This window comes from Streptomyces camponoticapitis (genome assembly GCF_014646115.1).
Classification (GTDB): Bacteria; Actinomycetota; Actinomycetes; order Streptomycetales; family Streptomycetaceae; genus Streptomyces; species Streptomyces camponoticapitis.
In genome coordinates this window covers 1-41,006 of record NZ_BMMV01000041.1, presented here as the reverse complement: position 1 = coordinate 41,006, position 41,006 = coordinate 1, and the positions used below count along the sequence as shown (strand labels likewise).

Sequence of the window (41,006 nt, the reverse complement as noted above, 5' to 3'; positions counted from 1 at the left end):
CAAGTCTGAACCGAGATCAACCTGCGTCGGTACGGGACGGCCGGAGGTTAAAGAACAAGCTAGGCGCGCAGCCTCAGAACCGCCCTGCGCAGCCGTCTCGCCCGGCGCACCACACGCTGCGCCGCCGCGTTCTGCGGGATACGGACGAGCTGCGGGCCGACCGCGCCCGGCAGGCCGAGTGTCGTCAGCCGGCGCCGCTTGAAGTACCGCAGCGTGTGCGGGTCCAGCCGCGCGGCCAGGAACTTCTCGGCGCCCGACCGCAGTTCGGGATGCATCTGCGGCTGCATGACGAAGCCGACGGCCGCGACCAGCTCCGCCGGGTGCTCCTCCGGACGGTACGTACCGTCGTCGTCCAGCGGCGGGACCAGCGCGTCCACCAGCGTGACCGGCACCCGGTTGCTGTTCTGGAACGGGGAGAGCCGGTCGAGCAGCATGTCCGTGCCCGTGCGGGCCACCGGTACGCCGTAGAACGCCGACGCCGTGAACAGGGCCGTGGAGAAACAGCCCACGACCAGGGCCGGCTTCAGCCGCTGGTACAGCACCTCGGCGAGCACCGGGCTGTCCAGCACGGTCAGTTCGGCGCCGAGCCTCGACGCCTCCTCCTCCAGCCGCCGGGACCAGATCGCCGGCGCGGTGGGGTGCGGCTTGAACACCACGTTCCTGTGGCCGAGTTCGACCACGCCCCGCACCATCCGGATGTGCAGCTCCTCCTCCTCGCGCTCGGTGATGATGCCCAGCGTGGAGAGGTACTGCCCCAGCAGCAGCGCGGGCGCCACGTCCGGAGTCTCGAAATCCCTTGCCGCGTCCGCCAGTTGGTCCAGCACCCGCAGGAAGTCCGGCGTCGGCACCGTCTCGGCAGGAACGCCGAACTCGGTGAGCAGCAGCGGTACGAGACCCGGTACGAGGTCGAGATGCAGCAGCCTTCGGATACGCGCGCCGACCTGGAGGTCGAGCCGGTTGCGGGTGGGGCCGTAGCTCATCAGCCCGTCCGCGTACACCTCGATCCGGGCGGCCGTGAAGATCTCCGCGAGCGTCAGCGCGGGGCTGACCTGGATCGATTCGAGGACCAGCTCCACCGTGTCGTCGCCCAGGCCCCAGGCGAGCCGCAGATGGCGCTCCCAGATCGGCAGGTCGTCCTCGCGGGGGACCCAGCCACCGGGATGGAACGGCGCGATCGTCTCGTTCCAGGACAGGATGTCGTCGAACCGGTGGCGAAGCCGCTGGAAACCGGGCATCTCATCGACGGCCGGGGTCAGTTCGGGCGTACCGGCGTTGTTGCTCACGACCAGGACGGTCCGGTCGACGGCCGGGAAGAGCCCGGCGTCGACCGCGGCGCTCAGCGTGGCGGCGCCGTACAGCGTGGAGGCGTAGAAGACCCGCGTCGTACGGGAGCCGGTGCGGGAGAGGGAGCCGGTCATCAGGCCGCCGCCTTCCCGGTCGCGCCCTGGCGCCTGCGCAGCCTGCGCAACTGGGTCGAGCGGTCCAGGTCCATCGAGTTCAGCGCTTCCTTCAGTACGTCCTGCGGCAGCCGTCTCATGGCGGCGGCGCTCATCGTGCGCAACTTCCGTGCCACCGCCGGTTCGAACCGGTCCTTCGCCGCCAAGTGGTGGGAAATGATGGCCAGATAGGTACGCACGGCCTTCAGCAGGAACCGCTCGCCCTCCGGGTCGGCCGCGGTCTCCTCGATGACCTGGTCGAACGCGCGGATGAAGTCCAGTTGCCGTACGTCGCCGATCTGGGTGAGTGACGAGGCGACGCCGCGCCGGTAGAAGAGCCCCAGCAGCCCCACGGCGGCGAAGGACTCGGCCTCCCGGTGCAGCCGCCAGATCCACGGACGGTCCTCGGCGGTCCGCAGCCCGTCGGTGAAGTGCAGCAGCCCCCGGTCGGCGAGGCGGCGGTGGTACACGCCGGCCCAGGCGTACGCGTAGTCCACGGACGTCGTCCTGTCGGCGGGCAGGATCGTCTCGCGCGGCTTCAGGACCTCGCCGCGGGGGCCGACCGGCACCCGGTGCACCGTACGGACCCGGCCCGTGAACTGGACGTGGTCGGTGCGGACGAAGTCGCAGCCCAACTCCTCGATGGCGGCGAGCAGTTGCCCGAAGTAGCCCGGCGCCACCCAGTCGTCGCCGTCGAGGTAGGTGAGGTACTCGCCGCGCGCCGCTTCGAGACCGGTGTTGCGCGCGGTGGCCAGCCCGCCGTTCTTCTCGTGTCTCAACAGGACCGCGCCGGGGAGATCTCGCTCCGCCCGCCGCAGAAGTTCAGCGGTCCCGTCGGTCGAGCAGTCGTCGACGAGTAGGAACTCGAAGTCTTCCCGCTTGTTCGCCGAGAGGCTTCGGAGGGTTTCTGGGACGTATGTCTGCACGTTGTAGAACGGCACGACGACAGAGAGCTTGACCACCCCGGTGACGCTAGGCGGCGGCCCGTCATTCGTTCCGACATCCATGGGTATGCGAGGTGAACGAAGGATGGCGGGATGGTTAACCCACGCCGTTCCTGGGCCATTTCGCTCGCTGTCGACCCTCTGTTAACCCTTTATTGCTGTTCCGTTGGGCCGCCAAACGGAATGCCTTCCTAACGTCCAACACGTGCCATCACCTACCAGCAACGCGGTCCGGGTCGCCGTGCTCGCCGACTCCGACACACGGTGGAAGTGGGGCGCGCTGACCGCGCGCCGCATCACCCCCGAAGGCCGCGACATCGAGCTCAGTGGGTTCCTGCTGCGCGGACGAGCGACGCCCACCGCCCGCCAGCTGGAGGAGGTGGGGGCGGAGGCCGACGCGCTGCGCGAGATGACCGGGACGGAGTTCCTGGAGCTGCTGCGCGCGGAGTCGTACGACGTCGTCGTCCTCGCCCTCGTCGGTGGTGCCGTACAGGCGATGCTCCACGGGATATCCGCCCTCGGTCTGCCCGACCGGCCGGCGCTCGTCACCGGCTATGTGGGCGTCGTCTACGAGAAGCTGTCCGACGGACTCCTGCTGCGCCACGGCGCGGACATCGTCCTCGCCAACTCCCGCCACGACGCGGGGCGTTTCCGCGCCGTGTACGAGGGCGTGGGCGCCGGATCCGACTCGGTGACCGAGGCCGCGCTGCCCTTTCTCGGCGGCGCCAGGTACACCCCCGAGGAGGGCCGGGACACGGTCGTCTTCGCGGCCCAGCCGTCCGTCCCGCTGACCCGCGCCGACCGTATGTACCTGCTGCGGCGGCTGGTCGAGCACGCGCGACTGCACCCGCGCCGCGAGGTCCTGCTCAAGCTGCGCAGCCGTGTGGGGGAGCAGACCACGCACGTCGAGGAGTACCCCTACCAGCGCCTCGCCGAGAAGCTGCCCGGCGGACTGCCGCCCAACTTCCGCCTGGTGTACGGGAACATGGGCGAGGTCCTGGACGGCACCGACCTGCTGGTCACCGTCTCCTCGACGGCGGCGCTGGAGTCCCTGCACCGCCGGATCCCCACCGCGATCCTCACCGACCTCGGGATCCGCGAACCGCTCGGCAACCACCACTTCATCGGCTCCGGCTGCCTCGCCTCCTGGGACCAGCTCGACGGCGGGCAGCGGCCGAAGGCCGACCCCGTCTGGGCCGACCGGCAGGGCGTCGCCGCCGACGGCTCGTACGCCTCGGCCTTCGACCTGGCCCGCGCGCGCGTCGCGAAGCTGCTGGCCGACAGGGATCTGCCGCCGATCACCCCGTACTACACGGCGACCACCGCGCCCGGCTATCTGCCCGGCCTCCTCGCCCGCTACCACCTGGCGCCCGACGGCCACCCGCTCACCGCCTCGAACCGCACGGCGGCGGCCGGCGCGACCGGCGTACGCCGCGTGGTCCGCGACACCGTGCGCGCCGCCGCCCGCGGCGCCTACCGCCACGGAGTCCAGCGCGTGGCCCCGGTGATCCGCCGGATGGGCGAGCTGTGACCGCGGGCCGGCCGGTCCCGGGCGCGGCGCCCGGCCCCCGGGTACGCCGCCGCCCCCTGCCGGCCGACGTGCTCGCCGGTTACGGCTGGACCGGCTGGACCGCCGAGACCCCCAACGCCGTGTCGGGGGAGCGCCCGACGGGCGGGCCCGGCGCGGAGAACCAGCAGGACGCAGTGAACCAAGGAGAACCGTCCATGACCGTCCTCGCCGTGATCCCCGCCCGCGGTGGATCCAAGGGCGTCCCCGCCAAGAACCTCGCCCAGGTCGGCGGTGTGCCGCTCGTCGTAAGGGCCGTGCGCGCCTGCCGCGCCGCCCGGCTGGTGACCGACGTCGTCGTCTCCACGGACGACGCGGCCATCGCCGACGCCGCCCGCGCGGCCGGGGCCGAGGTCGTGCTGCGGCCGGCCGCCATCGCGGGCGACACCGCGACCAGCGAGGCCGCCGTCCTGCACGCCATGGACGCCTACGGCGCGATGCGCCCTGCCGCCCACCGGACCGAGGTGGTCCTGCTCGTCCAGTGCACCAGCCCCTTCATCACCCCGGGCGACCTCGACGGCGTCGTGTCCGCCGTGACGGAGAAGGGCGCGGACAGCGCGCTGACCGTCGCCCCGACCCACGGCTTCATCTGGCGCTCGGAGAGCGACGGCTTCGGCGTCAACCACGACAAGTCGAACCGTCCCCGCAGGCAGGACCGCCCCCAGGAGTTCCTGGAGACGGGCGCCGCCTACGCGATGCGCGCCGAGGGCTTCCGCGAGGCGGGCCACCGCTTCTTCGGGCGTACGGAGCTGGTGACCACCGACCCCGAGCGGGTGCTGGAGATCGACGACCCGCACGACCTGGAGCGCGCCCGCGCCCTCGCGCCGCTCCTCGACACCCCCGCGCTCCCCGGCCGCGCCGACATCGACGCGGTCGTCCTGGACTTCGACGGCACCCAGACGGACGACCGGGTGCTCGTCGACTCGGAGGGCCGCGAGACCGTCGCCGTACACCGCGGTGACGGCCTCGGTATCGCCGCCCTCCGTCGCGCCGGCCTGGAACTGCTCATCCTCTCCACCGAGCAGAACCCGGTCGTCGCCGCACGCGCCCGCAAGCTGCGCGTGCCGGTGCTCCACGGCATCGACCGCAAGGACCTCGCACTGAAGCAGTGGTGCGACGAGCACGGAGTCACACCCGAGCGGGTGCTGTACGTCGGCAACGACGTCAACGACCTCCCGTGCTTCGCGCTCGCCGGCTGGCCGGTGGCCGTCGCGAGCGCACACGACGCCGTACGCGCGGCGGCGCGTGCCGTCACCACGACCCCCGGCGGCGCCGGCGCGATCCGCGAGATCGCCACCTGGCTCCTCGGACCCGGTCTGGACGTCAACACCCCCACCGCCCCCCATGGCACCACCGCCGACATCTCGACCAGTTAAGGAACCCTCTGATGAGCACCAACTCCCGCCTGCGTACCCTCGGCACCCGTACCGCGGGTCCCGGCCGCCCCGTCTACGTGACCGGTGAGATCGGCATCAACCACAACGGTGACATCGACAACGCGCTCGCGCTGATCGACGTCGCCGCGGAGGCCGGCTGCGACGCGGTCAAGTTCCAGAAGCGCACCCCGGAGATCTGCACCCCGCGCGACCAGTGGGACATCGAGCGGGACACCCCCTGGGGCCGGATGACGTACATCGACTACCGTCACCGCGTCGAGTTCGGCGAGGACGAGTACGCGACGATCGACGCGCACTGCAAGAAGCGCGGCATCGACTGGTTCGCCTCCCCGTGGGACACCGAGGCCGTCGCCTTCCTGGAGAAGTTCGACGTGCCGGCCCACAAGGTCGCCTCCGCGTCGCTCACCGACGACGAGCTGCTGCGCGCCCTGCGCGCCACCGGCCGCACGGTCATCCTCTCCACGGGCATGTCGACGCCGAAGCAGATCCGCCACGCGGTCGAGGTCCTGGGCAGCGAGAACATCCTCCTCTGCCACGCCACTTCGACGTACCCGGCCAAGGCCGAGGAGCTCAACCTGCGGGTCATCAACACCCTCCAGGCCGAGTTCCCGAACGTGCCGATCGGCTACAGCGGCCACGAGACCGGTCTCCAGACGACCCTCGCCGCCGTCGCCCTCGGTGCCGCGTTCGTCGAGCGCCACATCACCCTCGACCGCGCCATGTGGGGCTCCGACCAGGCCGCGTCCGTCGAGCCGCAGGGCCTCACCCGCCTCGTCCGCGACATCCGCACCATCGAGGCCTCCCTCGGTGACGGTGTCAAGAAGGTCTACGAGTCGGAGCTCGGCCCGATGAAGAAGCTCCGCCGCGTCGCCGGTGTCATCGCCGACTCCGCGGACGGCGCGCAGCCCGTGGCGGTCTGACAGCCATGAGCCGTCCCTCCGGGGTGCGCACCCCGTCCCCTCGCACCATCGCATTCGTGGAGAGCCCGGTCCAACTCCTGAACGTGCTGGAGTGGGCGCGGGCGAGCGCGGCCGGTGAGGAACTCACCGTGGTCGTCCTGTCGCCCACCGACCCCATGTCGCGCGGCCAGCTCAGGCGGATGGCCGAGCTGGCCCGCGACGCGGGTTTCACGGTGCGCTGGCAGGAGGCCCGCGGCGGCGCGAGCGCGCCGCTGCGGACGATACGGGAGCTGGCTCCGCTGCTTCGCAAGGCGGAGCGGATCGTCATCGGGGATCCGTTCTCCCGCTACGTACAGCTGCTGCTGACCCTCGTCAGCAGCAAGGAGCTGACCGTCGTGGACGACGGGACGGCGACGATGGAGTTCATCGCGCAGCTCGTGCACGGCGAACCGCTGGTGCGCTGGCACCGGCGGGGCGGCAGGCGCGGGCCGCGCGAGCTGGCGCTCGCGCCGGTCTCCGCCGTGGCGCGGCGCCGGCTCACGCCGTCGCGCACCCGCAGCGTCGAGGTCTTCACCTCGATGCCCGTGGAGGCACCGCCGAACATCACGGTGACGGCCAACACCTTCGAGTGGACCAAGGCGACCTTCGGGCCGCCGCGGATCGCGAAGGGCGCCGACATGGTCGGCACCTCGCTCGTCGAGACGGGCGTGGTCGACCTGGAGAGTTATGTGACGGCGGTCGGCTCGCTCGCGCGCACCCACGGCGCGACGCGGTACTTCGCGCACCGCAGGGAGAGCGTGGAGAAACTGCACCGCCTCGCCACGGAGACCGGTCTGGAGATCGTCCGGCCCGATCTGCCGCTGGAGCTGATCGCACGGCGCGGCCCGATCGGGTCGACCGTGCTGAGCTTCCCTTCGACGGTCGTGCACACGCTGCCGCTCGCGCTCGCCGGTACGGGCGTACGGGTGGCCGTGTGGGACATCGCACCGGAGTGGCTGAAGGACAACGCCTCCCCGCGCGCGCACGGCTTCCTGTCCGGAGTCACGGGCACGGCCAGGGACGTACACAGGCTGCCGAGGCTGCCCGCCTCCGCGTGAGGTGGCGGGCAGCCGCAGCCGGAACCACAGCCACGGCCCGGACCACGTACCAGGAATCTCACCATCCGGTAATCGCCGGAGGTAACTTTCCGTTGCCGCTCCGCGACGGAGGGCAGAGCTTACCCATCCGGACATGCGGCTATTCGTTCGCCGCCCGGTTTTCTTACGCCTTTCGGGCTGAAGTTTTGTTGATCGTCGGGCAGTTGCCCCCTCCGGGGGCCTACCCTTCAACAGGTGAACCAGTTGATGTCCCGTGAGTCCCAGGCCGACCTGTCCGGTGAGCCCAGCGCGACGGCGCTGCCCGGCACGCTGTCCGAAAACCTGCGTACCGAGCTGATCGCCTTCCGCCGCGACATGCACATGCACCCGGAGCTCGGCAACCAGGAGTTCCGTACCACCGCCGCGCTGAAGCACCGCCTGGAGCGGGCCGGCCTCTCGCCGCGGGTACTGACCGCGGGCACCGGACTCTTCTGTGACATCGGCGTCCGCGAAGGCGCCACGGGCGTACGCCCCATGCTCGCCCTCCGCGCGGACATCGACGCGCTGCCCATCCCGGACACCAAGGCCGGTGTGGCCTACCGCTCCACCGTGCCCGACCGCGCGCACGCCTGCGGCCACGACGTCCACACCACCGCCGTCCTCGGCGCCGGTCTGGTCCTGGCCGAACTCGACCGCGAGGGCCTGCTGCCCCAGCCGGTGCGGCTGATCTTCCAGCCCGCCGAGGAGGTGCTGCCCGGCGGCGCCCTCGACGCCATCGAGTCCGGCGTCCTGGAGGGTGTCGGCAGGATCATCGCGGTGCACTGCGACCCGCGCGTGGACGTCGGCACCATCGGCCTGCGCACCGGCCCGATCACCTCCGCCTGCGACCGGCTGGAGGTCGCCCTCGACGGCCCCGGCGGTCACACCGCCCGCCCGCATCTGACCACCGACCTGGTCACCGCCGCCGCGAAGGTCGCCACCGAGGTGCCCGCGCTGCTGGCCCGCCGCGTCGACGCCCGCTCCGGCCTCGCGCTCACCTGGGGCCGTATCGCCGCCGGCCACGCCTGCAACGTCATCCCGCAGCACGCCGAACTGTCCGGCACCGTCCGCTGCCTGGACCTGAAGTCCTGGCGCGAGGCGCCGGACCTGGTGCACGCGGCGATCGACGAGATCTCCGCGCTCTACCACGCCAAGTCGCAGATCAACTATGTGCGCGGCGTGCCGCCGGTCGTCAACGACCTGGTGATCGCGGAGCTGCTGCGGGACGCCCAGACCGCGCGACGCGGCCCGCAGTCGATCGAGGACACCGAGCAGAGCCTCGGCGGCGAGGACTTCTCCTGGTATCTGGAGCAGGTCCCCGGCGCGATGGCGAGGCTCGGCGTGCGGACACCGGGCGACACCGCCCGGCACGATCTGCACAGGGGTGATTTCGACGTGGACGAAAGGGCGATTCAGGTCGGTGTGGAGCTTTTCACCGCGGCCGCGCTCATCGACGGCGACCGTTCGTAACCGGGGGTGCCCCTTCCCGTAATCGGACGTCACACCTCCTGTTCGCGACGATCCGATAACAGCTTCCGTACGGGGCTTTATCTGACATCTACGCGCGTTACGATCGCGGCGAAACCAGCGCCGGAAGAGGCGCTTAGGTCGCTTTGAAGGAGCCTCCCTTGCGCCGGATCACCAGGATCGCAACCGTGGGCGTCGCGTCCGCGGCGCTCGCGCTCACCGCCACCGCGTGTGGCAACACCTCCTCGTCGGACGCCGCGTCCGACTCGAAGGAGAAGAGCGTCGCCATCGCCTACGACATCGGCGGCCGCGGTGACCAGTCCTTCAACGACGCCGCGTACGCGGGTCTGGCGAAGGCCGAGAAGGACCTCAAGATAAAGGGCAACGACGCCGAGCCGTCCGACGGCGAGGCCGACGCGGACAAGATCCAGCGTCTGACCGAGCTGGCCCGCTCCGGCAACAACCCGGTGATCGGCGTCGGCTTCGCCTACGCGCCGGCCATCAAGAAGGTCGCCCCGAAGTTCCCGAAGACGACCTTCGGCATAATCGACGACTCCTCGGTGACCGGCGACAACATCGCCAACATGGTCTTCAACGAGGAGCAGGGCTCCTACCTCGCCGGTGTCGCCGCGGCCAAGACCACCAAGTCCAAGACCGTCGGTTTCATCGGTGGCGTCGAGACCCCGCTGATCAAGAAGTTCGAGGCGGGCTACGCCCAGGGCGTCAAGGACACCGACCCGTCGGTGAAGGTGCTCTCGCAGTACCTGACCCAGCCGCCGAACTTCGAGGGCTTCTCCAAGCCCGACCTCGGCAAGGCCGCCGCCCAGGGCCAACTCGACAAGAAGGCCGACGTGATCTACGCGGCGGCCGGTCTGGCGGGCTCCGGCTCGATCGAGGCGGTCTCGACCGCGGGCGCCGGTAAGTGGAGCATCGGTGTCGACTCCGACCAGTACGCGCAGGCCGGTCTCGCCCAGTACAAGGACAGCATCCTGACGTCGGCCACCAAGGACGTCTCCGACGCGGTCTACAACCTGATCAAGTCGGTCGCCGACGGCAAGCCGCAGGGCGGTGAGATCCGGTACGGCCTGGACAAGGAGGGTGTCGGCCTCACCGACACCAACCCGGCCTACGTCAAGATGACCGAAGTGACCGCCGCCGTGGACAAGGCCAAGCAGGAAATCATCGACGGCAAGATCACCGTCAAGACCACCCCGTAACACCACGGGCCCGGAGCGGCGGCGCGAGCCGCCGCTCCCGGTTCCGGTCACCGGAACCGGCCCCCTTCTCCCCAAGTTCTACGCTCACGATTCGGCAGCGCTACGCGTGTAGACGCCCCTCCGGCGCGATAGCTTCACCCCCGCCCTGCCCTCCGCCCCGCCTCCGGTCCTTTTCCGGCCAAGGAGAGTGCGTCATCAACGCGTCCAGCAGTCCGCCCGCCGTAGAGCTGCGCGGCATCACCAAGCGGTTCCCCGGTGTCATCGCCAACCACGACATCGGCATCACCATCAACAAGGGCACCGTGCACGCCCTCGTCGGCGAGAACGGTGCCGGCAAGTCGACCCTGATGAAGATCCTCTACGGCATGCAGAAGCCGGACGAGGGGACCATCACCGTCGACGGCGACCAGGTCACCTTCAACAGCCCGGCCGACGCCATCGCGCGCGGCATCGGCATGGTGCACCAGCACTTCATGCTGGCCGACAACCTGACCGTCCTGGAGAACGTCGTTCTCGGGGCCGAGAAGCTGTACGGCATCGGGCAGGCGGCGCGGAACAAGATAGGCGAGATCTCGGAGGCGTACGGCCTCGGCGTCCGCCCCGATGCCTACGTCGAAGACCTCGGCGTCGCCGACCGCCAGCGCGTGGAGATCCTCAAGGTCCTCTACCGGGGCGCCCGCATACTCATCCTCGACGAGCCCACCGCGGTCCTCGTCCCGCAGGAGGTCGACGCCCTCTTCGACAACCTGCGTGAACTCAAGGCAGAGGGCCTCACCGTCATCTTCATCTCGCACAAGCTCGGTGAGGTGCTGTCCGTCGCCGACGACATCACCGTCATACGACGCGGTACGACCGTGGGCACGGCCGACCCCGCCAGCACCACCACCAAGCAGCTCGCCGAGCTGATGGTCGGCAGTGAACTCCCCTCGCCCGAGACCCGCGAGTCGACCGTCACCGACGTGCCGGTCCTCAAGGTCGCGGACCTGAGGCTGACCGCCACCGACTCGGACGGCGTCGTACGCGAGGTCCTTTCCGAGATCGGCTTCACCATCCACCGCGGCGAGGTCCTGGGCATCGCGGGCGTCGAGGGCAACGGCCAGACCGAGCTGATCGAGACGCTGATGGGTCTGCGCGACCCGGACGGCGGCGTCATCACCCTCGACACCGCCGACATCTCGCACGCGCCCACCCGTGAGCGCCGCGAGAGCGGCATCGGCTACATCCCCGAGGACCGGCACCGGCACGGACTGCTGCTTGAGTCGCCGCTGTGGGAGAACCGCATCCTCGGCCATGTCACCGAGCGCCCCAACAGCCGGCGCGGACTCCTCGACCCCAAGGCCGCCCGCGCCGACACCCGGCGCATCGTGGTCGAGTACGACGTCCGTACACCCGGCATCGACGTCACGGCCTCGTCCCTCTCCGGCGGCAACCAGCAGAAGCTGATCGTCGGCCGCGAGATGAGCCACCTCCCGAAGCTGCTGATCGCCGCCCACCCGACGCGCGGCGTCGATGTCGGCGCGCAGGCCCAGATCTGGGACCAGATCAAGGCCGCGCGCAGCGACGGGCTCGCGGTGCTGCTGATCTCCGCCGACCTGGACGAGCTGATCGGGCTCTCCGACACCCTGCGCGTGATGTACCGCGGCCGGCTCGTCGCCGACGCCGATCCCGCCACCATCACCCCGGAGGAGCTGGGCACCGCCATGACCGGCGCCGCGACCGGCCATCTTGAGGCAGCCCCGGAGGACGAGGCCCGATGAAGAAGTTCGACAAGGACCGGCTGATCCTGGGCCTGGCCGGCCCGGTGCTCGCCCTGGTCGTCGCCATAGTCCTCACCACGGTGGTGCTGCTCGCCTCGGGCACCAATCCGTGGGAGCCGTACCGGATCATGTTCGAGTCGGCGAGCTACGTCGACGTACAGGTCCTGATCGTCAACCAGGCCGGCACGTACTATCTCGCCGCGCTCGCCGTCGCCGTCGGTTTCCGGATGAACCTTTTCAACATCGGGGTCGACGGCCAGTACCGCCTCGCCGCGATGATGGCGGCGCTCGTCGGTGCCAGCGTGAATCTGCCCGGACCGTTCCAGATCGCCCTCATCGTCCTCACGGCGATGCTCGTCGGCGCCTTCTGGTCCGGCATCGCGGGCATCCTCAAGACCACGCGCGGGGTGAGCGAGGTCGTCTCCACGATCATGCTCAACTCGATCGCCACCAGCCTCGTGGCCTGGCTGATCCTGCCGAAGAACTTCGGTGAGCAGCCCGCCGGCTCCAACAACCTGACGACCGGCGAGATCCCGAAGTCCGGCTGGTTCCCGGGACTGTCCATGGGCGCCGAGGCCGGTGAGATCTACGGCTTCACCTTCGTCGCCGCGCTCTGCGGTGTCATCTACTGGTTCGTCCTCGGCCGCACCCGCTTCGGCTTCGACCTGCGCGCCACCGGCGCCAGCGAGAGCGCCGCGCAGGCGTCCGGCGTCGACGCCAAGAAGATGATCCTCACCTCGATGCTGATCTCCGGCGCGGTCGCGGGTCTCGTCGGTATGCCGACCCTGCTGGGCGACAGCCACACGTATAGCCTCGACTTCCCGACCGGCCTCGGCTTCACCGGTATCACGATCGCGCTGCTGGGCCGCAACCATCCGCTCGGCATCGCGTTCAGCGCGCTGCTGATCGCCTTCCTCGACAAGTCGTCCGCCTCCCTCGACCAGTACGGGTACGAGAAGGAGATCGCGACGATCATGCAGGGCCTGATCGTGATCTCGGTCGTGGTCAGTTACGAGCTGGTCCGCCGCTACGGGCTCCGCCGCCAACAGCAGAAGGTCGGCGAGGAACTCGCCGCCGGCGGCGCGATCAAGACCGACGCCGACGCCGAATCCACGAGTGACAAGGGGGCTGCCTTGTGAGTACCAGCACCGTTACCGCAGCGAGTGCGGCTCCCAAGAAGGGCGGCGGCCGGCGCAAGCTCACGCTGCCCGTCGTTCTGCTGATCATCGCCGGCGGACTGGCCCTGATCTCCCTGGTCCGGCTCATCAGCGGCGCCGAGGACATCACCTCCGTAGGACAGGTGGCCGGGGCGCTCGAACTCGCCGTACCCATCGGTCTCGCCGGACTCGGCGGCCTGTGGGCCGAACGGGCGGGCGTCATCAACATCGGGCTCGAAGGGATGATGGTCCTCGGCACATGGTTCGGCGCCTGGGCCGGATTCCAGTGGGGTCCCTGGGTCGGTGTCCTGTTCGGCATACTCGGCGGGGCGCTCGGCGGCCTGCTGCACGCGATCGTCACCGTCACCTTCGGCGTCAACCACATCGTCTCCGGTGTGGCCATCAACATCCTCGCCGTCGGCGTGACCCGCTACCTCTCCAACTTCACCTTCGCCAACGAACCGGGCGGCTCCTCCAAGCAGTCCCCACGCATCGACTCGATCACCGAGATCACCGTTCCAGGGCTCGCCGACTTCCTGACCGATCTCCAACAGAAACACTGGTTCCTGATCTCCGACATCGCCGGCGTGCTCGGCGGTCTGGTGACGGGCCTGTCCCTGCTGACGATCGTCGCCCTGCTGCTGATCCCGGGCACCTGGTGGGTGCTGTGGCGTACGTCCTTCGGGCTGCGGCTGCGCTCCTGCGGCGAGAACCCGATCGCCGCCGAGACGCTCGGCGTGAACGTCTACAAGTACAAGTACATCGCCGTCACCGTCTCCGGCGGACTCGCGGGACTCGGCGGCGCCTTCCTGGCGATCGTCGCCACCGGCATCTACCAGGAGAACCAGACCGGCGGACGTGGCTACATCGGTCTCGCCGCGATGATCTTCGGCAACTGGATGCCGGGCGGCATGGCGATGGGCGCCGGTCTGTTCGGCTTCACCGACAGCCTGAAGCTGCGCGGCGGCGCCGAGAACGTGCACGCGATGCTGCTTCTGCTGGCGATCCTGCTGGTGCTCGTCGTGGGCTGGCAGCTCTACAAGCGCAAGTACGTCTCCGCCGTGATCTCGGCGGCCGTCTCCGCGCTGCTCTTCATCTGGTACGCCCTGACGGACCAGGTGCCGAGCCAGTTCGTCGACGCGGCCCCCTATGTGACGACGCTGCTGGTCCTGGCCCTGTCCGCGCAACGACTGCGGATGCCCAAGGCCAACGGCATGACCTATCGAAGAGGCCAGGGAACATGACGGACACCGGTGACGGCAGCGGCAGCGTCGACTGGGAGACCCTGCGCTCGGCGGCCCGGGACGCCATGTCTCGTGCGTACGCGCCGTATTCGGGCTACCCGGTCGGCGCCGCCGCCCTGGCGGACGACGGCCGCACCGTCACCGGCTGCAACGTCGAGAACGCCTCGTACGGCCTCGGGCTGTGCGCCGAGTGCGGGCTCGTCTCGGAGCTGCACGCCACGGGCGGCGGCCGGCTCACGCACTTCAGCTGCGTGGACGGCGCGGGCGCGCTCCTGGTGCCGTGCGGCCGGTGCCGTCAGCTGCTGTACGAGTTCGGCGGCCCCGGGCTGCTGCTCGACACCCCGGCGGGGGTTCTCCCGCTCTCCGAGATGCTGCCCCAGGCCTTCGGCCCGCAGCACCTCTCGTAACACCCACCCGCACCCGCTGTAAGGAAAACCATGGACGTCATCTCCGTCATCCGCGCCAAGCGGGACCGCGGCGAGCTGAGCCCCGAGCAGATCGACTGGGTCATCGACGCCTACACGCGCGGTGACGTCGCCGACGAGCAGATGTCGGCCCTGGCCATGGCGATCCTGCTCAACGGCATGAACCGCACGGAGATCGCCCGCTGGACCGCAGCCATGATCGCCTCCGGCGAGCGCATGGACTTCTCCTCGCTCTCCCGCCCCACCGCCGACAAGCACTCCACGGGCGGCGTCGGCGACAAGATCACGCTGCCGCTCGCGCCGCTGGTGGCCGCGTGCGGCGCGGCCGTACCGCAGCTCAGCGGGCGCGGCCTCGGCCACACCGGCGGCACCCTCGACAAGCTGGAGTCCATCCCCGGCTGGCGCGCCCGGATCTCCAACGCCGAGATGCTGGACGTGCTGGAGTCCACCGGCGCGGTGATCTGCGCCGCCGGTGACGGCCTGGCCCCGGCCGACAAGAAGCTGTACGCGCTGCGCGACGTCACCGGCACCGTCGAGGCGATCCCGCTCATCGCCTCCTCGATCATGTCCAAGAAGATCGCCGAGGGCACCGGCTCGCTGGTCCTGGACGTCAAGGTTGGCTCCGGCGCCTTCATGAAGACCGTCGAGGACGCGCGCGAACTGGCGGCGACGATGGTCGGACTCGGCACCGACCACGGGGTACGCACCGTGGCGCTGCTCACCGACATGGCGACCCCGCTCGGTCTGACCGCGGGCAACGCCCTGGAGGTACGGGAATCGGTCGAGGTCCTCGCGGGCGGCGGCCCCGCCGACGTGGTCGAACTGACGCTGGCCCTGGCCCGCGAGATGCTGACCGCGGCGGGCCTGCCGGACGCCGACCCGGCGAAGGCGCTGGCCGACGGCTCGGCGATGGACGTCTGGCGGCGGATGATCGCGGCCCAGGGCGGCGACTCGGACGCGGCGCTCCCGGTGGCGCGCGAGCAGCAGGTCGTCACCGCGCCGGCCTCGGGGGTGCTGACCCGGCTCGACGCGTACGACGTCGGCGTCGCCGCCTGGCGCCTGGGCGCGGGCCGCGCCCGCAAGGAGGACGTGGTGCAGGCGGGCGCGGGCGTGGAACTGCACGCCAAGCCGGGCGATACCGTGACGGCGGGGCAGCCGCTGCTCACGCTGCACACGGACACCCCGGACAAGTTCGACTACGCGCTCGAATCGCTGACGGCGTCGTACGACATCGCCCCGGCCGGCACCGAGTTCACCCCGGCCCCGATCGTGCTGGACCGCGTCGGCTGACACGCCGCGTGGGGTGCTCTCACGGGCCGGGCGGGTTCAACTGAGCCCGCCCGGCGGGCATTTCAAGCCTGCCCGCGATTGAGGACGAACCGGCCACCGGCGGACCGTGTCCTGTGGGCCGCGATGAGTTCCGTCCCGCGCGCCGGTCTCAACGGGTGTGGAAGCCACCAAGACGATCCTCCTCGCCCTGCGCGGACCGATCACCGCCGCCGATGTCCCGCAGCTCTGCGACCAGCTGGCCGCACGGCTGAGGGACAGCGGCGCCACCGACGCGGTCTGCGACGTCGGCGAGCTCGGCCGGCCGACCGTGGCCACCGTGAACGCCCTGGCCCGACTGCAACTCGTCGCCCGCGGACACGGCTGCCGGATCCGGCTGCGGGACGCGGGGCCCGAGCTGCTCCTGCTGCTGGAGCTCGTCGGACTGACGGATGTCATCCGGTCCGACCAACCCCGGGGCGGCTCGGTGGAGACGGGCCCCGATCCCCCTGGAGGGTGTCCTGTCGATCAGGCCTGCGAGATCGGCCGGACACCCCCTACGCCCCGGCCTGTCGCCCGTCTTTCTCCAGCCGCGCCGGGAGATCGAACAGCGGGAACCAACGCTCCGTGTCCAGGAACGAGTTGATGCCCGTGATCCTGCCCTCCTCGATCTCGATGACCATGAGCGCCCACGGCGTGTACCCGTCGCCGTCCGGGCTCGGGTGGTAGTGCGCGAACGCGGGTGTGCCGTTGGCGACCGTCGGCACCAGGCGGGAGCCCCGGCAGACCTCGCCGACACCGAGCATCCAGCCCACGATGTTCTCGTGACCGCGCAGCCACAGGTCGTACGGGGGCATGGAGAGGGTCGCGTCCTCATGGAGGAGCGCGGTCAGCGCCTTCATGTCATAGCCCTCGAACGCGGCCACATACCGCTCCAGGAGCTCTTTCTGCTCCTCGTCCAGCGGGTCCGACGCGTCGGTCGCCGACGGTTCCGACTCGGCGATCGTCGCGCGGGCCCGCTGGAGCGCGCTGTTGACGGAGGCGACCGTCGTCTCCAGCAGCTCGGCGACCTCGCTCGCCTTCCACGCCAGCACCTCGCGCAGGATCAGCACGGCCCGCTGCTTCGGCGGCAGATGCTGGAGCGCGGCGACGAAGGCGAGCCGGATCGTCTCCCGCTCCACCGCCGTCTCGGCGGGGTCGACCACGGAAGGCAGCACCCGGCCGTCCGGGACCGGCTCCAGCCACGTGACCTCCGGACGTGAGTTCAGCTTCGCCTGGGACACCGGGGTCGCCTCCGAAAGATCCATCGGCCGGGCCCGTCGATTGCCCGCGTTCAGCATGTCCAGGCACACGTTCGTCGCGATGCGGTAGAGCCACGAGCGCAGCGACGAGCGGCCCTCGAACTTGTCGAAGCTCCGCCAGGCACGCACCATCGTGTCCTGCACGGCGTCCTCGGCCTCGAAGGCGGAGCCCAGCATCCGGTAGCAGTACCCGGTCAGCTCCGTCCGGTGCTTCTCCAGCCGCGCGTCAAGATCTTCCGTTGTTGCCAGATCACTCATCGGGTCACCCCAGTCGCCCCCTTGGAACCAGTCCCCCGGAAGCTACCGCAGCCCACTGACAATCGCCGCGCTACGGGGAAAAGTGCCTGGTCCCGCCCAGGGTGCGCAGCCCCGTGTTCGAGGGTGCCCGGCGTTCCGCGACCGGGTGTTCCCCCGGCCCCCGGTGTTCCGCGGCGGCGCCTAACGGCCCGACGCCACCGCGAGGGCCCGCCGCTCCGTACGGGCCGCGTGCGTCCCGTACAGCGTCACCGAGACCACGCCGAGCACGGCGAGCAGCCCGAGCGCCACCGTCGCCCCCCAGCCGCCCGCGTGGAACGCCACGGCGCCCAGCGTGCCGCCGGCGCTGCTGCCCACGTAGTACGCGCTCTGGTAGAGCGCCGACGCCTGGGCGCGGCCCGTCTTCGCGGTCCGGCTCACGGCCGACGAGGCGACCGCGTGGCCCGCGAAGAAGCCCGCCGTGATCAGGACCAGGCCGAGCAGTACGGCGCCGAGCGAGTCGGCCAGCGACAGCAGCAGACCCGCCGCCGTCGTACCGACCGCCAGATAGAGCGCGCCGCGCCGGCCCAGTCGGCCCACCAGCCTCCCGGCCGCGGCCGAGGAGACCGTACCGACCAGATAGACCAGGAAGATCGAACCGATCACGCCCTGCGGGAGGTTGAACGGCTCCTCCACGAGCCGGAATCCGATCGCCGTGTAGACCGCGCCGAACACGGTCATGAAGAGCGCGCCGATCGCGTACAGCCTGCGCAGCAGCGGATCGCCGAGATGACGGCCGACGGTCGTCGCCAGCGCGCGCGGGTTCAGCGTCGCGGGCGTGAAGTTGCGGGCCCTGGGGAGCAGCAGGCGGAAGACCACCGCGCACACCAGGGCGATGAGTCCGACCGTCGCGAGCGCGGCGCGCCAGCCCCACAGCTGGCTGATCCAGCCGGCCACGATCCGGCCGCTCATGCCGCCGATGCTGTTGCCCGCGACGAACAGCCCGATCGCCCCGACCAGCGCCTTGGGCCGTACCTCTTCCGCGAGATACGCCATCGCCGACGCGGGCAGCCCGGCCAGCGCCGCGCCCTGGACCGCGCGCAGCGCGATCAGCCACTCCAGACTCGGCGCGAACGGCACGAGCAGTCCGACGGCCACCGCGACCGTCAGCGACACCGTCATCAGCGTGCGCCGGCCGAAGCGCTCGGACAGCGCGCTGAGCGGCAGTACGAAGAGCGCGAGGGCGCCCGTGGCGGCCGACACCGTCCAACTGGCCTGCCCCGCGCTCACACCGAGACCGGTGGAGATGGCGGGCAGCAGCGCCTGCGTGGAGTAGAGCAGCGCGAAGGCCGCGACCCCGGCGGCGAAGAGGGCGAAGCTCATCCGGCGGTAGCCGGGGCGGCCGGGGGTCAGAGGACCGGGGGTCCCGGATTCGTCGTTCGGAGGTTCGGCGGGCGCGGAGGCGAGGGCACCCGTACGGACGGGCGCCTCTGTACTGAGGTCGGGCATACGACGAACGTACGGACGCCGATCTCATGCGTCCAATGCATGGAATGACCATAATCGTTCCCATGGCGCATCAACGCAGGTCCGAGCCCCGCCTGTCATCAAGCAGTTACGCACAAGACACGGCACCGTCGATCCCGGCACCCGCCGCCGGTCTCGACCCCGAGTCGTGGTCCGCGCTGCTGGCGCCCCGGCTCGCCCAGTTCGCGGGCGTCGCCCGCCACGAGCACGTCACCCGCGCCGCGCACGAGATGAACGTCCCGCAGTCGACCCTCTCGCGCGCGATGGTCCGGCTCGAACAGGACCTGGGAGTCGCCCTGTTCGCCCGCAGGGGCCGCACGGTCTCGCTCACCCCCGCCGGCCGCGCCTTCCTCACCTCCGTGGAAGGCGCGCTCGCCGAGGTGGAACGGGCGGCCGAATCCGTACGCGCCGACGCCGACCCCGCTTCGGGCAAGGTCGCCTTCGGCTTTCTGCACACCATGGGCTCCGAAACCGTCCCCGAACTGATCCGCGCCTTCCGCGCCGATCATCCCCGCGTCCGCTTCCAACTCGTCCAGAACTACGGCGAGGCGATGATCGAACGCCTCCGCGCGGGCGAGCTGGACCTCTGCCTCACCTCCCCGATCCCCGAGGCCCCCGACCTGGTGGCCCGCCGCCTGGACGAACAGCGGCTGCGCCTCGTCGTCCCCGACGACCACCGTCTGGCAGACCGCAGACGCATCCGTCTCGCCGAGGCGTCCGACGAGACGTTCGTGACGCTGGAACCCGGTTACGGGCTGCGCCGTATCACCGACGATCTCTGCGAGGCCGCCGGATTCCGTCCGCGCGTCGCCTTCGAGGGCGAGGAGGCCGAGACCTTGCGGGGGCTGGTCGCGGCCGGCCTCGGCGTCGCGCTGCTGCCGCCCCCGGCGGTGGCGCGCCCCGGCGTCGTGGAGCTGACCGTCACCGCGCCCCGCGCGGTGCGCGAGGTCGGCGTCGCCTGGCTCGACGGCCATCCCGACACCCCGCCGGTGGCGGCCTTCAAGCGCTTCCTGCTCTCCCGCCGGGGTCATCTGCTCCCCGACTGAGGCCAGTTCGGCCTCCTACGGACGCAGTGACCGTCCGAACCCCGCCGCCAGCGGCATCCGCAGCCCCAGGGGCGGCGGCGCGGCCAGCGCGTCGGCGACGGGCCGTGAGTACGTCCGTGTGAACAGGGCCCCCAGGACGAAGTCCGCCGCGAGCGCGAGGACTTCACCGTGATGCTGGCGAAGCGCGTGCCCGTCCGAGTGGACCTCGAAGCGGCAGGTGTGCCGGTTGGCCTTCCTGGCCCGCTCCGCCAGCCGGTACGACAGCTCGGGGTCGCTGCGCTCGTCGTTGGTGCCGTGCACGATCAGCACCTGCCTGCCCGCGAGCTGGGTCACCGGCTCCGGCTCGTCGCCCGCCGTCCCGTCCGGCAGCCAGGGAGCCATCGCCAGCACCGAGCCGACGGCCGGGTGTCCGGCGGCCCGCAGCGCGGCCCGTCCGCCCATGCCGTGCCCGGCCAGACAGACCGGCACGTCGCCGTAGCGCCGTACGACCTCCTCCGCCGCCCACCCGGCGTCCGCCGAGAGCTGCGCGGCGGCGCCGTTCCAGCCGCGCGAGCGGTAGCGGACCATGTGCACCAGCAGCCCCTCACGCGCGCCCGCGCGGGCCAGCGTCCGCGCCAGCGGCAGCATCGACGCGTAGGCGACGGCCGATGGCCCACGTGCGGATACGAGTTCGCCCGGCGGCAGTACGAGAACGACTCCGCCTACCTCCGGTGGCGCGGTCGGCGCGGAGACCGCCCGCCCCAGCCGTGCCTGCGACCGCGTACGACGCCCGCGCATTCCTGCGCCGCGCCCCGGCGCGCGCCCGCCGGGGCCGGGAACCTCCTGCTGTCCCATAGCAGAACAGTCTCAGAAGGTGAGGTGTACGGAGCCCCTACGCACGGTCACTGTTAGGTATCGGCAACAGGTCTTCTACGCGCGTAGGAGATAGGCTGCGCAGATGACGAGCCAGACCTACCGATCGCCTACGGCCGACCAGATCCGCCGCGCCCCCAAGGTGCTCCTCCACGACCATCTCGACGGAGGCCTGCGCCCGGGCACGATCGTCGAACTCGCCCGTGAGACGGGCTACGACGGCCTTCCCGAGACGGAGCCCGACAAGCTCGGCCTCTGGTTCCGCGAGGCGGCCGACTCCGGCTCGCTGGAACGGTATCTGGAGACGTTCGCGCACACCTGTGCCGTCATGCAGACCCGCGACGCCCTCTTCCGGGTCGCCGCCGAGTGCGCCGAGGACCTGGCGTCGGACGGTGTCGTGTACGCGGAGGTGCGGTACGCCCCCGAGCAGCACCTGGAGGGCGGCCTCAGCCTCGAAGAGGTCGTGGAGGCCGTCAACGAGGGCTTCAAGGAGGGTGAGCGCCGCGCCCGCCAGGCCGGCCGCCGTATCCGCGTCGGCGCCCTGCTGACCGCGATGCGGCACGCGGCCCGCGCCCTGGAGATCGCCGAACTGGCCAACCGCTACCGGGACTCGGGCGTCGTCGGCTTCGACATCGCCGGCGCGGAGGCGGGCTTCCCGCCCACCCGCCACCTCGACGCGTTTGAGTTCCTGAAACGCGAGAACAACCACTTCACCATCCACGCGGGCGAGGCGTTCGGCCTCCCGTCGATCTGGCAGGCCCTCCAGTGGTGCGGCGCCGACCGGCTCGGCCACGGCGTGCGCATCATCGACGACATCGAGGTCGCCGAGGACGGCTCGGTGACCCTCGGGCGGCTCGCCTCCTACGTACGCGACAAGCGCGTCCCGCTGGAGCTCTGCCCGAGTTCCAACCTCCAGACGGGCGCCGCCGCGTCGATCGCCGAACACCCCATCGGCCTGCTGCGCAAACTGCATTTCCGGGCGACCGTGAACACCGACAACCGGCTCATGAGCGGTACGAGCATGAGCCGTGAATTCGAGCTGCTGGTCGATGCGTTCGACTACACGCTCGACGACATGCAGTGGTTCACGGTCAATGCGATGAAATCAGCATTCATTCCTTTCGATGAACGACTGGCCATGATCAATGACGTGATCAAGCCCGGATACGCCGAGTTGAAATCCGAATGGCTGTTCACGCAAACCGCCACGACCAGCGAGTCTCTCGGCTGAGCGGGTCGTTCACCCTCGTACCGAAGCGGGCCGGGACACGAAGTCCGCTCCGCTTCGAGGTGTTTGCGGGCGGCGCGCGACGATGGCTAACTTGCGGAGCCGCTCACATTCCCCATTCCCCAAGGGACGAAATCTCCTATGAAGCAGTCCGCTGCCAAGACACTCGGCGTCGCCGCTCTCGGTGCCGCCTTCGCCGCCACCGCCGCCGGTAGCGCATCCGCCGCCGCGCCCGTCGCCCCGGACACCGCCGGCGCTCTGGACAGCGTCACGAAGAACCTGCCGACGGAGTCCCTCACCGGCGGTCTCCCCGACGGCACCGGCGATGGCCTGACCGCCGCCCGCAGCGCGATCGGCAGCGGCCTCGGTACGGTCCAGCAGAGCGCCCCCACGGCCCTCTCCGCCCTCACCGCCGCCAACCCCCTCACGGGCCTGCTGGGCGGCCTCCCGGTCGGCACGCTGCCCCTCGGCTAGGGCGACGGTCCCTAGGGCGTGTTTTGAAAGTCCCGTCTGGCTCACGGCGCCTGGCACGCACGCTCGCCGCGTTGTCGGGTCGCCCGAGTACGCCCGGTACGAGGGCGATCCTCCGCCTTGCGATCGCACGCACCAGACGCCGTGAGCCCCGCCCTGCGGGCGGACGACGCCACTTTCAAAACACGCCCTAGCACCTGGACAGGACAGAGAACGGCGGGGCCCCGCCCGGCAATCCGGGTGGGGCCCCGCCGTTGCGTCCTGCCGGCGGTCCTACCAGGCCGTGTCGCTCGCGGTCTTCCGGCTCGGCAGGAACACCCACAGCGCCAGGTAGAGCAGGAACTGCGGCCCCGGCAGCAGACACGAGGCCAGGAAGATCACACGCATGGTGTTCGCGGAGGTGCCGAAGCGCCGTGCCAGCGCCGCGCACACTCCACCGATCATGCGACCCTCACGGGGGCGGGCAATCGCAGACATGATGGGCTCCTTCGCGAGTCCGTGGGGGGAGCGCTCTGTGTGCTCCCGATGACTCGATGGTGGCTCGGGAGCACCGGACAAAGCGTCGCTCTACGGGGCGATGCCGACCCTGGTAATCGTCGGGGGCGTCCCCTGAGGAGCCTCCTGCGCCGGGTCCCCCTTGGGTAGTACGGCCGCGTCCCGCGGCGCGCGCGCCCGCACCGGCCCTCGTCGGCGGCCGCCCGCACGCCGCAGCTTCGCCCGGCCCGCCGGGACGACCAGCAGATGCGCGAGCCCGACCCCCACCGTGTTGAGCAGCAGTGAGTCCACGTCGACGACCTGCCCGGGGATACCGGTCTGGAGCAGTTCGATCCCCAGCGAGATGAACGCCCCCGCGGCCATCGTGCGGGCCAGCGAGGCCAGCGGCGAGACGGCCAGTTTTCCCCCCGCCATGGGGAGGAGGACCCCGAGAGGGGCCAGCAGCAGCAGTCCCTCGCCGATCCGTCGGATGGCCTGGGGCGCCCCGAGCGCGAGATCGGCTTTGATGCCGGCGAGCGGTTCGAGGTTCGCCGCGGTCACCCACACCACGTCCAGCGGGCGCAACGTCAGCCACGCGACGAGCAGCAGATGCGCGAGGAGGAGGATGACCCCCGCCACGCGGAAGCGGAAAGCGGCACTGCCGCTCTGACCTTGGCGCTGCACGAATCACAAGACGCGGCCACCGCCGGGATCGGTTCCGGCGAGTTCCAAAAGGAGGGCCACGTGAGACGGGTGTCACCCGGAAGGCTTCGGAGGGCTCCGTACACGCGAGCCCCCGGCGCCGCCGCGCCCGCCTCCTCAGGAAGCGGACGGCAGCGGCCCCGTCGTCGGGACGGCCACGTCGGGACGGCGCCTGGTGTCGTCGTCGCACCGGTACCCGCGCGCGCCGTACGCCCCCGGCCCGCCCAGCACCACCGAACCGTCCGTCGCCGCGCCCTCGATGAGTGTGCACACGATCTGCGCCAGCGCGGCCGTCGGCAGGTCCTCCGGCTGGCGGCTGAGGCGCAGCGTGCCGAGCGGATCGCCCGCGCGCGCCTCGGAGACGGTCAGCGGTCCGCGTACGTACGTCGTGAAGCCCGCCTCCTCCTCCGTGGACGAGGGCCGCTCGTCCAGCTCGTCCAGCAGCGCCCGGGCCACCTGCAGGCGGTCGGTGCGCGTCTTGTCGGCCGGGATGGCCGCGGCGCGCTCCACCGGCACCAGCTCCGACCCGCACACCAGATAGACCCTGACCGCGGTTCCCGGCTGTGCCTGGGTCGTCAGATTGCCCTCGGAGACCTCGCACGGCACCCGTGAGGGCGCGGCGCCCGCGTCCACGGGCACCGTGGTCGTTCTGATCCCGCAGCCGCTCGCCGCGCCCGCCAGCGCGAGTGTCCCCGCGAGTACGGCGAAGGACCGGCCGGCCGGTGTTCTCGACCTCACTGCGCCTCGCCTCCCTCTCCTCGCGCGTCCTCGTGCCCGTCCTCGTCGCCGATGTCCTCCGAGTCGTCGCGCGGCAGCCGCAGGACGAACACCGCACCGCCGTCGGGGGCGTTGGCCGCGGTGATGTCGCCTCCGTGGATGTGCGCGTTCTCCATCGCGATGGACAGCCCCAGACCGCTGCCCTCGGACCGCGGCCGTGACGCGCTCGCCTTGTAGAAGCGGTCGAACACGTGCGGCAGTACGTCCTCCGGAATGCCCGGCCCGTTGTCCCGTACCTCGATGACCAGCTCCCGGCCGACGGTGCGCACCGAGACCCGCACCGGCGAACCGCCGTGCTTGAGCGCGTTGCCGATCAGATTCGCCAGGATCACATCGAGCCGGCGCGGATCGAGGCGGGCCATCATGCCGCGCTCGGCGTCCAGCTCCACCGCGTCCAGCCAGGCCCGCGCGTCGATACAGGCGGTGACCTGGTCGGCGACGTCGACGTCGTCGAGGACGAGCCGGGCGGTGCCCGCGTCGAAGCGGGTCACCTCCATCAGGTTCTCCACGAGGTCGTTGAGCCTGCGGGTCTCGCTCACCACCAGTGTCACGGCGGGGGCGATCATCGGGTCGAGCGTGTCCGCCTCGTCCTCCAGCACCTCGGTCACCGCCGTCAGGGCGGTCAGCGGGGTGCGCAGCTCGTGCGACATGTCGGCGACGAAGCGGCGGCTCGACTCCTCACGCGCGCTCATGTCGTCGATCTTCTTCTGGAGGGAGGCGGCCGCGTTGTTGAACGTCCGCGACAGATCGGCCAGTTCGTCCGTCCCCGACACCCGCAGCCGGGTGTCGAGCTTGCCCTCGCCGAGCCGCCGCGCGGCGTCACCGAGCCGCTGCACCGGCTTCAGTACGGTGGTGGCCGCCGCCTGCGCGAGCAGCGCGGACCCGACGAGGGCCAGGCCCGTCGCGATCGCCAGCGACCACGCCAGCGCGTTGAGGTCCTCCCGCTCCTGTTCGAGCGAGAGGAAGACGTAACCGGTCGGCCCGCCGCCGACGATCCGGGTGCCGCCGACCAGATACGGCGTCTCTCCGCGCTGGGTGCGCTGCCAGAAGACGTGGTACGGCGATTTGTTGCCGGATGTCACCTTCTGCCGGTCGTTCACCGCGGTCTGCAACGACTTCGGCACGTCGTCCAGCGTGAACGCGTCCTGGTCGGAGACCCCGGCCACCGGCTTGTCCTCGGCGCGCTCACCGATCAGCAGCACACTGAACCCGGCGCTGCTGTTGGCCATCTGCTGGGCCGTGTACTCGAGTTCGGGCTGGGTCGGCCGCAGGGGCAGCTCCGCCGCCTTGTCCCGCATCTCCTGCTTGAACTCCTTGAGCGCGGCAGTCTGCGTACGGGAGAGCACCGACTCGCGGTTGAGCCAGTACGCGATCCCCGACGCCGAGACGGCGGCGGTCAGCGCGACGGCCCCGAAGACGACGACCAGCCTCAGCCGCAGACTCGTCCAGCGCAGCCCGGCCAGGAACGCCCTCTTGCGCGTACGCCGCCCGGCCGTTCCGTCCGCACCTGCCCCCTCGGATCCGTTCGCTATCTCAGGACTGTCCGATCCGTCCGGGCTGTCCGCGGAGCTGGCCGGCGTGGGTTCCTGGCTGCTCACGAAGGCGCGTCCAGCCGGTAGCCCACGCCTCGTACGGTACGGATCAGCGTCGGCGAGGAGGGCACGTCCTCGACCTTCGCGCGCAGCCGCTGCACACAGGCGTCGACCAGCCGGGAGTCGCCCAGATAGTCGTGCTCCCACACCAGCCGCAGCAACTGCTGCCGCGACAGCGCCTGGCCGGGCCGCCGGCTCAGCTCCAGGAGCAGCCGCAGCTCGGTCGGCGTGAGCTGGAGATCGTCACCGTTCTTCGTGACCGTCATCGCGGAACGGTCGATGACCAGGCTGCCGAAGGTCGCCGAATCGGTCGACTCCCGCTCCCCGCGTCGCAGGACGGCACGGATACGGGCGTCGAGCACCCGGCCCTGCACGGGCTTGACCACATAGTCGTCCGCGCCGGATTCGAGCCCGACGACCACATCGATGTCGTCGCTGCGCGCGGTCAGCAGGATGATCGGCAACTGGTCGGTCCGCCTGATCCGACGGCACACCTCGAAACCGTCGATACCGGGCAGCATCACGTCCAGAACGATCAGGTCTGGCCGCTGTTCTCGCAGCAGATTCAGGCCGTCCTCTCCCGTCGCCGCAGTGGCCACTCGGTGGCCCTGGCGTGACAACGAGAGTTCGAGGGCCGTGCGGATGGCGTCGTCGTCCTCGATCAGCAACAGGAAAGGCACAGAGGTCATTCTGGCCCATGGGGGGACCACAGTTCGACAGTCGGAGCGCTCCCACAGTTCCACCACATCTCCCGCCAAGATCCAGAACCCCTGTGACAGGCCTGTGACAGTCGGCGGACAGGCCCATGAAACTGGCCCGGCAATCTCTTTGGCAGACGGAAAGCAACAGACTCCAGCCGACGGGGGGCGCGAGATGAACGCACTGCACAGCACGACCTCAAGCGCAGTAATCACGCGTCTCCACGACGTCGCACGGAGCACCGAGAAGTCCGGCGCCGTGAACGGGCGGGGGTGCGTTCGCGGCGCCGGGCGTCAGCATCGGCCGCCGTACATCGCGGTGGTCGACGCGGCGCGAAAGTCCACGGCGGAAGAGGCCAAGGGCCGAGGGAACGAAGGCGAAGCGTACGGAGAGGCCACGGGGGAGCGCACCGTGCGGACGGAGGCCACGGATGCCGAGACGGCGTTCACCGCCTACGTCCAGGAGCGCCGGGCCTCTCTGTACGCGACCGCCTACCACCTGACCGGCGACCGCTTCGAGGCCGAGGACCTGCTCCAGAGCGCGCTGTTCTCCACCTACCGCGCCTGGGACCGGATCAGCGACAAGGCGGCCGTCGGCGGCTATCTCCGCCGCACGATGACCAACCTGCACATCAGCGCGTGGCGCAGGCGCAAGCTCAACGAGTACCCGACGGAGGAGCTGCCGGAGACGGTCGGCGACACCGACGCGATGCGCGGCACGGAGCTGCGCACGGTGCTCTGGCAGGCGCTCTCGCGCCTCCCCGAGACGCAGCGCACGATGCTGGTGCTGCGCTACTACGAGGGCCGCACCGATCCCGAGATCGCGGAGATCCTCAACATCAGTGTCGGCACGGTGAAGTCGAGCATCTGGCGGTCGCTCCGCCGGCTGCGCGAGGACGAGGTCCTCAGCTTCGGACGTGACGAGGAAGAGTCCTTCGGCGAGCTGGTGGCCTGAAGGCGGCGGGGGGATGTAACACCCGGGGGGAGCAACACCAGGGGGAACGGGGGAGGGACTGCCGTCTCGGGGGAGACGGCAGGAGCAGGGCACGGGGGCACGGGGGTGCACCGAGCAGGACCGGACAGGCTGGGGGGCCTGTCCGGTCTTCGCGCGTTGCGGGCCCCCCGGGCCGGGCGTCGCCGGACCGTTAGAGACCGCTGTTCGCGGGCCGCGCCGGCATGGACGGATGGGCGGCCGGCGTACGGGGACGGGCACCGCCCGCCGCCGCGTCGGCGATCCGGGTGAGCGCCTCCGCCTTCGCGCAGGGATACGCCCCCAGCGCCGTCTGACGGGCGACGATGCCGCGCTCCGCGCGCATCAGCCGCCAGCCGCGCCGCAGCAGGAACGCCACCGACTTCCGGCCCTCGCGCAGATCCCGCAGCAGCCTTCGGCGGAACGTCGTCGACGGGCGCCCGCGCAGACACAGCGCGTCGGCCAGGACGCCCAACTCCTCGCAGCGCGCCACGACATCGGCCGCGAAGATGCCCTCGGCGACGAACAGTCCGGCGCCGCCGATGCCCAGCTCCTCGGTGTCGACGCGGGAGCTGGTGGCGATGGAGTACACGGGGACGGTCGTACGGCCCGTACGGCACAGCTCCTGGATCGCGGCGACCGCCGCGTCCGCGTCCCAGGACAGCGCGGAGTCCCAGTCGATGTCCGCGCTTCCGGCGACCAGCGGCAGCGTCGGGTCGTCGCCCTCCTTGTAGAAGTCGTCGAGACGGAGCACGGGCAGGCCCGCGCGGGCGGCGAGCGACGACTTGCCGGAGCCGGAGGGGCCCGCGAGCAGGACGACACGCGCGGAGGCGGTTCGGTGGGGACTCACGGGACACCAGTCTGAGGCATACACCCGCGCAGGGGATCCCTGGCCGGGGTGTTGGTATCGAGCGTCACATCTCAACTACTGTGCGTGTCATTCCCCTTACTCGGCACTTCCGCGCAGTCAGGAATCCCATGGCACGTCATTCAGCTTCCACTTCCCGGCGCCGCGCGTTGCTGCGCGCCGGGCTGACGATCACCGCGGCGGGCGCCGTGATCGGGCTCGGCGGCGCCGCGGCGCAGGCGGCGCCGGCCGCGCCCGTGCCCGCGTCGGGTCCCGACAGCGAGCTCGCGGAGGCCGGGAAGGCGGCCGGCGAGGGACTGGGGGGCGCTCTCGGGCACTCCATGGCCGGGGGCCTCGGCCCGGTCAAGAACCTTCAGCTCAACCCGCTGGCCAACACGGGCGTCGACCCGCTGGACAACGCGGTCGGCACGCAGATCGCCGACTTCAAGCCGCTGTCCACGGCGACACTGACGGACCCGGTCACCAAGGGCGGCGGGCTGGCGGACCTGCCGCTCGTCGGGCCGGTGACGGGGCTGCTGCCCGGCTGAGCACCGGTGCTCTCGTTCTGCGTAAGGAGGCCCGGCCGTCATCGCGACGGCCGGGCCTCCTTACGCAGGCGGTTGAAAACGGCTCAGTAGCCGGAGCCCGACGCGCCCAGGCCCCCCGTGGGGTGCCAGACGGTCTTCGTCTCCAGGAAGGCCGTCAGTCTGCCGGTGCCGGGGTCGGCGGAGAAGTCCACCGGGTGCGGGCGCACCACGCGCTTGAGGTTGTCCGCCGCCGCGATCTCCAGCTCCTTGGCCAGGGTCTCGTCGGCGCCGTACAGATCGATGCCGTTGACGTCCTGGTGCGAGGCGAGCGGCGCGGCCAGTTCGGCCGTACGGCCCGAGAGGACGTTGACGACGCCGCCCGGCAGGTCGGAGGTGGCCAGCACCTCACCCAGCGACAGGGCGGGCAGCGGAGAGCGCTCGCTCGCCACGACGACCGCCGTGTTGCCGGTGGCGATCACCGGGGCGACGACCGAGACCAGGCCGAGGAACGACGAGTCCTGTGGGGCGAGGACCGTCACGACCCCGGTGGGCTCGGGCGTGGACAGGTTGAAGAACGGGCCGGCCACGGGGTTGGCGCCGCCCGTCACCTGACCGATCTTGTCCGTCCAGCCCGCGTACCAGACCCAGCGGTCCACGGTCGCGTCCACGACGGCCGCCGCCCTCGACTTGGAGATGCCCTCCGAGGCGGCCACCTCGGCGGTGAACTGGCCGCGGCGCCCCTCCAGCATCTCGGCGACGCGGTAGAGCACCTGGCCCCTGTTGTACGCGGTCGCGCCCGACCAGCCGCCGAACGCCTTGCGGGCGGCGGAGACCGCGTCACGGGCGTCCTTGCGCGACGCCTGCGGCGCGTTCGCGAGCCACCTGTCCTTCTGGTCGGTCACCTCGTACACCCGGCCGCTCTCGGAGCGGGGGAACTTGCCCCCGACGTACAGCTTGTAGGTCTTGAAGACCGACAGTCGCTCGGACTCAGACATCGAGATACGCCTCCAGGCCGTGGCGACCGCCCTCGCGGCCGTAGCCCGACTCCTTGTAGCCGCCGAAGGGCGAGGTCGGGTCGAACTTGTTGAACGTGTTGGCCCACACCACGCCCGCGCGGAGCCTGTTCGCGACGGCGAGGATGCGGGAGCCCTTCTCCGTCCAGATGCCGGCGGAGAGGCCGTACTGGGTGTTGTTGGCCTTGGCGACCGCCTCTTCCGGGGTGCGGAAGGTCAGTACGGAGAGCACCGGGCCGAAGATCTCGTCGCGCGCCACGGTGTGCGCCTGCGTGACATTGGTGAAGAGGGTCGGCGCGAACCAGTAGCCGGAGGCGGGGAGTTCGCACTCCGGCGACCAGCGCTCGGCGCCCTCGGCCTCGCCCGCGTCGGCCAGCGTCCTGATACGGGCCAGCTGCTCGGCGGAGTTGATCGCGCCGAGGTCCGTGTTCTTGTCCAGCGGGTCGCCGACACGCAGCGTGGAGAGCCGGCGCTTCAGCGAGTCCAGCAGCTCGTCCTGGACCGACTCCTGGACCAGCAGCCGCGATCCGGCACAGCAGACCTGGCCCTGGTTGAAGAAGATGCCCGTGACGATGCCCTCGACGGCCTGGTCGACCGGGGCGTCGTCGAAGACGATGTTGGCGCCCTTGCCGCCGAGTTCGAGCGTGGCCTTCTTGCCGGTGCCCGCGATCTGCCGGGCGATGGCCTTGCCGACGGCGGTCGAGCCGGTGAAGGCGATCTTGTCGACGTCCTCGTGCTCGACGAGGGCGGCGCCCGTGTCGCCGTATCCGGGAAGGATGTTGACGACGCCGCGCGGCAGACCTGCCTGGCGGCAGATGTCAGCGAAGAACAGAGCGCTCAGCGGGGTGGTCTCGGCGGGCTTCAGGACCACCGTGTTGCCCGTCGCGAGCGCCGGGGCGATCTTCCACGCGAGCATCAGCAGCGGGAAGTTCCACGGGATGACCTGGCCCGCGACACCGAGCGGGCGCGGGTTCGCCCCGTAGCCGGCGTGGTCGAGCTTGTCGGCCCAGCCCGCGTAGTAGAAGAAGTGCGCGGCGACCAGCGGGAGGTCCGCGTCGCGGGTCTCCCGGATCGGCTTGCCGTTGTCGAGGGTCTCCAGGACGGCCAGTTCGCGCGAGCGCTCCTGGATGATCCGGGCGATCCTGAAAAGGTACTTGGCGCGCTCGGCGCCCGGCAGCGCGGACCACTTCGCGAACGCCCCGCGGGCCGCCTTCACGGCCCGGTCCACGTCCTCCGCGCCCGCTCGCGCGACCTCGGACAGCACTTCCTCGGTGGCGGGGGAGACCGTCTTGAAGACCTTGCCGTCGGCGGCGTCGGTGAACTCACCGTCGATGAACAGGCCGTAGCTCGGCGCGATGTCGACGACCGAGCGTGACTCGGGGGCAGGTGCGTATTCGAAAGCCATGGTGTATCAGTCCACCGTCACGTAGTCGGGGCCGGAGTAGCGGCCGGTGGAGAGCTTCTGGCGCTGCATCAGCAGGTCGTTGAGGAGGCTGGAGGCGCCGAACCGGAACCAGTGGCTGTCCAGCCAGTCCTCGCCGACGGTCTCGTTGACCAGCACGAGGAACTTGATCGCGTCCTTGCTGGTCCGGATGCCGCCGGCCGGCTTCACACCGACCCGCACACCGGTCTGGGCACGGAAGTCGCGTACGGCCTCCAGCATCAGCAGCGTGTTGGCCGGGGTGGCGTTGACGGCCACCTTGCCCGTCGACGTCTTGATGAAGTCCGCGCCCGCGACCATGCCGAGCCAGGAGGCGCGGCGGATGTTGTCGTACGTGGACAGCTCGCCGGTCTCGAAGATGACCTTGAGGCGGGCGGCGCCGCACTCGGCCTTCACGGCCACGATCTCCTCGTAGACCTTCAGATAGTGGCCCGCGAGGAACGCGCCCCGGTCGATCACCATGTCGATCTCGTCGGCACCCGCGGCGACCGCGTCCCGTACGTCGGCGAGCTTCACGGCCAGGGCGGTGCGGCCGGCCGGGAAGGCGGTCGCGACGGAGGCGACCTTCACGTCGCTCCCGGCGAGCGAGGCGACGGCCGTCTCCACCATGTCCGGATAGACGCAGAGCGCGGCCGTCGTCGGGACGGTGCGGTCGGTCGGGTCCGGGTGCAGGGCCTTGGCGGCGAGCGACCGGACCTTGCCCGGTGTGTCGGCGCCTTCGAGGGTCGTCAGGTCGATCATCGAGATGGCCAGGTCGATGGCGTACGCCTTGGCCGTCGTCTTGATCGAGCGCGTACCGAGCGATGCGGCGCGCGCCTCCAGGCCGACGGCATCGACGCCGGGCAGCCCGTGGAGGAACCGGCGCAGCGAGCCGTCGGACGCGGTCACGTCAGCGAGGGGGGCACCGCCCACGGCGGAGCCTGTGGGCGAGGGTGCAGTCGTGGGCATGGTCACCACATGAGCATATCTACGCGCGTAGCGGCATGTACAGGGGGTGCGGTACCGGGCTGCCCGCCCGGTGCGCGGGCGCGCACGGCGGGTGCGGGGGTGGTGCGGGACGGGATCCGTGCCGAGAGTGTCGGCCGCGTACGGCAGAATCGAAAGCATGACGAGTCCCGAGCAGCCCACCGAGCCGGCCTACGCAGAGCGCGTCTTCCGGTCGCCCGCCGCCATCGCGGGCGGTGTGCTGCTGCTCGCGCTCGGCGCCTGGATCGGGATCGACGCGGTGGTCCGGGGCCATGGCAGGACGCCGTGGCTCGCGCTCGCGGGCCTGCTGCTCGCCGTGCCGCTCGTGGTGGCCTTCACGATCCGTCCGGCGGTGTTCGCCAACGACGACCGGCTGCGGATCAGGAACCCGTTCCGCACGATCGTCGTGCCGTGGGCGTCCGTGGCGGACGTGCGGGCCGGGTATTCGAGCGAGGTGTTCACCGAGGCCGGTGCCAAGTACCAGCTCTGGGCGGTGCCGGTCTCGCTGCGCAAGCGCAAGCGCGCGGCGCGACGGCAGTCGCAGAGCGCGCACGACGACCCGCACAGCAGGACGTCGGTGAGCGCGGACGTGACGGATACGCGCGCGCGGACCGCCGACGCGGACCACACGGTCGCGGGCCTGCGCGAACAGGCCGAGCGCTGCGCGTCGCGCCCCGAGGCGCAGGGGGAGCCGCAGGCGCGCTGGGCGTACGAGGTGATGGGCCCGGCACTGGCGGGCCTGCTGGTGCTGGTGGTGCTGCTCGCGACGGGGTGACGCCCGGCGAGCGGGCCGGCTCCACCGGAGGTCCGGCGACCGGCCGGTCCGTCCCCGAAGGCCGGACGCCCCGGGAACAACCCGTCCCACGGATCGAGGACGGTCCGCCGTTGAGGCCGGGCGCGCGGATTCCGAGGCGGAGGACCGGGCCTCGTACCGGGCGTCCTCGCCCAACTCGGCAACGACGCGGTGCGGTCGCGGGACCATGAGGAGCCGGGAGCGCGGAGCCGGCCCCGAACCGCCTCCGCCCGGTGGCCCCGGCGAGGGCGGCGGGAGCGCCGGGCACGGCATGGCGACGATGATCGGCACCCCGTCCCCGGAGACGGCACCCCCGCAGCCGACAGCGCCGCGAGCGCGCCGCCTCAGATGCCCGCCGCCTCCGACACGTCCCGCTTCAGGGATGCCAGCAGCTCCGCCCCCCGGGCCCGCGCCGACGGCAGGTCCGCCGCCGTGGGGACCGGGATCACGGCCTCCAGGTAGCACTTGAGCTTCGGTTCCGTACCGCTCGGGCGGACGATCACCCGGGCCCGGTACGCGCCGTCCAGGTGATAGCGCAGGCCGTCCGTCGGCGGGAGGCCCGACGCGCCCTCGGAGAGATCCTCGGCCGAGGTGACCGTGAGGCCCGCCAGGGCCGTCGGCGGGTGGTCGCGCAGACGGTCCATGGCCGCCGAGATCAGCGACAGGTCCTCCACGCGCGCCGAGAGCTGGTCCGTGGCGTGCAGGCCGTGCGCCAGCGCCAGATCGTCCAGCAGGTCGGCCAGCCCCCGCCCCCGCTCCTTCAGCTCCGACGCCAGCTCGGCCACGAGCAGCGCCGCCGTGATGCCGTCCTTGTCGCGTACGCCGTCGGGGTCGGCGCAGTAGCCGAGGGCTTCCTCGTAGCCGTACCGCAGGCCATCGACCCGGGCGATCCACTTGAAGCCGGTGAGCGTCTCCTCGTAACCGACACCCGCCGCCTCCGCGATCCGGCCGAGCAGGGACGACGACACGATCGACTCGGCGAAGACGCCGGTGGCGCCCTTGTTCACCAGGTGCGCGGCCAGCAGCGCGCCCACCTCGTCGCCGCGCAGCATCCGCCAGCCGCTCTCCGCGTCCACGTCCGGGACGGCCACCGCGCAGCGGTCCGCGTCCGGGTCGTTGGCGATGACGATGTCGGGGGCGGCGCGACGGGCCGTGGCGAAGGCCAGGTCCATCGCGCCCGGCTCCTCCGGGTTCGGGAAAGCGACGGTGGGGAAGTCCGGGTCGGGCTCGGCCTGTTCGGCCACCGGTACGGGCGCGGGGAAGCCGGCCCGCGCGAAGGCGGCGTTGAGGGTCTCCGTACCGACGCCGTGCAGCGCCGTGTGGACGACGCGCGCGGTACGGGGCGAACCGGGGCTCAGGACGGCGTCCGTGCGCTCCAGATACGCCGTCAGCACCTCGTCGCCGAGGACCTTCCAGCCGCCCTCCGGGCGCGCCACGGAGCTCAGCGCTCCGACGGCGGCGATCTCGGCCGCGATCTCGCCGTCCGTGGGAGGCACGATCTGGGAGCCGTCGCCGAGGTAGACCTTGTAGCCGTTGTCGCGCGGCGGGTTGTGGCTGGCGGTGACCTCCACACCGGCCACGGCGCCCAGATGCCGTATGGCGAAGGCCAGCAGCGGGGTCGGCAGCGGACGCGGCAGCACGGCGGCGCGCAGCCCCGCGCCGGTCATCACCGCGGCGGTGTCACGCGCGAAGTCGGCCGACTTGTGGCGGGCGTCGTATCCGATGACGACGAGGCCGCCGCCCTGGCCCGTGGCCTTGAGATACGCCGCCAGCCCGGCGGCGGCGCGGATGACCACCGAGCGGTTCATCCGCATCGGCCCGGCGCCCAGCTCGCCGCGGAGCCCGGCCGTACCGAACTGGAGCGTGCCGCCGAACCGTTCGGCCAGCGCGTCCGCGTCACCGGAGTCGATGAGCGTCCGCAGTTCGTCCCGGGTGTCGCTGTCCGGGTCCTCGGCCAGCCACGCCTCGGCGCGCGCGATGAGGTCCTGCTGCACTGTGCGTTTCCCTTCCCTACGCCCGGGGCGGCGCGAAAACGGCGCGCGCGACACCCGGGGTGGACCGTGTCGGCCGGATCCGTGCCCGGCCCCGGCCGGATCCGTCCCCGGCCGCGAAGCCGGATCGTGCCCCGGCTCGGATGCCCCGCCTCAGATGCGTTCAAGCACCCGTGCGAGCAGGGCACCCATCTGCGTGGCCGAATCACGGCCCGCCCGGAGGACTTCCTCGTGGTTCAGCGGTTCGCCCGACAGGCCCGCCGCCAGATTCGTCACCAGCGAGATGCCCAGCACCTCGGCGCCGGCCTCGCGCGCGGCGATCGCCTCCAGCACGGTGGACATGCCGACCAGGTCGCCGCCCATCACCCGGACCATGTTGATCTCGGCGGGAGTCTCGTAGTGCGGGCCGGGGAACTGGACGTACACGCCCTCTTCGAGAGCGGGGTCCACCTCCTTGCACAGGGCGCGCAGCCGGGGTGAGTAGAGGTCCGTGAGGTCCACGAAGTTCGCACCGACGATCGGCGACGCCGCCGTCAGATTGATGTGATCACTGATCAGCACCGGCTGTCCCGGGCGCATGCCCTCGCGCAGCCCGCCGCAGCCGTTCGTCAGGACGACGGTCTTGCAGCCGGCGGCGACCGCCGTACGGACCCCGTGCGCCACGGCAGCGACGCCGCGCCCCTCGTAGTAGTGCGTACGGCCCAGGAAGACCAGTGCGCGCTTCTCGGCGATCGCGTAGGAGCGGATCGACCCGCCGTGGCCGGCGACGGCCGGCGGGGGGAAGCCTGGCAGCTCGGTCACCGGGAACTCGACCTCGGGTGCTCCCAGCGCGGCGACGGCGGGTGCCCAGCCGGAGCCCATCACCAGGGCTACGTCATGGGTCTCGGCGCCGGTGAGTTCGCGCAGGCGCACCGCGGCGGCGGAGGCTGCGGCGTGGGGGTCGGCGGATCCGTCGGCCGTGGCCGGGATAACAGATGCGTTCACGCCGAAGAGCGTAACCGGTCCGGCCCTACGCGCGTAGATGATCGAGCGTACGGTCTTCGGATCGTTGTGTTGTCGTTTCCGACGAACGCGCGGGTCAGCTGCCTGTCACGGCCGTTCCGGCCCTGTCCGTGCGAGCGGCCTGCCGGTTCAGCACGCCCGCTTCCGCAGTTCCATCACATAGTCGTGCGGCGCCCCGGCCGACTCCGCCGCCTCGGCCAGCTCGCCGAGATAGCGCGCTGAGGGCAGCCCGCCCTCGTACCCGTTCAGGACGTACAGCCAGGCCGGCTCCTTGCCGTCCAGGGTGTCCACCCGTACCCGCATCCGCCGGTATATGTCGAGACCGACACCCTCCCAGCGGTCCATCGAGTCCTCGTCCATCGGCGCGATGTCGTAGAGCGCCACGAAGACCTGCGAGCGGGGCGCCTCCACGAGGGTGACCAGCGCGCCCTCCCAGCCCATCTGCTCGCCGCCGAAGGTGAGCCGCCAGCCGTTGAGCCAGCCGGTGCCGCGCAGCGGGGAGTGCGGGGCGCGGCGGGACATCAGCCGCGCGTCGAGGTTGCCGGCGTACGCGGCGTAGAGCGACATGGGGACGAGGGTACGGGAGGGACGCGCGTGCCCGGCGAATCCCGTGGACGCGGCCCGTTCGCGGCTCGCCCCCGGCTCGCCCGCGTCCCTTCCCGGCGCCCGGGGGAGGGACCCGGGGCGAAGCGACTTGAAGAGTGCGGGACAATGGCGTACGTACTGCATCCTCCGGGGACCCCCCGGACTCCCGGCCGGGACGGCAGACGGGTCGGGTCGACAACGCGAGGCGGATTTTTTCGTGACCCGGATCGTGATCATCGGCGGCGGACCCGGCGGATACGAGGCGGCCCTGGTGGCCGCGCAGCTCGGCGCCGAGGTGAGCGTCGTGGACTGCGACGGCCTCGGCGGAGCCTCGGTCCTCACCGACTGCGTACCGTCCAAGACCCTCATCGCGACGGCGGAGGTGATGACCACCTTCGACTCCTCTTACGAAGAGCTGGGCATCATCGTCGCCGACGACACCCCGCCCCTCGAACAGGCCGCCCGCGTCGTCGGCGTGGACCTCGGCAAGGTCAACCGACGGGTGAAGCGCCTCGCGCTCGCCCAGTCGCACGACATCACCGCCTCCGTCACCCGGGCCGGGGCCCGCGTCCTGCGCGGCCGGGGCCGGCTCGACGGCCGGCAGGCCACCGACGGCTCCCGCCAGGTGATCGTGACCTCGGCCGACGGCTCGGAGGAGTCGCTGACCGCCGACGCCGTGCTGATCGCGACCGGCGCGCACCCGCGCGAGATCCCCGACGCGCTCCCCGACGGCAAGCGCATCCTCAACTGGACGCAGGTCTACGACCTCACCGAGCTCCCCGAAGAGCTGATCGTGGTCGGATCCGGCGTCACCGGCGCCGAGTTCGCCGGCGCCTACCAGGCGCTCGGCTCGCGCGTCACACTCGTCTCCTCCCGCGACCGCGTGCTGCCCGGCGAGGACCCGGACGCCGCCGCCGTGCTGGAGGACGTCTTCCGGCGCCGCGGCATGAACGTGATGTCGCGCTCCCGCGCCTCGTCCGCCAAGCGGGTCGGCGACCGCGTCGAGGTGACGCTCGCCGACGGCCGGGTCATCTCCGGTACGCACTGCCTGATGGCGGTCGGCGCGATCCCGAACGCCGAGGGCATGGGCCTGGAGGAGGCCGGGGTCCGGGTGAAGGACTCGGGCCACATCTGGACCGACCGGGTGTCGCGTACGTCGGCTCCCGGCGTCTACGCGGCGGGCGACGTGACCGGCATCTTCGCGCTCGCCTCGGTCGCCGCCATGCAGGGCCGTATCGCGATGTACCACTTCCTCGGCGACGCGGTCGCCCCGCTCGACCTGAAGACCGTCTCGTCGAACGTCTTCACCGACCCGGAGATCGCGACCGTCGGCTACAGCCAGGCGGACGTGGACAGCGGGAAGATCGACGCACGGGTCGTCAAGCTGCCGCTGCTGCGCAACCCGCGCGCCAAGATGCAGGGCATCAGGGACGGCTTCGTCAAGATCCTCTGCCGGCCGGGCACCGGGATCGTCGTCGGCGGTGTGGTCGTGGCGCCGCGCGCCAGTGAACTGATTCACCCCATTTCGATCGCGGTCGACAACAATATGACCGTCGAACAGATCGCAAACGCTTTCACTGTGTACCCCTCTCTGTCGGGCTCGATCGCCGAGGTCGCGCGGCAGTTGCACAGCCGTAAGCACGAGGACGAGGGTTGACCCAGGTCATGGGCGTACGCGGGCCTCGGGGCGGCGCTCCCATACCACTTGGCGCGCCCCCGCGCGTACACCTTCCCTATTTCGGCGCGAACCGCTGAAAGCAGACGGATGTTGGGGTTACTGTCAGTTTCGTGTTCGCTGCAGAACGTCGCCAGTTAATCCTCGAAATGGTGCGCGCCAACGGAGCCGTGTCGCTCCGTGAGCTCGCCCGCGTCGTCCAGACCTCCGAAGTGACCGTACGGCGGGACGTGCGGGCGCTGGAGGCCGAAGGACTCCTCGACCGCCGGCACGGCGGTGCGGTACTGCCGGGCGGATTCACGCGAGAATCCGGCTTTCCGCAAAAATCCCATCTCGCCACGGCGGAGAAGACGGCCATCGCCGATCTCGCCGCGAGCCTCGTCGAAGAAGGCGAGGCCGTGGTGGTCGGCGCCGGTACGACCACGCAGGAGCTGGCCCGCCGGCTCGCGCGGATCCCCGGTCTGACCGTCGTCACCAACTCCCTGCTGGTCGCACAGGCGTTGGCCCACGCCAACAGGGTCGAAGTCGTCATGACCGGCGGCACGCTGCGCGGGTCCAACTACGCGCTGGTCGGCAGCGGCGCCGAGCAGTCGCTCCAAGGGCTGCGGGTCTCCCGCGCGTTCCTGTCCGGGAGCGGGCTCACCGCGGAGCGGGGTCTGTCGACCTCCAACATGCTCTCGGCCAGTGTGGACCGCGCGCTGGTGCAGGCGGCGGCCGAGGTCGTGGTGCTCGCCGACCACACCAAGCTGGGGACCGACACGATGTTCCAGACGGTGCCGACCGACGTGATCACCCGGCTGGTCACCGACGACCCGCCCCCGCACGACGACCGCGCGGCGACCGAACTCCAGGCCCTCGCCGACCAGGGCGTACAGATCACGGTGGCGGGCACCACCGGATCGGGGTCCGGCGGTCCGGGGAACGGCGAAGCGGTCCCGCCGGGGCGCCAGCCCCGGCGGGACACCCCGCTGCCGGGCCAGCGCCGTACGCACGGCGGCGCCGGGCCCGGACCGGGGGCTCTGCGCGGCGCGGCGCCGGCCGGGGCGCTCGCCGAGCAGCCGGGGGAGCGCGCGCGGGTGGCGGACCTGCGCCGCCGCTGAGGGGGCGCGGGGCCGCTCACACGGTGTGTTCGGCGGCGCCGTTCTCGTGGGGCCCCTTCAGGCCGGTCAGCGTCAGCGTGAGCAGCCGGTCGGCCAACTCCGGGTCGTCCGGCGCCTGTTCGGCGGCGAGCGCGATGGCGTTCGTCAGCTGCATGAGGTCGTCGATGGACGTGTCCGTCCGTACGGCGCCGCTCACCTGCGCCCGTACGAGCAGCTGCTCGCCCGCCGTACGGAGCCCCGCGCTGCACTGCGTCAGGGCCGAACTCGTGTCCCGCGAGGCCGACATGAGCGCGCGGGAGAGGCCTCGGTACTCACCCGCATGAGTGATCAGCGCGCGCAGCCAGTCCACCAGCGCGCGGCAGGGCCGGTCGGAGCCGGCGAGTTCGCGCGAGCGGTCGAGCAGATCGGCGAGCGCCTCCTGGAAGACCGCGTTCATCAGGGCCTGGCGGGTCGGGAAGTGCCGGTACAGCGTGCCGATGCCGACCCCGGCGCGGCGGGCGACATCCTCCAGCGAGGCATCGGTTCCGTGCGCGGCGAACGCGGAGCGCGCCTCGCCGAGCACCCGCTCGTAATTCCGTCGCGCGTCGGCGCGCATGGGCCGGGGCGGCGCGTCACTGCTGCTCGCCATCGCGGTCCTTCCTGTCGCTACGAGGCACTCGGCGGCCGTGCGCGGTGAGCTCGGTCCGCGCGGGCGGTGGGGCCCGTGCGCTCTGTGCGGTCTGTGTGGTTCTCCAGGATGCCACTGCGGGCCGGGTCTCTCGGGCCGATCGCCGGTTCGGTCACCATCGGCCGGTTCACCCCGGCGCACATCGCACAACGGCCCCGCCGGTTCTGCCCGGCGGGGCCGTTGGGACGAGCGAGGGTCAGTCCTTGATCTCGCAGATGGTGGCGCCCGAGGTGAGTGAGGCGCCGATCTCGGCGGTGAGGCCCTTGACGGTGCCGGAGCGGTGGGCGTTGAGGGGCTGTTCCATCTTCATGGCTTCGAGTACGACGACGAGGTCGCCCTCCTCGACCTGCTGGCCCTCCTCGACCGCCACCTTCACGATCGTGCCCTGCATCGGGGACGCGAGCGTGTCGCCGGACGCGGCCGAGCCGGCCTTCTTCGTGGCGCGGCGCTTGGGGCGGGCGCCGGCGGCGAGGCCCGTGCGGGCCAGGCTCATCCCGAGGCTGGAGGGCAGCGAGACCTCCAGGCGCTTGCCTCCGACCTCCACGACGACCGTCTCGCGTCCGGGTTCGTCGTCGGTGTCGGTGTCGCCGGGGGTGGTGAAGGCGGGGATGGTGTTGACGAACTCGGTCTCGATCC

Annotated in this window: 39 protein-coding genes; 20 read left to right on the top strand and 19 right to left on the bottom strand. The window is 71.2% G+C overall.

Annotated elements, in window-relative coordinates:
* Nucleotides 1–59: 59 nt before the first annotated feature.
* Together IEY79_RS36020 and IEY79_RS36015 are read right to left on the bottom strand one after the other, a co-directional pair.
* Nucleotides 60–1,418 (bottom strand): polysialyltransferase family glycosyltransferase, encoded by a 1,359-nt coding sequence (locus IEY79_RS36020; RefSeq protein ID WP_189111879.1) that lies wholly within the window; start codon nucleotides 1,416–1,418, stop codon nucleotides 60–62.
* Nucleotides 1,418–2,398, bottom strand: a complete 981-nt coding sequence (locus IEY79_RS36015; RefSeq protein ID WP_189111878.1) for a glycosyltransferase family 2 protein — start codon at nucleotides 2,396–2,398, stop codon at nucleotides 1,418–1,420. The genes IEY79_RS36020 and IEY79_RS36015 overlap by 1 nt, the downstream gene beginning before the upstream one ends.
* A gap of 187 nt (nucleotides 2,399–2,585) precedes the next feature.
* Here IEY79_RS36015 and IEY79_RS36010 point away from each other — a divergent pair, with 187 nt between their 5' ends.
* The 12 genes from IEY79_RS36010 to IEY79_RS35955 all read left to right on the top strand — a co-directional run bounded on the left by IEY79_RS36010 (nucleotide 2,586) and on the right by IEY79_RS35955 (nucleotide 16,537).
* The gene (locus tag IEY79_RS36010; protein ID WP_189111877.1) at nucleotides 2,586–3,911 is read left to right on the top strand and encodes a DUF6716 putative glycosyltransferase; all 1,326 of its coding nucleotides are present in this window, start codon (nucleotides 2,586–2,588) and stop codon (nucleotides 3,909–3,911) included.
* 194 nt (nucleotides 3,912–4,105) lie between these two features.
* Entirely contained in the window at nucleotides 4,106–5,323 is a 1,218-nt protein-coding gene (locus tag IEY79_RS36005) for an acylneuraminate cytidylyltransferase (RefSeq protein ID WP_189111884.1), read from the top strand.
* Between the two features lie 11 nt (nucleotides 5,324–5,334).
* Complete coding sequence (locus tag IEY79_RS36000; RefSeq protein WP_189111876.1) at nucleotides 5,335–6,264, top strand: N-acetylneuraminate synthase family protein; 930 nt, start codon at nucleotides 5,335–5,337, stop codon at nucleotides 6,262–6,264.
* A gap of 5 nt (nucleotides 6,265–6,269) precedes the next feature.
* Nucleotides 6,270–7,340: a hypothetical protein gene (locus tag IEY79_RS35995; protein WP_189111875.1), complete on the top strand. Its 1,071-nt coding sequence runs from the start codon at nucleotides 6,270–6,272 to the stop codon at nucleotides 7,338–7,340.
* Nucleotides 7,341–7,586: 246 nt separating this feature from the next.
* A complete protein-coding gene (locus tag IEY79_RS35990) occupies nucleotides 7,587–8,828 on the top strand; it encodes an amidohydrolase (RefSeq protein WP_189111883.1) in 1,242 nt (413 codons plus the stop codon).
* A 158-nt stretch (nucleotides 8,829–8,986) separates the two neighbouring features.
* Nucleotides 8,987–10,042, top strand: coding sequence for a BMP family lipoprotein (locus tag IEY79_RS35985; protein ID WP_189111874.1), 1,056 nt, complete (start codon nucleotides 8,987–8,989; stop codon nucleotides 10,040–10,042).
* Between the two features lie 227 nt (nucleotides 10,043–10,269).
* A complete protein-coding gene (locus tag IEY79_RS35980; RefSeq protein ID WP_189111882.1) occupies nucleotides 10,270–11,799 on the top strand; it encodes an ABC transporter ATP-binding protein in 1,530 nt (509 codons plus the stop codon).
* The gene (locus tag IEY79_RS35975) at nucleotides 11,796–12,938 is read left to right on the top strand and encodes an ABC transporter permease (RefSeq protein WP_189111873.1); all 1,143 of its coding nucleotides are present in this window, start codon (nucleotides 11,796–11,798) and stop codon (nucleotides 12,936–12,938) included. Before IEY79_RS35980 ends, IEY79_RS35975 begins: the two co-directional genes overlap by 4 nt.
* Complete coding sequence (locus IEY79_RS35970) at nucleotides 12,935–14,200, top strand: ABC transporter permease (protein ID WP_189111872.1); 1,266 nt, start codon at nucleotides 12,935–12,937, stop codon at nucleotides 14,198–14,200. Before IEY79_RS35975 ends, IEY79_RS35970 begins: the two co-directional genes overlap by 4 nt.
* Nucleotides 14,197–14,607, top strand: a complete 411-nt coding sequence (locus IEY79_RS35965) for a cytidine deaminase (RefSeq protein WP_189111871.1) — start codon at nucleotides 14,197–14,199, stop codon at nucleotides 14,605–14,607. The genes IEY79_RS35970 and IEY79_RS35965 overlap by 4 nt, the downstream gene beginning before the upstream one ends.
* 30 nt (nucleotides 14,608–14,637) lie before the next feature.
* Nucleotides 14,638–15,915 (top strand): thymidine phosphorylase, encoded by a 1,278-nt coding sequence (locus IEY79_RS35960; RefSeq protein ID WP_189111870.1) that lies wholly within the window; start codon nucleotides 14,638–14,640, stop codon nucleotides 15,913–15,915.
* A 157-nt stretch (nucleotides 15,916–16,072) separates the two neighbouring features.
* Nucleotides 16,073–16,537 (top strand): STAS domain-containing protein, encoded by a 465-nt coding sequence (locus tag IEY79_RS35955; RefSeq protein ID WP_189111869.1) that lies wholly within the window; start codon nucleotides 16,073–16,075, stop codon nucleotides 16,535–16,537.
* Here IEY79_RS35955 and IEY79_RS35950 read toward each other — a convergent pair.
* Together IEY79_RS35950 and IEY79_RS35945 are read right to left on the bottom strand one after the other, a co-directional pair.
* A complete protein-coding gene (locus tag IEY79_RS35950) occupies nucleotides 16,449–17,450 on the bottom strand; it encodes a sigma-70 family RNA polymerase sigma factor (protein WP_189111868.1) in 1,002 nt (333 codons plus the stop codon). The genes IEY79_RS35955 and IEY79_RS35950 overlap by 89 nt on opposite strands.
* 180 nt (nucleotides 17,451–17,630) lie before the next feature.
* Nucleotides 17,631–18,935 (bottom strand): MFS transporter, encoded by a 1,305-nt coding sequence (locus tag IEY79_RS35945; protein WP_189111867.1) that lies wholly within the window; start codon nucleotides 18,933–18,935, stop codon nucleotides 17,631–17,633.
* Nucleotides 18,936–18,997: 62 nt separating this feature from the next.
* Between IEY79_RS35945 and IEY79_RS35940 the strand changes: the two genes are divergently transcribed.
* A complete protein-coding gene (locus IEY79_RS35940) occupies nucleotides 18,998–19,999 on the top strand; it encodes a LysR family transcriptional regulator (protein ID WP_189111866.1) in 1,002 nt (333 codons plus the stop codon).
* A 15-nt stretch (nucleotides 20,000–20,014) separates the two neighbouring features.
* On the opposite strand, the gene IEY79_RS35935 is transcribed toward IEY79_RS35940, so the two are convergent.
* Nucleotides 20,015–20,776 carry an alpha/beta hydrolase gene (locus tag IEY79_RS35935; protein ID WP_229701418.1) on the bottom strand — a complete coding sequence of 254 codons (762 nt, stop codon included), beginning with the start codon at nucleotides 20,774–20,776 and terminating at the stop codon, nucleotides 20,015–20,017.
* Nucleotides 20,777–20,936: 160 nt separating this feature from the next.
* Here IEY79_RS35935 and IEY79_RS35930 point away from each other — a divergent pair, with 160 nt between their 5' ends.
* Nucleotides 20,937–22,082, top strand: coding sequence for an adenosine deaminase (locus IEY79_RS35930; RefSeq protein ID WP_189111865.1), 1,146 nt, complete (start codon nucleotides 20,937–20,939; stop codon nucleotides 22,080–22,082).
* Nucleotides 22,083–22,220: 138 nt separating this feature from the next.
* Nucleotides 22,221–22,553 carry an ATP-binding protein gene (locus tag IEY79_RS35925; protein WP_189111864.1) on the top strand — a complete coding sequence of 111 codons (333 nt, stop codon included), beginning with the start codon at nucleotides 22,221–22,223 and terminating at the stop codon, nucleotides 22,551–22,553.
* 270 nt (nucleotides 22,554–22,823) lie between these two features.
* Here IEY79_RS35925 and IEY79_RS35920 read toward each other — a convergent pair whose 3' ends face one another.
* From IEY79_RS35920 to afsQ1, 5 genes are all read right to left on the bottom strand, one after another.
* Nucleotides 22,824–23,027: a PspC domain-containing protein gene (locus tag IEY79_RS35920; RefSeq protein WP_189111863.1), complete on the bottom strand. Its 204-nt coding sequence runs from the start codon at nucleotides 23,025–23,027 to the stop codon at nucleotides 22,824–22,826.
* Nucleotides 23,028–23,117: 90 nt separating this feature from the next.
* Complete coding sequence (locus IEY79_RS35915; RefSeq protein WP_189111862.1) at nucleotides 23,118–23,708, bottom strand: VanZ family protein; 591 nt, start codon at nucleotides 23,706–23,708, stop codon at nucleotides 23,118–23,120.
* Nucleotides 23,709–23,843: 135 nt separating this feature from the next.
* A complete protein-coding gene (locus IEY79_RS35910; RefSeq protein ID WP_189111861.1) occupies nucleotides 23,844–24,464 on the bottom strand; it encodes a hypothetical protein in 621 nt (206 codons plus the stop codon).
* Nucleotides 24,461–26,200 (bottom strand): ATP-binding protein, encoded by a 1,740-nt coding sequence (locus IEY79_RS35905; RefSeq protein ID WP_373292697.1) that lies wholly within the window; start codon nucleotides 26,198–26,200, stop codon nucleotides 24,461–24,463. The genes IEY79_RS35910 and IEY79_RS35905 overlap by 4 nt, the downstream gene beginning before the upstream one ends.
* Nucleotides 26,098–26,775, bottom strand: coding sequence for a two-component system response regulator AfsQ1 (afsQ1, locus tag IEY79_RS35900; protein ID WP_023539102.1), 678 nt, complete (start codon nucleotides 26,773–26,775; stop codon nucleotides 26,098–26,100). The genes IEY79_RS35905 and afsQ1 overlap by 103 nt, the downstream gene beginning before the upstream one ends.
* Before the next feature lie 193 nt (nucleotides 26,776–26,968).
* Between afsQ1 and IEY79_RS35895 the strand changes: the two genes are divergently transcribed.
* Entirely contained in the window at nucleotides 26,969–27,748 is a 780-nt protein-coding gene (locus IEY79_RS35895; RefSeq protein WP_189111860.1) for a SigE family RNA polymerase sigma factor, read from the top strand.
* 190 nt (nucleotides 27,749–27,938) lie between these two features.
* Here IEY79_RS35895 and IEY79_RS35890 read toward each other — a convergent pair whose 3' ends face one another.
* Nucleotides 27,939–28,613, bottom strand: coding sequence for a hypothetical protein (locus tag IEY79_RS35890; RefSeq protein ID WP_229701417.1), 675 nt, complete (start codon nucleotides 28,611–28,613; stop codon nucleotides 27,939–27,941).
* A gap of 128 nt (nucleotides 28,614–28,741) precedes the next feature.
* On the opposite strand from IEY79_RS35890, the gene IEY79_RS35885 reads away from it, so the two are divergent.
* On the top strand, nucleotides 28,742–29,158 hold the full coding sequence (locus IEY79_RS35885; RefSeq protein WP_189111858.1) for a hypothetical protein: 417 nt from the start codon (nucleotides 28,742–28,744) through the stop codon (nucleotides 29,156–29,158).
* A gap of 83 nt (nucleotides 29,159–29,241) precedes the next feature.
* Here the strand turns inward: IEY79_RS35885 and IEY79_RS35880 are convergent, their stop codons facing one another.
* From IEY79_RS35880 to deoC, 3 genes are read right to left on the bottom strand one after another with little or no spacing between them, the layout of a single operon-like run.
* Nucleotides 29,242–30,132: an aldehyde dehydrogenase family protein gene (locus IEY79_RS35880; protein WP_189111857.1), complete on the bottom strand. Its 891-nt coding sequence runs from the start codon at nucleotides 30,130–30,132 to the stop codon at nucleotides 29,242–29,244.
* Nucleotides 30,125–31,555 carry an aldehyde dehydrogenase family protein gene (locus IEY79_RS35875; protein ID WP_189111856.1) on the bottom strand — a complete coding sequence of 477 codons (1,431 nt, stop codon included), beginning with the start codon at nucleotides 31,553–31,555 and terminating at the stop codon, nucleotides 30,125–30,127. Before IEY79_RS35875 ends, IEY79_RS35880 begins: the two co-directional genes overlap by 8 nt.
* A 6-nt stretch (nucleotides 31,556–31,561) precedes the next feature.
* Nucleotides 31,562–32,539, bottom strand: a complete 978-nt coding sequence (deoC, locus tag IEY79_RS35870) for a deoxyribose-phosphate aldolase (RefSeq protein WP_189111855.1) — start codon at nucleotides 32,537–32,539, stop codon at nucleotides 31,562–31,564.
* Between the two features lie 157 nt (nucleotides 32,540–32,696).
* Here deoC and IEY79_RS35865 point away from each other — a divergent pair, with 157 nt between their 5' ends.
* Entirely contained in the window at nucleotides 32,697–33,332 is a 636-nt protein-coding gene (locus IEY79_RS35865; RefSeq protein ID WP_189111854.1) for a PH domain-containing protein, read from the top strand.
* 362 nt (nucleotides 33,333–33,694) lie between these two features.
* Here the strand turns inward: IEY79_RS35865 and IEY79_RS35860 are convergent, their stop codons facing one another.
* The 3 genes from IEY79_RS35860 to IEY79_RS35850 all read right to left on the bottom strand — a co-directional run bounded on the left by IEY79_RS35860 (nucleotide 33,695) and on the right by IEY79_RS35850 (nucleotide 36,910).
* On the bottom strand, nucleotides 33,695–35,344 hold the full coding sequence (locus tag IEY79_RS35860; RefSeq protein WP_189111853.1) for a phospho-sugar mutase: 1,650 nt from the start codon (nucleotides 35,342–35,344) through the stop codon (nucleotides 33,695–33,697).
* A 150-nt stretch (nucleotides 35,345–35,494) separates the two neighbouring features.
* Entirely contained in the window at nucleotides 35,495–36,325 is an 831-nt protein-coding gene (locus IEY79_RS35855; RefSeq protein WP_189111852.1) for a purine-nucleoside phosphorylase, read from the bottom strand.
* Between the two features lie 147 nt (nucleotides 36,326–36,472).
* A complete protein-coding gene (locus IEY79_RS35850; RefSeq protein ID WP_031229841.1) occupies nucleotides 36,473–36,910 on the bottom strand; it encodes a gamma-glutamylcyclotransferase family protein in 438 nt (145 codons plus the stop codon).
* A 235-nt stretch (nucleotides 36,911–37,145) separates the two neighbouring features.
* Here IEY79_RS35850 and IEY79_RS35845 point away from each other — a divergent pair, with 235 nt between their 5' ends.
* Entirely contained in the window at nucleotides 37,146–38,585 is a 1,440-nt protein-coding gene (locus tag IEY79_RS35845; RefSeq protein WP_189111851.1) for an NAD(P)H-quinone dehydrogenase, read from the top strand.
* Between the two features lie 167 nt (nucleotides 38,586–38,752).
* Nucleotides 38,753–39,703, top strand: coding sequence for a DeoR/GlpR family DNA-binding transcription regulator (locus IEY79_RS35840; RefSeq protein ID WP_229701416.1), 951 nt, complete (start codon nucleotides 38,753–38,755; stop codon nucleotides 39,701–39,703).
* Between the two features lie 16 nt (nucleotides 39,704–39,719).
* On the opposite strand, the gene IEY79_RS35835 is transcribed toward IEY79_RS35840, so the two are convergent.
* On the bottom strand, nucleotides 39,720–40,298 hold the full coding sequence (locus IEY79_RS35835; protein WP_444544909.1) for a TetR/AcrR family transcriptional regulator: 579 nt from the start codon (nucleotides 40,296–40,298) through the stop codon (nucleotides 39,720–39,722).
* Nucleotides 40,299–40,566: 268 nt separating this feature from the next.
* The coding region (locus tag IEY79_RS35830; protein WP_189111848.1) for an acyl-CoA carboxylase biotin carboxyl carrier protein subunit at nucleotides 40,567–41,006 on the bottom strand (440 nt) is incomplete at its 5' end.

What these genes read in the sequence shown, in the direction of transcription:
- IEY79_RS35950 (WP_189111868.1), bottom strand. Translation starts at nt 17,450, where the DNA reads ATGAGTGATCTGGCAACAACGGAAGATCTTGACGCGCGGCTGGAGAAG.
- IEY79_RS35925 (WP_189111864.1), top strand. Translation starts at nt 22,221, where the DNA reads ATGAAGCAGTCCGCTGCCAAGACACTCGGCGTCGCCGCTCTCGGTGCC.
- IEY79_RS35975 (WP_189111873.1), top strand. Translation starts at nt 11,796, where the DNA reads ATGAAGAAGTTCGACAAGGACCGGCTGATCCTGGGCCTGGCCGGCCCG.
- IEY79_RS35835 (WP_444544909.1), bottom strand. Translation starts at nt 40,298, where the DNA reads ATGCGCGCCGACGCGCGACGGAATTACGAGCGGGTGCTCGGCGAGGCG.
- IEY79_RS36000 (WP_189111876.1), top strand. Translation starts at nt 5,335, where the DNA reads ATGAGCACCAACTCCCGCCTGCGTACCCTCGGCACCCGTACCGCGGGT.
- deoC (WP_189111855.1), bottom strand. Translation starts at nt 32,539, where the DNA reads ATGCCCACGACTGCACCCTCGCCCACAGGCTCCGCCGTGGGCGGTGCC.
- IEY79_RS35840 (WP_229701416.1), top strand. Translation starts at nt 38,753, where the DNA reads ATGGTGCGCGCCAACGGAGCCGTGTCGCTCCGTGAGCTCGCCCGCGTC.
- IEY79_RS35995 (WP_189111875.1), top strand. Translation starts at nt 6,270, where the DNA reads ATGAGCCGTCCCTCCGGGGTGCGCACCCCGTCCCCTCGCACCATCGCA.
- IEY79_RS35880 (WP_189111857.1), bottom strand. Translation starts at nt 30,132, where the DNA reads ATGTCTGAGTCCGAGCGACTGTCGGTCTTCAAGACCTACAAGCTGTAC.
- IEY79_RS35940 (WP_189111866.1), top strand. Translation starts at nt 18,998, where the DNA reads ATGGCGCATCAACGCAGGTCCGAGCCCCGCCTGTCATCAAGCAGTTAC.
- IEY79_RS35885 (WP_189111858.1), top strand. Translation starts at nt 28,742, where the DNA reads ATGGCACGTCATTCAGCTTCCACTTCCCGGCGCCGCGCGTTGCTGCGC.
- IEY79_RS36020 (WP_189111879.1), bottom strand. Translation starts at nt 1,418, where the DNA reads ATGACCGGCTCCCTCTCCCGCACCGGCTCCCGTACGACGCGGGTCTTC.
- IEY79_RS35930 (WP_189111865.1), top strand. Translation starts at nt 20,937, where the DNA reads ATGACGAGCCAGACCTACCGATCGCCTACGGCCGACCAGATCCGCCGC.
- IEY79_RS36005 (WP_189111884.1), top strand. Translation starts at nt 4,106, where the DNA reads ATGACCGTCCTCGCCGTGATCCCCGCCCGCGGTGGATCCAAGGGCGTC.
- IEY79_RS35865 (WP_189111854.1), top strand. Translation starts at nt 32,697, where the DNA reads ATGACGAGTCCCGAGCAGCCCACCGAGCCGGCCTACGCAGAGCGCGTC.
- IEY79_RS35945 (WP_189111867.1), bottom strand. Translation starts at nt 18,935, where the DNA reads ATGCCCGACCTCAGTACAGAGGCGCCCGTCCGTACGGGTGCCCTCGCC.
- IEY79_RS35850 (WP_031229841.1), bottom strand. Translation starts at nt 36,910, where the DNA reads ATGTCGCTCTACGCCGCGTACGCCGGCAACCTCGACGCGCGGCTGATG.
- IEY79_RS35920 (WP_189111863.1), bottom strand. Translation starts at nt 23,027, where the DNA reads ATGTCTGCGATTGCCCGCCCCCGTGAGGGTCGCATGATCGGTGGAGTG.
- IEY79_RS35965 (WP_189111871.1), top strand. Translation starts at nt 14,197, where the DNA reads ATGACGGACACCGGTGACGGCAGCGGCAGCGTCGACTGGGAGACCCTG.
- IEY79_RS35875 (WP_189111856.1), bottom strand. Translation starts at nt 31,555, where the DNA reads ATGGCTTTCGAATACGCACCTGCCCCCGAGTCACGCTCGGTCGTCGAC.
- IEY79_RS35990 (WP_189111883.1), top strand. Translation starts at nt 7,587, where the DNA reads ATGTCCCGTGAGTCCCAGGCCGACCTGTCCGGTGAGCCCAGCGCGACG.
- IEY79_RS35935 (WP_229701418.1), bottom strand. Translation starts at nt 20,776, where the DNA reads ATGCGCGGGCGTCGTACGCGGTCGCAGGCACGGCTGGGGCGGGCGGTC.
- IEY79_RS35960 (WP_189111870.1), top strand. Translation starts at nt 14,638, where the DNA reads ATGGACGTCATCTCCGTCATCCGCGCCAAGCGGGACCGCGGCGAGCTG.
- IEY79_RS35895 (WP_189111860.1), top strand. Translation starts at nt 26,969, where the DNA reads ATGAACGCACTGCACAGCACGACCTCAAGCGCAGTAATCACGCGTCTC.